The following is a 57671-nucleotide window of genomic DNA, read 5'->3' on the forward strand; positions in this document are numbered from 1 at the left end:
AAAAGGGTCAGATCCGGTGCCAGCTCAATCAGCTCACGGCTGATGCTGTTGTTTCCTTCGGACACGATAAATTCTCCGGCGTGAACCGGCTCTGTCATAACGGGCATGGTTAATTTCCTTTTTATGGACTGGGTTTGGAAAGGCTTAAGCAGGTTGCTGATTGCGTTTGTGGTAAACAGCCTGAGTATCCACCAGAGGCTTGATAGTTTGTTCCTGCTGGTTCGGGGTCAGGCTGTTATCAATGCCGTGATCTTCCTGAGTCAGCAGGTCAAACAGTTCGGTTCGAACCTGTTCTTTGGATTTTCCGGACTGGATATAGTCAGCCGCCCGGTCCTGACAATGAGCAGCCGTACAGAGTGACTTGATGGCTTCACACTCAGCCAGCCTTGCCTGAATGTCTTCAATACCCAGCTGCTGACGCATAAACTGCTCGGCCATTTCCGGATAACCCGCCTGATTGCAAAGCGTCATCACCGACAGGGCATGAGTACCAACATCTTCTTCAGGCTCGTTGGCTGTTTGCTCAGGAGGGCGCATAAAGCTGGACAGGTCAAAGCTGGCTGCCATTTTCACCGGCTTATCAATAACATCAATCAATCCCTGCGCTTCAGCTTCTTCTGCTGTAAACCAGGTCTCATCGTCCATCCATTGTTTAATAATGCCCTGTTCCTGCTGGCACTGATTGCTATACGTCATAGCGATCACGTCGGTGGTTTTATCCAGCATGTCTGCCATTTTTCGCAGTTCTTCGGCATCGCCTCCGACCCAGCTAAACGGATTATGAATCATCAACAGCGCATTCTCAGCCATATGGATGGTGTCGCCCGCCATGGCAATCACACTGGCAATACTGGCCGCTAACCCTTCAATTTGCACATGGATGTGTGCCTGGTGATGACGCAGCGAGTTGTAAATGGCGATGCCATCAAACACAGAACCACCCGGGCTGTTAATGCGCACATTGATCTCGCTGGCATCGATTTCTTTCAACGAGTTCACCAGCTGTCGGGCAGACAGACCTGCCCAATCGCCAATCACATCGTAAATCAGCAATTCAGCGGGCTGCCCTGACTGGTTTTTCAGGGTGTACCAGGCCCTGTTTTTATCGAGTGGTTTCGTATTCATCAGTGGGTTTATCCTCTTCCCTGGGTTCCTGTTGTTTTTGATCAGCTCTTGCATCACTGTCGTATTGCAACTCAAGCTCATCCGCCCGGCGATTGTCGGCAGCAATTTCATCATCAATTTGTTCGCTGTCATAACCCTGCTCGGACACCACTTCCGAGCGGGATTTAAAGCCACTACGTACTGCAAGATTCTGGGACTGCACATCCTGTACTGGGTGGATATAGGCCCAGCCGTGGGGAATCCATTTCACCCGTTTATAAGCGGCTTTGTTGGTATGAAAATCCGGAGCGGAAATAGCGCCACTCAATACCGCCCTGTCTAACCAACGGTTCCATACCGGACGACACAGCTGAAACACCACCTGGTTATGTTGGATCTGCTGAATCCGTCGTCTGAACTCATTCAGAACCACCCGCAAGGCCCTGTCACTGACGCCTTTCATATCACCGGACAGGATTTCATAGGGCAGACCAATACCCGCCGATACCGCCATCAACTGCTGACGTATAAAGTCCGGATAATTGCTGGCCGCCCCCGGTGGAGTATTGAAGGTAATCTCTTCCCCAGGTGACAACTCCTGCATGGTACCCGGCTCCATCGCCACCATGGGAACGCCCTGCAAATCGTAAACAATAGGGCGGCCAGTGAGTGGATCAACCTTCTCCGTTTCCGGCGACGGTTTGGTGATAAAGCCGGTGAACAGGTTGGCGATTTCCTGTCGCAGCAAGGTGGCATCATCAAACTTGTCCAGGTGAAACATGCGCAACAACACTTGAGTCAGAAGTGGCTGTCCGCGAAGCTGCCCGGGCCGTAAAGGCTCATAAAGATGCAGCACCTGTTCGGCAGGTACCCGATGCAGATCAGCCGTGTCCAGAGTGGTGTAGTCAGTGGGATGACTCTTGTGCATCCAGTACGCCACCCGCTGGCCAATACCATTAAACTCGATACCGGCCCGAACCTTGTGACCACTTTTTAAATCGTCGTTGTAATCCCAGGGGACAAACTCAGCTTCCAGTAGTTGCAACTGCAAAGGCACACTCAACCCGTCCTTTAACTGGCGGGGTCGCAATCGAACAAAGCACTCACCAGCTTCCAGCATGGATCGAACCGCCAGGGACTGCTGACCATAAAAGTCCAGCTGGCCGTCGGCATCAGACTCATCGGTCCAGTCCAGAAACAACGCTTGCAGCTGCTTACGAAATTCGTCGTCCGTTGCTTCCGACTTGGGCTTGATACCGGTTCCGACGATATTGGAAACCAGTTTTTCCAAACCGGAAGCTGCCCAGGGGTCATTGCGAATGGCTGCCCGTGAGCGGTTAATCAGGGTGCCGAGATTGCCCGTTAAGGTGTTATTGGGGCCTGATGACGAAGCTGCCCAGCTTTGACTCCGTCGCCCGTGACCTGCGGAGATGTAAGCCAGATTTTTCAACCCTGGCAGTAACCAGCCTGCAAGTCTTTCTTTGAGTCCCATTTAGTGGTTCCTGTCGGCTGTGCTATTGTGTATGTACAAATGTAAATATCGAGCCAAGCATGCATTTTGAATGGGATGAAGCTAAAAACCGGGCCAATATCCGTAAACATGGAATCGATTTTCAGGATGCTGTCGATATTTTCAATCATCCTCTGCTCTGCAAAGTGGATGATCGCGCAGATTACGGGGAAGAACGCTGGGTGGCTATTGGCCGTATCCAATACCTGACCGGCGTTGTGGTATACACAGAAAAAGTGGGCGACATCATACGAATTATCTCCGCCCGAAAAGCCACCAAACGGGAGATTCAACGTTATGAAGAAAACATCAGCTACTGACTGGAAACGTCTGGAAACCATGTCTGATGATGAGATCGACACCTCAGATATCCCTGAGCTGGATGACGATTTTTTTGATCAGGCCGAGTTGCACGTACCCGTTAAAAAACCTGTGACCATCCGTCTGGACTCCGATGTACTTGAGTGGTTTAAAGCACAGGGACAAGGTTACCAGACACGTATTAACAGCCTGCTTAGAAAATACATGGAAGCCCAGCAATCCCGTTAAATACCTTGACCGGTTAAACTCCGAATTGCCGGGGGCGTATATGTTGCATGAGGCGCACTCATGGCCCCCTTTAATCATCAGTGCCAGACTGACTTTATGAATGATATTGATGACAACAGCCTTTGGTTTCGACTCCGGGTCTGGAGCAGTTTGTGGTGTATCAGGCTCCCCATACTGACCTTTATTGGACTCGCTTATTGGTTGTATGCAGAAACGACTCTCTGGCAAGACCCTGCCATCGCTTTTGGAATGTGCTTATTTAGCGCAGTGCTGGTGATGAGTCTGTGTCTTTCTGCCGGAATTGCACTTGATGACCATGATTAATGCCTAAAGTACTCATTGTTATTGGACTGCTATGCCTGACTATTGGTCTATTGATGCACTTCGCTCCGGGCCTGCTGAAATGGTTTGGTCACCTGCCCGGTGATATCCGTATCGAAACTGAGAACACTCGAATTTATATCCCCATTACCTCAATGATTCTGGTTAGCCTGGCACTGACCATCATTACTAACCTGTGGCGATGACCTAAATCCCCTTAGTGGAGTACACGCCGTATTGCCGGGGCCGTTTCTGCTGTTTAATCAGCTCCCGTTCAATCGCCTGTAGTCGCCGTTCCATCTCTGAAAAACTGGCGTATTCCACTTTACGTCCTTCAAATTCCACTGTGCGAGTTTCCCTGAGCAGCACCGCTCGTTTAAGCGCCTGATACTCGGAATCGGTGATCATGAGGTTATCCTTTGAGGTAACGACTACGGGAAGTTCTTCTTGCTCTGGGTTGAACCACTTCTTCAGATTCCTGCTGTTCGATAAAAACGTCCGGCTCCGGTCGTTGCTCAGCCAGTTGTTCCAGATCCAGCCCACGGTGCTGTTGCAGAATGCGCACAGCTGTTAGCGCATAGACACGACAATCCAATGCTTCATTCCGCTTCTTGCGGGCATCCCATTCAAAATAGGCAACACCGTGTTTGTATTTGCGGATCTTCTCTTCAGCGGTGGCCTGTTTGAAGTAGTCTTCATCAAAACAGTCTTTGACTGGCCAGTGACAATAGCCAGCCCCCGGTTCAAGGATTCGATAGCGTTGGTAGACCAACTCTTTGGCAGTGTCTGTACCTACCAGTGTCAGGTAGACGCCTTTCTTATTTCGGGTTTTGGGAAAAGTGGCGATAGGTTTACCCGACTGCGATGCCCCTTTAATAGGGATCAGCCAGTCTGCACCCTGTTTACGGGAAAAGGCATAGACTTCATCGGTAAAGTGGCCACCAGAATCCATGCAGATCTGGGCAAGATTCATTAGCACGCCATCCTGTCTCCGATAGGCTTTGCGAAGCTTATCGGCCAGTATTTTCCAGATATCCGGGCGGGATAAATCACCATATAGCCGGATATAATCAACCGACCAGCTCTCTTCCCCTGCTCCCCAGCCCACCACTTCGTATTCAACCCGGTCATCCTGCACATCGACGCCACAGGTCAGTACCTCCACCGACCAGGGTACTTCGGCTGAGTAATGTTCACGACGCTGGTAAAGCAGTTCGTGGTCGACGGTCTCCCCGGCTTCCTGCCAGGTTTGTCCCAATACCGTATTGGTCCAGTCCTTTAACAACACTGGATCAGACTTTGCGGCCAGAAAATCAGCGACCGCATCCTTCCAGCTATACCAGCCATTTGGACTGTATAGAGAGTTCAAGTGATAGCCCCGGAATTTACCATCAGCCTCTTCATTCAGCGGTACCCACTTTCCGTTCTCAAGCAGCTTGGGTTTATCATGCTCCTGCATTCGGTGTTGGCACTCTATGCATTCAAAACACGCGGTTTCAGGATCATGATTGTCAAAGCGAATCTGCTGCCACTCAATGGGTTGCAGATGATTACAGCGAATACAAGGCACATGGTACTGACGCTGGTCACTGGCCTGATAGGCTGACTCGATTTTACTGGCTCCGGCAATGTTGGGCGTAGACACCATCAAAATTTTACGGTTACGGGAAAACGTCGCCGTTCGTTTGATGGCCAGATTAATCGGACTGCCTTCACCGTCCACATCATCGTCGTAAGCATCTACCTCATCCAGAAACAGAAACCGGGCAGGCATGGAACGCAGGCCAGTGGCAGAGTTTGCCCCGGTAATAATCAGTACACCGTTGGGAAACTCCTTAACCATCTGGGTATTGCCGGAATCCCTGGAGCGAGGGTCTTTCACCTTGTCACGCAAGATAGGCATTTCCTCGATCATGGGCGCAATGCGCTGCTTTGAGGTTCTCTTGGCCATATCCAGCGTTGGCAGTACATACATCATCGGGCCGGGTGTATGATGAATCACATAACCGAGCCAGTTATTACCGCATTCGGTCCCGCCCACCTGAGCCCCTTTCATAAAAGCAATGCGCTCTACCGATGAAGCAGGAGACAGGCAGTCCATGATTTCTTTCAGATACGGCGTTCGGGTGGTTCGCCACCGGCCTGCTTCTTTGGCAGATTTCATGGGCAGAATACGATGCTCATCAGCCCACTCAGACACCGTCATTCGGGTATCCGGCTTTAACCCGGTAAAAAATCCGTCGAAATAAGGTGACATCATTGATTGCTTAACTCGTTCAGAAGGGCTTCAAGCTCAACAATCAATAGCTGCCTGATTTCAGCTGGATCATTTTCCGCTGCCAGAATATCCGACAGTCGGTCCGGTAGGCCAAGTAAGGCATCTCGAACAATTCTGGCCGCCCTGAACGCATCGGCCTTGACTTTAGAAGCATCGGTCAGTTTGCCCGCCTTCTCCTCATACTCCATTCTGGCCATTTTGGCTCTGAACGCTTCCCGCATGGTGCGGGCAGTGACGAAGTCCACCGCCTGTCGTGAATCTGTGGGAGCAGAGGGAAGAACCGCTTCGCTCCGGGGTCTTGTTCGCAGTTCTGTAGAAGGCTCCGACTGAGCCTTTATGGCCGCCAGCGCCCGCTCTGAATCAATCTTGCCATTGATCAGGGTGATCTTGCCGGATCTGACCAGTTTCCCTACATATTGACGGCTCCAACCTTGACGTTTGGCGAACTCTGACTGTGACAGTAACGCCATAGACCGCTATTGCTCCCTATAGAACCGTATTGCTCCCTCTCGCTCCACATAGTCCCGCATCCTTCCGCCAACATATTGATTATTAAGCTAATTTTCTTGATAACTATGAGCTATAGAGCCTTACTGTACATAACAAAAACAAATCAACCGGAAGGACAACCCCATGAACAAGCACATCGAAAAAGCTCTGGAAGCCATCGCCCGTGAACATCTGCTGCTGGATAACCTGAAACCCCAAAACAGCAGTGAGGACTTCCAGGAACAAAGCGTCTGGGGCATTAAAAAAGCTCTGGAAGCCGCCTATCAACAGGGATTTAAAGACGGAAAACAGCAATAACTACCAAGGAGAAGCACCATGAAAAACAACAAACTCACCCCAGCTCAGGAAAGCGCTCTGCAGCAAGCCGCTAAAACCGGCACCCTTAAGGCATCGGATCTCGCCATCAAGGGCGGAGCCCGAAACAAAGTGCTGGCCAGCCTGACCAGCAAGGGATTTCTGATTGCCTTGAAAGAACCGGATACTTATGACATCAGCCCACAGGGTCGAGCGGTTATCGGTCTCGAAGATAAACCTGCCTCAGAGAGTAAAGGTAAAATCCGAACCGGCACCAAGCTGCACAAAGTCATCGAGCTGCTCAGTCGCCCCGAAGGCGCAGCCATCCATGAGATTATGAAAGAAACCGGCTGGCAGCAGCACACGGTTCGGGGAACCCTGGTCGAATCGCTCAAAAAACGACTCGGGTTAACCATTGAATCGGAAAAGCCTGAAGGCAAGGACCGGATCTATAGAATCACCGGCGGACTGGAGGCTCTCTCATGAGTACCCGATCAAGAATTGCGATGCGGCTGGCTAATGGCGATGCACAAGGATGTGCAAGTGCCGCAGGAGGCAGGATACCGGGAGCGGCCCGCTATCGCTCGGTTTACTGCCACTTCGACGGTGATCTGGTTGGTCCAGTCTTGCGCGAACATTATGCCTCGGAAGAACAAGCCCACACGATTATCAATGGTGGTGACCTTCGTTCCGTCTGGCCCGACAAGCTGGAAACCTACCGGGCTATCGGCGAGCCATGGCAACATATTCGCCCCAGAGAAAGTGCCGACCTATCCCTGCTCATAGAACTGGCCTGGGATACTGGCGCTGAATACCTCTGTTGCTGGCAAGACGACGGCTGGCAAACCATTGAGATGAGAGGGTCACAGTAATGAATCCTCCCGTTCTTCTGGCCATGGAACTGACCAGCCGGCCTTTCCTCTATTGCCGATTGCTTCATCCTGACAGGCACACCCTGTCGCATTTGAACTACTGGTATGCTGAAACCTATGAAGCCATCTTTCTGATCCAGCTGAGCGATTTACACTACCTTCAAGGCAAAAAAGCATCAGCATTAGGGCGAGACTGGGGAGAGCCATGGGTTGATGTTCAACCCCGGCTATCCCCTTCGAAATACCACCTGAAGTCTGTTGCCAGAAGCCTGAAAATCACCACCCTGTATGTCAACCAACAGCAACAATGGCTGGTTGACACCATTACCCGAAGCGGTTGACAAAATAACCCGAGATTGACAGCTGAAAGCCTTATAAATCAAGGCTTCCACTCTTTTTTGTCAACCTGTGTCAACCCCGATTTTTGCTCTGTCGCTGGCGAAATCCCGCGCCTCCGCCCCCCCGCAATAGACAATAACTCCCAGGGACCCCGGCCTCAGCCTTTCCATGTTCGAGCTACCTTCTCCAGCCCCCGACTGGCAATGTATCCACCAATCCCAAGCTGGATGATATTAAACAGTTTCAGTTCAATCTCAGGGCTTAAATCCGGAGCTGACCAGCCCAGCCAACGACACACGACCAAAGCCGTAAACACCAGCATCACAATTGGACGCCAGCAACGTTGCAACCAGCTCTCTCCCTTGGCTTCAGCCTGAATAACACCAGCCTGCTTTGCCAGTTCGTCCAGCTCGCCATTGATCATCATCTCAGCCAGAATCACTTTGACCTGGTCACGGTTTTCCGCATCAGGAAATACTTTGTCGATGACTTTACCCAGCAATGGAATCGTTGCCGCCCAGCTCATAACAGCACCTCTGTTAAGCCTTCAGACTCCAGCCACTCCTTGACCGCAAAACAGGGACAGTCTTTGGTTTTATTGAAATGGTTATGACCTTTTACAATAGCCGTTGGGTACACCGCCTGATGTCCGGCAACCAGCAGTTTAAGGATCTGCTTCTGAGCTGCTGTGAAATTATCTTCCGGCTGACTGGAATCACCCAGACCACCAACCAGGCAGATGCCGACACTCTCGTGATTGTGGCCTTTTGCATGAGCGCCCCAGTCACCGATGGGACGGCCCTGCTTGAGCGAACCATCCCGCTCTATCACCCAGTGATAACCAATATCAAAGAAAGCCCGCTCCAGCATGTGCCAGCGCTTGATGTCTTCAAAGTCGACATCCTGTGAAGGACGGGTCGCTGAGCAGTGAATTATGATGAAATTGGTTTCTGTTCGCTTGCCCATTGCTCACCCCCTGAGAAAGTAAGACAGCAGTCCGATCGTTGCGGTAAGAACAATCCAGCCGAACCGCTCGATGTAGTTCAGCATCACGCCCCGCCGACTGGATTGAAACTCCAGCTGCCGAATGCGCTTATCCTGATGATCCAGCCGCTCACCCTGACGAGTGAGACTGGTGGTTTGGTGGGTGATTCTCTCTTCGATCATGGCTAGCCTGGATACCGCGTCACTGAGCTTGTCGAGTTTGGAATCAATCTGATCCAGTCGCCGGGAGAGTGAAGTGGTCCCCAGTATTAGCCTTGACTAAATCAGACAGGCAATGCAGGACCTGTCCGGTATATGGGACGAGCTTTTAACTCCGGAAAAACGCAGGCTCACAGAATTGCTGATTCATCGAATCGACCTGACCGCGAACGAAGTCACCATCTACTACAAACCCGACGGTATTGAGGCCGTCACCAGTGAATTTCAGGCCATTCAATAGAGGACACACATTATGGCAAAAGTGCTTCACAATGGAGAGGAAACCGTAGAGTTTCTGGAAGAAGAGAACCTGATCAAGGTCACCTTGCCCATCCGTTTATATCACCGTGGAGGGAAAACCACCATAGAAACGCCGACAGGTGCGATTGACCCGCCGGAGATGAAGCAGTTGCAGATCGCCCTGATTCAGGGACATCGCTGGCTGAAAATGCTGATCAGACGAAAGTTTCCGAGTGTGAAAGCACTGGCTGAGAAGGAGAAGGTCGATAAAGCCAGGATTTCAAAGTGCATCCGCCTGACCTGCCTGGCACCGGATATCCAGGAAGATATTCTGTGTTATCAGGGTAAGTGGCACCTATCGATGAAAGAGTGCATGAAACCCTTTCCTATGCTTTGGTCGGAGCAGCGGGAACATTTCAGTCAGGATTCAGTCCAATAAACTATCCAATACGTGTTAGACAAGCAGCTCCGCCTGAGCTTTCCTTGTTTGTAAGAAAAATAATCTATTGCCACCGGAAAGCGAGGGAAAAGTGAAGGACGATCACCAATTACTTATGGAAGCCATTCTTGGCAGCAATATCCCTCTTATTCAAAAGCGGTTGAACTCTGGCTGTGACATTAATGCCAGAAATCATTGTGGTGAGACTGTTTTACAATCGGCTGTTTCTGCACTGTATGACTACAAGTACAAAATAACCATCCTTGAATACTTGCTGTGCCATGGAGCTGACTTCACCCTTATGGACGAAGATCGTACAGGCCCACTTACTGAAGCCGTTATAAACATGGATGCTGAATCTCTCAAACTTCTGCTTGATCATGGTGCCGACCCTAATGCTGAAGCAGGATTCACAAAGAGAGAAACACTCTATGACGAAGCCGTAGACTGGTACTCATATAAGCATTTCGACTGCTTTTGCCTAAGTGGTTTCATCGATGAAGATATTTATGAAGATCATAATCTATGGCTTGAAAGCCTACATCAGCTGGCCAAAGACACCGGTAACCCGGCTCCGGAGCATCTTTCTATTCTAAGAGGCTACGGTGCAAAATTCTCTTGTGAAATCGAAGCCATCGAAAGAAAGCAGTTTCTTGATGCGCTTAACCCTGATATGGACGTATATACCATTCATGCAGATGAAGGAATTGGTGAGTTTCTTTGGCACAAAGATAACGGCGATATTTCTTCATTGGTAGGTGCGGGCTCTGGCTGCGTGGGGGATCGAGGCTCATTCTTCCCAGAGATGTCTGACAGACTTGTTAATGACTGCTGCAAGTGGATGGAGAGCTATATGAAAGCATGCATGGAAGATCAGTTAAACGATTTCGACTGGACATATTTTAATGACGCGGGGTTAAGCTTGGCGCAGCGTTTGAAAAACGAGCTGGGAAGTCGTGCTAAGGTCTTTTATTCAAAAGCGTTTGAGGACCCTACAGACGATGAAAGATCCATTGAAATTGAAGCCACTTGTTCGTGATAAGTTTCTTGCTCTTGCCAGATAAACGACAAAAAACCACAAAGCAACCTCCAGCCGTTTTATTGAACTAAAACATTGATAATCAAACAAAAACCAAAGTGGAGGAAGTGGTACCTAAGTTCCTCCAGATTTTCAGAGAAGAGAGAAAAACAGAGAGAAAACCGGGATAAAAATACGTTGGTGGTATTTTGGGAAAAACCGGAAAATACACAAAAAGCCCCGAGACACAGGCCTATAAACGACAAAAACCCGAAGCCTTATGACCTCAGGTTTTTGAAAATATGGCGGACCGGACGGGACTCGAACCCGCGACCTCCGGCGTGACAGGCCGGCATTCTAACCAACTGAACTACCGGTCCGCATATTCTTTGTGAAGCAAATGCTTCAAACAGTATTTGGTGGGTGATGACGGGATCGAACCGCCGACCCTCTGCTTGTAAGGCAGATGCTCTCCCAGCTGAGCTAATCACCCTGTCAGCGGATTTGAATTTTACGGATTGAGTGAAAGGAGTCAACAATTTTTTACCGAAAATATTTGTTCAAATATAGTCAGTTAGACAAATGAAGATAGATTTTCACCCGCCCTTCTTCTTTGCCTTTATCCAGCCTGACCTGCTGGACTGTCAGGTTAAACTTGGTGCTAAGTACGACCAGCCAACTCAGAAATTTCTGGTACGCTGCATCTTCAATCCAGACCCCCAGTCCCTTCCTGTCAGGCTGTACGCGACTCAGCGTAACACCTGCCTGCTTTGCGGTGCTGGCAACGATGGATGAAATCTCTCGTTGTCCACCAGCCGTTTTCTGTTTTCGCTGTTGGTCTTTGGCTGATTCATAATTATCACTCATCCATTCCAGAACAACCTGCTGTCTTTGATAATCTTCTTTCTGACTACTATTCCAGCTACTTAACGGCTCCCAGATCAGCAGATAAACCAGTGCTGCTGCCAAAAAAGTCCCTAACCACTGTAAAGCCTGTCGATCCCTTGATGACAGAAGCTCGTATCGGGTCTGCAACTGCTGCCACAAAGGGTTTTCCTGTATTTCTGCAATTAACTTGTGCATTCCCATAAATCACCTGCTGATGGTCATTCTTGCGTTAACACCGCTTTTTTCCTGATTGGCGCTATCCAGCTTTGCCATCAGTCCCGCCGATTTGGTCGCAGCAAGCAGCTTGTCGACAGATTCCAGGCTTTCTGCTCTTAACTCCAGTACAAGATTGCCGGTCGTATCATTAAAGTCCATGCTGACGGGCTTTATTTTAGCCTCAGGTAAAGAAGCAGACACTGCGGATACTTTTTGCAACAAAGGCAGGAATGGCTTGCTGCCAGGATGGTTGCCTGCTGTTTTGAGCCTGCTTTCCATTCGGCTTTTAACATTGATAGACCGATGTTCACTATCCAGGGCGTCCCTGACCTGCTGATCCTGCGGGAAGACTTCAAGGTACAAGGCTGCGCTTTGATCCCAGAACTGACCAGCCTGGTGTTGGAAAGTCACACCTTCCCCAACCATCAGCCCAATTTCCAGCATCAGCCAGAGGCTGGCAACCAGCGCAATGGGTTTCCATTTACGTAAACGTCGACTGGCCCGTCTGGGACACTGGTAAGCACCTGAACGCAAATCAACCAGTGCCGAACGAATATTTTTACGCCGTGAAAAGTAGAGGCTGGCAAAATGCTCAAAAACAGAAACATTCACACCTTTCTCTTCAACCAGCCACCCTTGCTCTGCCAGCCAGGAGCGTACCTGTTCAAACTTGTCATCATCAAGCGAGAAAGCACCTTCAGGAAACTGTAGTTTTATACTGGTTACGGCAGGCAAGCCTGGCTCAAGGTCAGGACTCTGAACAATATCATTGTCACTCCCTGAACGGTTTAACCCCTCCAGGACGAAACGTAACGCATCATAATCCAGATGATTGGAACTCTGACCGGGAATCACGACATTAACGGACTGGCTCTCCATCAGGATCAACACCTGACCCGCTTCCGTTTCAAGCAACTGGGTTTCAGCCAGGGCATTATCAATACTCAACCCCTGCCCATCCATAACAGCCAGTAAAGTCTGAAACTGCTTATGGGAAAACCCGGATACTGAAACATTCTCTTTGCCTGAAGACAACTGGCTGGCCAGATGCAGAGTATCAACATCTTCTGCAAGATCCTCTTCCAGCATATAAGGCAGAGCCGTGTTCAGGTGTTTGCGCTGCCCGCTGTTGATAGGCAGCAGTCGATGAAAGGCAAATGTTCCCGGCAGTAGCACAGTCACCAGGTCAGGAAGGTGGTCTTCCTCTATCTGAGCACTCTGGTCGGTTTCTATACCCCTGACTGCAAGATAGTCTCTTTTGATATTTCCCAGTTCCGAAACATGAACATCTCCCTGCAGTTCGCCATGTCCGGAAAATATCCCCCACTGAGTCAGCGTACTGCCACTGATTACAGCTGAGGGAGGGTGAATACGTAGTAACAGGATGCTTTTCATTGTTAGACCTCAGGATTCCTTATTGGCTGTCACCCAATAGTCGTTCGGTCCAATTTCACGCCCTGCGACTTGAACCTGTCCATCAGCATTACGAACCAGTAACGTTCTCATATAGAAAACGGTGTCCCGGTACGTTGCTTTTATATAAACGTTAAAATAACTACTGCTAAACTCAAATCCCGCCGCTTTTAGTTCTGCGGTTTTATCTTTAAGGGCCGGTAACTTTGTCATATCTTCCAGTTTGGCAAAGCCTTCACCGGTACGGGAATCAATAATAGTCTGTGCATCCCCTTCTGTAATTTTATCAGACAGGGAACGCAACACTTCTGGTAATGCACTGTTGACATTGACTTTGGAATCTTTTGGCAAGGCAGTCACCAGAGGAGTCAGTAATTCAAACTCTTCTTTGCCAACTCCCTGAATTAAGCGTAACTCTGACAGCGACACCAGCGGGAAGTCAGCGGTTCTGCGAGGTGGGTCAAGAACAAGATAGTGGTTATCTTCAGCTCCGGTCTCTGACGGTTCCTGTTCACTGTCAATCCAGTCTTTGATGGTATATGTCAACTGTATATCAATTCCAAGGTTCTGCAGGATAGTTTCAAATTGAGTCGTATACCGCTTTCCATCCAGCGCTTCTGCATTCAGCCAGTTAAGATTGAAGCGGCCATTCTCATCAACAATCTGCACTTCGATGTCCCCTTGCTCAACCGGATATCCAACGGTCTTAACATTCCAGCGCTCCCCCTCGTGATCCACCTGCCGCTTCTTTTTTTTATCCTCTTCAAAATCCTGCTCCAGTAGCAAGGCGACATACTGCTCTGCGGAAAGGGCGTGATGTTTGGCCTGAATTCGCTCAAGAAACCGGCTGTTTTTTTCAGTATGTAACCAGAGGCTGGTCACCATTTGTGATGCCATAAGCGTAATCATGGAAAAAATAAGCAGTACATAGATCAGGGCTATGCCTCTTTGCTGATTCATTGAGGCTTCAATCATCATCGTCGTCAAACTCCCCTTCGACCTGTGAAGCCTGATCCTTTCTCTTCTTGTTTTCAGCCTTGTCTTTTTCCTCTTCAGGCTTAGGCTTCTGGCTTTCAGAAGGCTTATAAGTCAGCAGTGGTAACATCGTCGTTAAAACCCCGTATTCTTTGTGCTGAAGCGTCAACTCAATAGCATGGGGCATTTGTGGACGTTCTTCCCCCCCTCCTCCTTCTTTACCGGCAGCGGTTGCAGCGGTTTGAGCTGCCTGCTGTTGTCCCTGATTTTTTGGTGGCCATGAGAGTTGCCAGCGTTTTTTCTCATCCATAAACTTTAGCCGGACGCCCGTCACACCACTCATCAACACCTGTCGAACCACCACCGGATCTGGCGCCCTGTCCAACATTAGCCAGTAGTACCTGACTAACTCATCCTCCTCCAGGCTGTAGGCAACCCTCTGCATATTGCTCCGGATTTCCTGAATCGGGTTACGCCATCCAAATCGGGTAAACTCCAGCAGTTCTCCATTTTTCCCGGGAGCCAGCATGGCCTTTCGCCGGTCTCCAAACTCATCCCGAATAGGTCTGGGGGCAACCTGAAACAGGTCTTTTTCAATCACAACCATGGCTCTCTGCAGTCCATCAAGACGATCCAGAATCCCGTCAGTTACCTGCTGAGCCCGGCTGACTGAATCGAACAGTTTATAAGCTGCGGTACTGATCATGGCGAAAATCAGTATCGCAATCATTAACTCAATCAGTGTAAAGCCCCGGCTCTGCTTCATTTTTTGGGCTTCCTGAAATACGAAGTCAATGAATACAGCCCTGTCTCATCGTCCTCTGGCTTGGCTCGACCGATAAATACTTCGACCACCACCTTTCTGAAATCAGGAAAACTGGTGGTTCGGGTCACTTGACGTATATACCAGTCATAACCGGCATAGGTGTCGTTTTTTCCCTTGACACCTTTGTCCGGCCATTCCTTTTCAGCCTGTAAACGGCTCATGTAATGATCAGCCACCTGGGCCGCCAGAACTTTTTCCTGCATATACCTTGTCTGACGAATACTGTTCCCATCCGACAACATCAGCATGGCAGCCGCTACCGCAAAAACAGCAAGCGCTACCATCACTTCAATCAGCGTAAACCCTCTGCTGTGGTCAGCGGGTAACCTCAATATCCGACAATCCATCGGTTTGCAAAACCACCGTTTGTTTTTTGTTTTCCACGGGACTGACGGACAATGCAAAAGGCGTAACCTGTCTGTCAGAGTAAAATACGATCGAAGGTCCTTCGTCAGTGATATCCAGGGCAGGCAGTGCCACGTCTGCGGTATTCAATATCATCTGTATGGATGCAGGGGGTCGGTAGGGCTGGAAAGGCGTTTCGTTGATGGGTAACCATTCCTTGCCTTCCAGAGGCAGAACCCACCAGCGATAAAAACCGTCCTCGCCAATCGAAAAACCATATTCAGCATTTTCCAGCAGAGCTTTGTCCCGTACCTGTTCAAACAGCACCTGTAGACGTCCTGCCTGCTGCTGAGTGGTTTTCTGGACACTTCCTGTAATTGGGCTCAACAGGGTAATACCCAGCAGTATGCCGATGATCAGAAGGACGACCAGCAGCTCTACCAGAGTAAAACCCTGTTGCAACTTTAATTTCACGAATCGGTATCGTCCCAGTTGGTAATATCAGCATCCAGGCCATCTCCTCCCTCTCGCCCGTCAGCACCCTGCGAATAGAGATCGTACTTCCCATGGTTGCCCGGTTGCAGATACAGGTAAGGATTTCCCCAGGGGTCAACCGGCATCCGCTTCAGATAGCCTTCCGGGTTCCAGCTTCTGGGCTCTGGTGCAACAGTGGGCTTTTTAACCAGAGCATCCAGTCCCTGGTCAGTATTTGGGTAAAAACCATTATCGAGTCTGAACAGTTCCAACGCCTGAGAAATCGTTTCTATATCTGAACGAGCTACCGTTACCTTGGCCTGATCAGGACGACTGAGAATTTTTGGTGCCACCATAGCCGCCAGAATTCCAAGAATTACCACAACCACCATTATCTCGATCAGCGTGAAACCAGCCTGACGGAATGCTCCCCCTGATCGTTTGTTATATCGCTCTTTTCGTATATGTAGCTTCATTATTCACTGACCTCGTTAATGAATTCCCTGACACAGCCATCCGTTAATCGCTCCACTTTTAATTGCCTCTCACATAATCGCCTCACTCTTAACCGTCTCAAGGCTCACGATTAGTTCAGCAACTGGTTCATATTGAGAATAGGTAGAAGGATTGCCAGTACAATCACCATCACCACCCCACCCATTACCACCAGCATCAGAGGTTCAAACAGTCCCAGCAGCATAGCAATACGACCATCCAGTTCCATTTGCTGGTTTTGCGCAGTCCGATCCAGCATCTCATCCAGTTCACCGGTAGACTCGCCACTGCTGATCATATGCAGCATCAGGGGTGGAAAGTAGCCCGTACCCGATAGTGCTTTATTCAGGCTGGACCCTTCACTGACTTTTTTGGCGGCGTCAACGACTGCGCCCCGGATAGCCCGGTTTTCCACCACCTGCGCAGCAATCATCAAGGCTTCAACCAGAGACACCCCCGAGCGGGTCAGAATACTTAAAGTACTGGCAAACCGTGCTGCACTCAGGCTGCGACTGAAACGGCCCAGTACGGGCAGCCGCAGAAAAACCTGATCCCAGGACAACCGGACAGAGGGCCTTTTAAGCGCCTGACGACAAATAAAAACTGTCATGACAATCAGGATAAACAGCACCACCCAGTAAGACTGAAAACCTTCACTGGCGGCAATGAGTGCGACGGTGATACCCGGAAGCTCCTGTCCCGTATCAACAAACACTTTGACCACATCAGGTACTACATACCCCAGCAAAAAGCTGACTATACCGACTGCAGCGACCATCAATATAACGGGGTATAGCAACGCCTGCTGAACCTTCTGCATGGATTGCATACGGGCTTCCGTGTAGTCTGCAAGACGATTTAACACTTTATCCAGATAGCCTGCATGCTCTCCCGCTGCGACGGTCGCCCGGTACATCTGCGGGAAAATCTGCGGAAAGCCTTCAAGGCTCTGAGCCAGCGTATAACCTTCCAGAACCCTGGAACGAATGGCCAGCAGAATATTCTTCAGTCGCCTTTTCTCCTGTTGAGAAGCAACTCCCTGCAGTGCCTCTTCCACCGGCATGGCAGCCTGTATCAGGGTGGCCAGTTGTCGGGTGATCGTAGCCAGTTCGACAGCGGAGACCCCGCGCTGAAATAACGAGGGCAGACCTCCGCTTTTATTCTTTTTCTGTTCGTCGACAGCATCCACAGACAGTGGCGTCCACTGACGATCACGCAAAATCTGGCGAACCTGACGATTACTGTCGGCCTCGAGTGTACCCCGGTGTTGCTTTCCCTCCGGATCGAGGGCTATGTATTCAAATGCAGCCATGATCGTAGTTTATCCGCCTCCGGTACGGATCAATCTTTCTGGGTTACCCGCAACACTTCTTCCAGGGTTGTGACACCTGCCAGCACCTTGCGACTGCCATCGTCACGAATACTGGGGCATGTACGACGAACGTAATCATTAATAGACTGCTCACTCTCACCGGAATGAATCATTCTGCGCACGCTCTCATCGAGCATAACGACTTCATAAATGCCGGTACGACCACGATAACCACTCTGATTACAGTCTTTGCAACCAGCGGCATGGTACAAAGTCACATTATCATCCACAGTAACACCCAGCTCCTGGCACTCAACAGCGTCCGGGTTATAAGGCTGTTTGCAGCTGTCACACAGCACCCGCACCAGTCGCTGAGCAACGACTCCCAGTAAACTGGACGACAACAAGAATGGTTCAATTCCCATATCCTGCAAGCGTGTCAGGGCTCCGACGGCGGTATTGGTATGCAATGTTGACAATACAAGGTGACCGGTAAGGCTGGCCTGAACCGCTATTTCAGCCGTTTCTGTATCCCGGATCTCACCCACCATCACAACGTCAGGGTCCTGCCGCAGTATGGCACGCAGCCCCCGGGCAAAGGTCATATCCACCTTGGTATTCACCTGAGTCTGACCGATGCCTTCAAGGTTGTATTCAATGGGGTCTTCGACAGTGAGGATGTTGCGACACTTGTCATTCAATGTGGTCAGGCTGGCATAGAGAGAAGTTGTCTTACCTGAACCGGTCGGTCCGGTCACAAGAATGATGCCGTAAGGGCGGCCGAGGAGCTTTGATAATTCACTCATATCCCTTTCCGCCATACCGAGATGTTTCAGCTCCAGCCGGCCTGCCGCCTTATCAAGAAGACGCAGCACCACACGCTCACCATTACTCGATGGCAGAGTAGACACCCGCACATCCACTTCCTTGCCCGCCACTTTCAGGGAAATACGTCCATCCTGCGGAATACGTTTCTCTGCAATATCCAGCCTCGCCATCACCTTGATGCGGGATACCAGCAGTGAAGCCAGAGTTCGCTGCAAACGCAGGATTTCCCTGAGCACGCCATCAACCCTGACCCTGACCACCAGATTGGATTCAAAGGTTTCTATGTGAACGTCCGATGCACCTTCCTTGATCGCCTCCGTCAACAAAGCGTTAATCAGGCGAATAACCGGAGCATCATCGCTTTGTTCCAGCAGGTCTTCTGTCACTGGCACAGCTTCAGCAAGACTGCTCAAATCCATGTCATCACCAATTCCCGCTGCGTCCTGCAATGCTTCGGAACTGTCATTGTGATAACACTGTGAAAGCACCTCAGCCAGCTGATCTTTACTCACATTACGATAAACAGGTGACTGACCGGCAAGACGGACAATTTCAGCAAAAATATGGGCCGAAGGAGATACAGTAAAATAAACAACAGGCCTTTCCAGGTCCCAGACCAGCACAACACCGTGACGCTTGGCAAATGAAAATGGCAGACGCAGGAGGGCAGGATCACGCTCTTCGCTTTCTTCAACAACGTCAGCTGCTACAGTGTCAGTCGGGATGGACAAGAGCTACTCCTTCTTTAAATCAATAATTATTTATAGAAAAGGTCTCTATATAGAATGAGCATTTTTTTGAATCTTCGCTCACAAATTTATCACCAACATCTGAATTTGAATTATTCTTGGTCAGATAATAGTGGAATTGTGATGCAATATTGGCATTTTACAACTTCAAAACAGAAAATGATTTTCCATAATCAGAAAACCAGCTTTAAAAAATGGAACCCTTATGCTTTATTTAGACTATTAGACAGTCCATGACCCAACTACTTTTCCAGCCATCAGAGAACATTATGAATCAAGAGGTCATGGCCACCTATTTTAAATGGGGCCAGCGCAAAAACAGAATCCTGATAACAATATTGCTTTGCATTGCCATGTTTATCAGTCTCGGAATTCAGGGTTTACAACTTTTCAAAACCTTTCAGGATACAGCCAGTACAAATCTGGAACCAAAGTCAGAATTAACTCAGGAGCCTCAGGCTTTATCGGCTAAAGACTTTGACTTGCTGTTTGGGTTTAACAACCAGACTGAAGCCAGGAATAAGTCAGCCGACATTCCCAAAACAAAACTTAATTTAATTCTCAGGGGGGCTCTGGCAGATATTGGCGCAAATGCTGAAGACTCCAGCGCCATCATCCAGGGCAGCAACCAGGACAAGCTCTACTCACCAGGCGACTCGCTGCCCGGCGGAGTCACTTTGAAGGAGATCCATCCAGACCATGTCATTCTCAGCCGTAATGGGCAGCTGGAAAAACTCTTTTTCCCCGACTCCGGTAAAGACTCACGAGCCCTTCAGGAATACCGAAAACCGGCACCGGACGCTGCGGAACAGGCAATTGAACGCCCCGGTTTTACTCAGGAACCGGATGACAAATCACTTGAACAGCGAATGCAGGAACTTAGAGACAAGTTACAGCAGGCTAATCAAGGGATTCAATAAAAGAATTACAACTTATTCAATGGTTAAGTGATGAAAATGAAAGAGTGCTACACAGCTAATTTTGCACCAAAATCGCTTCTTGCGTGTTTGCTGTTATTTTCATTGCAGGGAAGCCTGAATGCCGCCCCGGTATCATCTGAAACAAAAGTACAAACTTCAGATCTTTTATTGGCTCAAGCGCCATCAAACCGACAGGCGTCCAGACAAGGAACCAACTCACCGTCTGGCTCTTCATCAGAAAACTCTTCAGAAAAAAAATGGAGCCTGAATCAACAAAATGCTGACATTCGCGAATTCATTGCTCAAATTGCCAAAATAACCGGTGAAACTTTTGTCATTGACCCCCGAATAAAAGGTGGCAATACCGTTTCGGTGATTTCATCCAAACCTCTCAGCAGTGATGAAGTGTACGATGTTTTTCTGGAAGTACTTTCAGCCAATGGTTATGCCGTCATTCCCAAAGGCAACATCATCAATATTGTTCCCAGCACAACCGCAAAAACCAGCAGCCCGGACGAAGCGACGCAGAAACCGCGCGATGCCGTCATGACAACAAGGGTCATTGAACTGCACAGTGTTTCCTCCATCGAGCTGATTCCTATTATCAGGCCACTTATCGCACAATACGGTCATGCTGCCGCTTCTGCGTCCAGCAATGCCGTTATTGTCAGTGACCTTGCCGATAACGTCGAGCGCATCGCCAAGCTGGTTAAGGAACTTGATGAAGCGGGCAACAATGATTATGAAGTCATACAACTAAAACACGCCTGGGTTGGTGATATTGCCAAAATTATTCAGGACACCCTGACGACCGCTAAAGGCCAGTTGCCCAGTGGACTACAGGTCATTGCTGACGAGCGCAGCAACCGACTGGTGATCAAAGGCAACTCCAGCAAGCGGATCAGGGTCCGGAAGCTTGTTGAAACTCTGGATAAGCAAGGCATCCGAAAATCCACCACCAAGGTCATATTCCTGAGTTACGCTGACTCGAAAAACCTGGCTGAAATCCTCTCCGAGGCATCGGGTACCATTCAGGACAGTCAGGAGAAAAAAGGCAAATCATCCGGGTCAGCTCCTGTACCACAGCCTGCTTCTGCTGCACCAAAGGTTCAGGCGAAAGGACAGCCTTCCGGTAAAAGTAGCAAGAACAAAACCCAGAATGTCTTCGTAAAAGCAGATGAAACCCAGAATGCATTAATACTTATTGCGGACCCGGAGACGCTGACAGAGATGGAACACATTGTCCGTCAGCTGGATGTTCCAAGGGCGCAGGTTTTGCTGGAGGGCGCCATTGTTGAAGTTTCCGGTGACATCGGCGATGCACTGGGGGTTCAGTGGGGTATTGATGGGACTAAAACGATCTCTTCAAGGGGAGAAAAAGGCGATGGCAACATTAGTTCTGTCATTGGAAATCCTCTGGAGAATAACGCAAAGAATATTCCAATCGGAACACTCGCGCTCAGAGGTGGAAACTTTGGCATACTGGTCACTGCACTGAGTAAAAAAGCCAACAGCAACATACTCTCTACCCCAAGTATGTTGACGCTTGATAATGAAGAAGCTGAATTTCAGGTTGGTAAAAATGTACCAATTAAAACCGGATCCTATCAAACAGGAAGTGCGGGTACTTCAAGTAACCCGTTCACAACCACTGAGCGTAAGGATATTGGTGTTAAACTGAAAATCACGCCACATATCAACGAAGGAAACAGCATCAGACTTGAGCTAGAACAGGAAATTTCAACCCTTGATCAAACGGTTATCGTAGAAGATGATCTGGTGTTTAACACTCGTACCCTTAAAACAACTGTTCTGGTCGATGACAGCCAGACTATTGTTATCGGTGGACTGATTGAAGACGAATCAGGAGCCAGTAAATCTAAAGTTCCCTTACTTGGAGACATTCCTCTATTAGGGCAGCTCTTCCGAAGCACAAACAAAACGAACAAAAAGCGAAACCTGATGCTCTTTATTCGTCCAACCATTATGAGAAATTCTGAAACTCTGGCGAAAGCAACTCAGGATCGTTTCTCTAAACTGAAGATTCTGCAAAGCGCACCGGGCAAAATCAACACCTTACCAGAAAATCCGGATTCACTTTTTGACGCTGAAGCCTTTGATCTTCGAAAACAGGATCGGGCTCCCTGGCAATCAAAGGACTGAAAAGCATCATTTAAAAAGGGCTGGTTTCAGCCCTTTTTTACATCACACTGAAAATATAACCCAGCCCAAAAGCTATAAAATAGCGACCCGTCAACGGTGGCAAGTGTACCAACTGAACATCACCAACTTCGCACATCAGCAGTCGAAGCGGCTGCCAGACAAAGACTAAAGAAAGAAGTAATAATAAAGGGTTTTCTATCGCACCAATAATAAACAGATAAAAACTCAATGGGTAAGTTAATAAAAGGCACAGAGCATACAGTGCTTTTGAATTATTAAAGCCAATCTTTACTGTCAGAGTGCGGATGTTATTCGCTTTATCATCAAGATAATCTCTCAATTCATTCGCCAGCAGCAAGGCTGACGCTAACAGGCTAACCGGCAGAGAAATTAATACCACCTGATTACTCCACTCCGCAGACACTGCATAATAGGAACCACTGACCATGAGAACTCCGGTAAGGAGGAAAACGGCAGGAACTCCCAGGCCACGGCTTTTGTAATGAACAGGTCCACCCGTATAAAAATAACCGGCAATAATACCTGAAGCTCCAAAAACCAGCAGCTGCCAGCCAACATCAATCACCAGATAAATACCCATCAAAGAGGCAATGAGGGTAAGCATACCTGCTATCAGAAAGTTAAACCGGATACGTTTGACCGCCAGCTCTGCCATGCTGCCAGTGCGATTTTTCCACAAAGCCAGGTCAGCATGATCATTAGCCAGATTACTGGCAGCCTGCAATAGCACTCCGGCCAGGATGACCAGTACACCTCTCAGGGGGTCTCCTGAATCACGGACAAACGACAAGGTTACGCCAAGGCCACAGGTAATTAACGCAACAGAATAAGAGAATGGTCGAAGCGCTCGAATAAAGCGGTATTTATCTGGATTCAGGTAAGGCGTACCCACAGGCTAATCCCTGACAACTATGAAATTAATAAAGACTGGTATTTCGCGAGCCATTGCAAATGGTGAACATCAGTCGTGCGCTACTAGAACACAACACCAGACAGGTTGCAACGACAAACCCAGAGCTTTCAATGGCTGACAGAAGAAAACCCCTACTTGAAACAAGTCGGGGTTTTCTTTGTTCACAAGAGTTGTTGGCAGGATAATTTACAAGGATAACTGATCGAAAAATTACCAGCCCGTTACATCTTTAAGTGCTTCACCAATATCGGCAAGACTTCTGACAGTTCGAACACCCGCCGCTTCAAGCGCTGCAAACTTTTCGTCGGCAGTACCCTTACCGCCCGAGATAATAGCGCCAGCATGCCCCATTCGCTTACCCGGAGGTGCAGTCACACCCGCAATATAAGAAACCACCGGTTTAGTCACATGATCCTTGATAAAGGCAGCAGCCTCTTCTTCTGCGGTACCACCAATCTCACCAATCATGACAATGGCTTCTGTCTGAGTGTCTTTCTCGAACTTTTCCAGAATATCGATAAAGTTTGAACCGGGAATCGGATCTCCACCGATGCCTACACAGGTAGATTGCCCAAAACCATAGTCCGTTGTCTGTTTAACCGCTTCATAGGTCAGCGTACCTGAACGGGAAACGATGCCGACTTTACCCGGCTTGTGAATATGACCCGGCATAATTCCAATCTTGCACTCTCCCGGCGTAATAACTCCCGGACAGTTAGGTCCAATGAGCTGAACCCCGAGTTCATCACAACGAACCTTGCACTCCAGCATATCCAGTGTTGGAATGCCCTCAGTGATGCAGACAATCAACCGGATGCCTGAATTCGCCGCTTCAAGGATAGAATCCTTACAGAAGGGAGCAGGCACATAAATCACGGATGCCTCGGCTCCGGTGCTATCAACGGCTTCAGCCACCGTATTGAATACGGGCAGTCCAAGGTGAGTCTGCCCTCCCTTGCCCGGGGTGACACCACCCACCATTTTTGTGCCGTAAGCAATGGCCTGTTCAGAATGGAAGGTACCCTGAGAGCCCGTAAATCCCTGACAGATAACCTTAGTGTCTTTATTAATCAGGATACTCATTACTTGCCCTCCGCTGCTGTAACAACCTGTTGCGCAGCCTCTGTCAAACTGGTTGCCGCAATAATGTCCAAACCACTGTCAGCCAGCTTCTGCGCACCCAGCTCGGCATTGTTGCCTTCCAGCCGAACCACGACGGGTACTTCAACACCCACTTCCTTAACGGCACCTATAATGCCATCCGCAATCAGGTCGCAGCGAACAATACCGCCAAAGATGTTAACCAGAACCGCTTTTACACTGTCGTCTGAAAGAATAATCTTGAACGCTTCACTAACTCGTTCCTTGGTCGCACCACCACCGACATCGAGGAAGTTTGCCGGAGCGCCGCCATGTAACTTAACAATATCCATGGTACCCATGGCCAGGCCAGCACCGTTGACCATGCAGCCAATATTGCCTTCCAGGGCAACATAGTTTAATTCCCACTGGGCAGCATGGGCTTCTCTGGAATCTTCCTGTGAAGGGTCATGAAAGGCTTTCAACTTGGGCTGCCGGTACATGGCATTACCGTCGATCACCACTTTTGCATCAAGACAGTGAAGATTACCTTCGGATGTGATCACCAGCGGGTTAATTTCCAGCAGTGCCAGGTCATTTTCCTGGAATAACCGGGCCAGCCCGAGAAAAATTTTGGTGAACTGCTTGACCTGGTCACCCTGAAGACCAAGTTTGAAAGCCAGCTCCCGTCCCTGATAAGGCTGCGCACCTGCCAGAGGATCAATGATCGCCTTGAGAATTTTTTCCGGTGTCTCAGCGGCTACCTTCTCAATTTCAACACCACCTTCAGTTGATGCCATAAAAACAATACGACGGCTGGAACGATCAACCACGGCGCCCAGATACAGTTCCTGATCAATATCGGCACAGCTTTCTACCAGAATTCTACTGACCGGCTGACCGTTTTCATCGGTCTGGTAGGTAACCAGATTCTTACCCAGCCACTGTTCTGCGAATGCCCGGATTTCATCCCTGCTGTTTACCAGCTTTACACCGCCCGCTTTACCACGACCGCCGGCATGAACCTGAGCTTTGACAACCCATTTGTCGCCGCCAATGATGTCTGCTGCGGCTACTGCCTCTTTCGGCGTGTCGGCGGCAATACCCTTAGACACAGGCAGGCCATATTCAGCAAATAGTTGCTTACCCTGATATTCGTGGAGATTCATACTGACACTACCATTGTTGTTGTTAAAATTATTGTTATTAAAACAGTCATGAATAGAAATACAGTTCACACTTCCGGACATGACAATAGCCTGTAAGTCTGAAAGCTGTATTTCCTTAAAAAATAGTCCCACGATCCACATTTGCAGATCAAACTCTTTAACGCAGCACCTGCCTGAAAACAAGCAGGCACCAGCATTATTCCGTTGATCACTGCTATCAGTCTGGAATTGCCTCAGTCCTTTAAAAAAGCAACTCCAGTATTTATATCAAATGATCAACGCCGCTTGCGATTAGCGATATGAATGGCATGCCCATCCACAGCCAGAACCGCTTCATGCAAAGCTTCGCTTAACGTCGGGTGAGAGAAGATAGTCAAAGCCAAGTCTTCGCTGCTGGCAGCGAATTCCATCGCAATAACGCCCTGCTGAACCAGCTCTGCCGCACTGGGTCCAACCACATGGACACCCAGAATACGGTCTGTCGCTTTATCAGCGATCACTTTCACCATTCCGTCTTTTTCATTAGCCGCCAGAGCCCTGCCACTGGCAGCAAATGGGAAGGTTCCCACTTTGTATTCATTACCTTCCGCTTTGACTTCTTCTTCAGTCTTTCCAACCCAGGCAATTTCAGGATGGGTATAAATAACTGACGGAATCAGATCATAGTTCATCTGGGCTTTCTGGCCAGCAATGATTTCGGCAACCATGATGCCTTCTTCACTGCCTTTATGCGCAAGCATTGGCCCTCGCACGACATCACCAATAGCATAGACACCAGGTACATCGGTTGCACAGTGGTCATCGACAAAAATAAAACCACGTTCATCCAGATTGACACCACTGTCAGGAGCAAGCAGGCCCTCAGTATAAGGACGTCGACCTACGGCGACAATGAGCTTGTCAAAAATTAATGAATTTTCTTTGCCTTCACCGTCTACATAAGTGACATCAATCTCTTTATCCCTGATTTCCGACCCTGTCACCCGAGCCCCAAGGCGAATGTCTAATCCTTGCTTTTTCATTATTTTCATGGACTCTTTAGCAATCTGCTGGTCCGCAGCAGCCAGAAACTGATCCAGAGCCTCAAGCACCACAACCTCAGAACCCAGACGCCCCCAGACACTACCGAGTTCCAGACCGATCACACCCGCACCAATCACACCAAGACGCTTTGGCACGTCCCTGAATTCCAGCGCACCGGTTGAGTCAACAATCAGGTCGTTATCAACCGGAGCCGGTGGTATGTCGATCGGACGGGATCCGGTTGCAATCACCACATTAGCGGTTTCGATAATTTCTACACTGCCGTCACCCTTGGTCAACTCCACCTGTTTCGCAGCCAGAACCTTGCCCGCGCCTTCCAGTAGTGTCACCCCGTTAGCCTTGAACAAACCACCAACGCCGCTAGTCAGGGTCTGAACAATTTTATCTTTACGGGCAATCATCTTTGGCACATCCATCTTGACCCCTTCATGTTCGATACCATGAAGGCCAAAGTCTTTCTGTGCCTCAACGAATTTATGAGAGCTGTCCAGCAGCGCCTTGGAAGGAATACACCCAACGTTCAGACAGGTGCCGCCCAATAATGTTTTCCCCTTGTCGTCTGACCACTTTTCAACACAAGCGGTTTTTAGTCCCAGTTGAGCGGCGCGAATAGCACAAACATAACCCGCTGGTCCTGCTCCAATAACGACGACGTCGAACTGATTTGCCATAATTTCTATTCCTAGCAAATGAATCTGATGACTGCCGGAACAGCCATCCACTCACTGTCTACAACTTATAATTCCAGCAGTATGCGTGCAGGATCTTCGAGTAATTCCTTGATAGTCACAAGGAAGGTGACCGCCTCTTTGCCATCCAGCAAACGGTGGTCGTAGGAAAGCGCCAGATACATCATGGGCAGAATTTCCACCTGCCCGTTAACGGCCATCGGGCGCTCCTGAATTTTATGCATGCCGAGAATGGCTGACTGGGGCGGGTTCAGAATCGGGGTAGAGAGCAGCGAACCAAACACACCACCATTAGACAGGGTAAAGGTACCTCCCGTCATATCTTCAATGCCCAGTTTGCCTGCCTGAGCTTTCTGCCCGTACTCACGGATTTTTGCCTCAATGTCAGCCAGGCTCATGGCTTCCGCGTCACGCAGAACCGGCACCACCAGCCCCCGGTCACTGGATACTGCCACGCCGACATCCTGATAACCGTGATAAACAATATCATTGCCATCAATCGAAGCATTCACAGCGGGGAAACGCTTAAGGGCTTCAGTACAGGCTTTTACAAAGAAAGACATAAAGCCGAGCTTGACCCCGTGGCGTTTTTCAAACTGATCCTTGTAACGGCTACGCAACTCCATTACCGGCTTCATGTTGACCTCGTTGAACGTGGTCAGCATGGCAGCAGTCTGCTGAGCGTCTACCAGTCGTTGAGCCACCTTGGCACGCAGCCTTGTCATGGGAACCCGCTTTTCCACACGTTCACCGGCAAACACCGGAGAAGTGGCCTCTACCCGGGGAGCAGTAGTCTGGGGAGAAACAGTAACAGGTGCAGGGCTGGCAACCGGATTCTGGTCTGCATGACGCATCACATCTTCTTTGGTCACTCTTCCACCCTTACCGGTTCCGGCAATGTCGGTGGGATTGAAGCCTTTTTCATCCGCCATTTTGCGCGCAGCAGGACTAAGGATTGGTTCCTGCGCAGCGACTGCAGCCGGGACGAATTCAGGTTCTGCTATCGTTTCCCCGGGCGTTTCAGCGACAACACCCGCTTCAAACCGGGCAATCAGTTCTTCTCCAAGAACAACATCGCCTTCATTCTTAATAAGCTCTGTTAAGGTTCCATCCACCGGAGCAACAACCTCCAGAACCACCTTGTCTGTCTCAATATCAACCAACAGCTCATCCCGACTACAGGCTTCCCCCGGCTTTTTGTGCCAGGTCGCTACAACACCGTCTGCGACAGACTCGGGAAAGGTGGGTGCTTTTATTTCAATGGCCATAATGATCCCTTGGAGTATTTGACCTGCCTGCGTCTTTCACTTTGAACGACACAAGACGAATATTTATACCGTAAATGCGTCATCTACCAGTTTCTGTTGCTCTTCTACATGCTTGGACATGTAGCCACACGCCGGTGCCGCAGAAGCATCACGTCCTGCATACTGAAGCGCCAGACTATCATTGAGCCGGGCAACAGAGCGCCGCATGTGGTGCTGGCTGCAATACCAGGCTCCCTGGTTCATAGGTTCTTCCTGGCACCAGACAACATGCTCAAGATTTGGATATTGAATGATTAATTCATCCAGATCGTCCTGTGGGAATGGATAAAGCTGCTCGATCCTAACGACGATGGTGTCGTTAATCTCATCATTACGTCGCTTGTCAATTAAATCGTAATAGACCTTGCCACTGCAGAGAATCAACCGGCGCACATCAGCGTGCTTATGCTCTTCCACTTCAGGAATAACGGTCTGGAACCCACCTTCAGCCAGATCTTCAAGTGTTGAGATGGCCTGTTTGTGTCTCAGCAGGCTCTTAGGGGTGAAAGCAATCAAAGGTTTGCGCAGCGGCCTTAATACCTGACGGCGCAACATGTGGAACACTTGTGCAGGGGTCGTTGGTACACACACCTGAATATTGTGTTCCGCACACAGTTGCAGGTAACGTTCCAGCCGGGCAGACGAGTGTTCTGGTCCCTGCCCCTCGTAACCATGGGGCAACAGCATGGTCAGACCGCACAGGCGTCCCCATTTGTGCTCACCACTGGTAATAAACTGGTCGATCACCACCTGACAACCGTTGGCAAAGTCACCAAACTGGGCCTCCCAAACCACCAGCGCCCCCGGCGTCGTGGTCGCATAACCATACTCAAAAGCCAGCACGGCTTCTTCAGACAGCAGCGAATCCCATATCTGGAACGGGGGCTGGTCATCACTCAGCCTGGCCAGAGGTACCAGTGCGTTGCCGTCTTTCTGGTTGTGATGCACGGCATGGCGGTGAGAAAAGGTTCCGCGACCAACATCCTGACCAGTGATTCGAACAGGATGCCCCTCTTTCAACAAAGAGGCATAAGCCAAAACCTCTGCACAACCCCAGTTAATGGGCAATGCACCGGCTGCCATCTTACGACGATCGTCGATAATTTTGCTGACCTGACGCTGTAGCACAAAGCCTTCAGGAATGTCGCACAGTTTCTGTCCCAGTTCCTGCAAATTACCCAGGGCTACCCGGGTATCATGCCGTGCTGTCCACTCGTGCCCCAGATAAGGTGTCCAGTTAACAAACAGCTCCGTATTGGGTTCCTTAACCAGTGCCTTGACAACATGCTCGCCGTTGTCCAGTGCAGTCCGATAGCTGTTCACCAGCTCCTTGTTGGCTTCAGCAGAGATGACTCCCTGCCCGGCCAGAGTTTCGGCATACAAGTCTCTGGTCGTGGCATGACTCTTGATCGTCTGGTACATCATTGGTTGAGTTGAAGAAGGTTCATCGGCCTCGTTATGCCCACGACGACGATAGCAGACCATGTCGATCACCACGTCCCGTTTAAACTCCATACGGTAATCCAGCGCCAGCTTGGTCACAAACTGAACCGCTTCCGGATCATCACCATTTACGTGAAGAATTGGCGCACCCACCATTTTGGCAACATCGGTACAGTACTCCGTAGAACGGGCATCTTCCCGGCGACTGGTGGTAAAGCCTACCTGATTGTTAATGATGATATGGACGGTACCACCCGTACTGTAAGCACGGGTCTGGGACATCTGCAGGGTTTCCATCACAACGCCCTGTCCGGCAAAAGCCGCGTCACCGTGAATGGAAACAGGAATTACCTGTCCCCGGACCTCATCATGACGCCGGTCCTGCCGGGCCCGCACTGAACCTTCGACTACTGGTGCCACAATTTCAAGATGCGAAGGGTTAAAAGCCAGCGCCAGGTGTACCTCTCCACCCGGCGTCATAACATTAGACGAAAAACCCTGGTGATACTTCACATCACCAGAGCCACTGTCTGCCATTTTCTTGCCTTCAAACTCATCAAAAAGCTCAGAAGGATTTTTACCCAGAATGTTCACCAGGACATTAAGACGACCACGGTGTGCCATTCCAATAACGATTTCCTTGGCTCCGTAAGTACCTGCTCTCTGAATCATCTCGTCCAGCATGGGAATCAACGCTTCGCCACCTTCAAGGCCAAAACGCTTAGTACCGGGGTAACGGGTACCAAGGTATTTTTCCAGCCCTTCCGCAGCGGTCAGACGTTCCAGCAGATGCAGCTGGGCTTCCCTGCCCACTTCAGGACGCCCCCTGACACTTTCCATGCGGCTCTGAAACCATCGGCGTTGCTCAGTACTGACAATATGCATGTACTCAACACCCACCGCCCCACAGTAGGTGGCATCCAGCGCAGCGATGATTTCCTGTAACGTTGCCCGTTCTTTGCCAATAAAAATGGTGCTGGTCTGAAATTCGATTTCCAGATCAGCCTGAGAAAGGCCGTGGTATTCAAGGGTCAGATCCGGGAACTTTTCCCTTTTCAATATGCCCAGCGGATCAATGCGTGCCTGCTGGTGACCACGAATTCGGTACGCACTGATCAGGCGCAGAACCTGAATCTGTTTTCGTTCATGATCACTGGATACTGTACTGGCAGCTATTGGGCGGGTAGTCTGATGTTGCCTGGCCATCAGGATGAAGTTTTCCTGAATGGTTGAGTGTGGCACATCCGGATTTCCACCATTCACCTGTGGAAGCTTTTCAAAATAGTCACGCCACTCTTCTGAGACACCGTTAGGGTCCCGCAGATAAAGCTCGTACAACTCCTCGACGTATGCAGCATTTCCCCCGGCAATATGAGACGTCGCCCACATTTGCTGCATGACACCTTCTTGCATGGTCCGCACCCCGTATATCTGGGGCAAAATCTCATACAGAGGTTCGCACGTGCAGGATTCATACCGTTCCATTCCGTTACGATGCGTTGAAAGTGTGCTGTCCTTTTAAACATCCACTTTCAACCCCCCCTTCAGATAACCAGCACTATGCTGGCCGCCCCTGCTGGTAAAACTTACCGGCCGTTCACAAAAAACTGGTCACAAAACCGGCAGGCATCCAAGAGTAAACTACAGACAGAGCTATGTATATAACCAGCTCCACCTTCGAACAATCCCGCTCCATTGTAGATACAATTAACTGTAAAAAAATACTATTTGTAACTGCACCCACTAAACGCAACAACGCCATTAAGTGGCGCTGTTAAAAAGCATCTGCCGGATATGCCCAATGGCTTTGGTTGGGTTCAACCCCTTTGGGCAAACACTGACGCAGTTCATAATGCCCCGGCACCGGAACACGCTGAATGGATCATCCAGATCAGCCAGACGTTCCTGAGTGGCGGTATCACGACTGTCTGCCAGGAAGCGGTATGCCTGCAGCAGGCCGGAAGGCCCCACAAACTTGTCAGGATTCCACCAGAAGGACGGGCAGGCTGTTGAACAGCAGGCACAGAGTATGCATTCATAAAGCCCGTCAAGCTTTTCCCGGTCTTCAGGTGACTGCAAACGTTCAATGGCGGGGGCAGGCTGATCATTAATCAGGTAGGGCCTGATCTTTTCATACTGCTTGTAGAACTGCCCCATATCGACAACCAGATCACGTATAACTGGCAGTCCCGGCAGCGGACGCAGAACCAGACGTTTGCCCCGGGTGGCTTCAGACAGAGGCGTGATGCACGCCAGTCCGTTAGTCCCGCTGATGCTTAAGCCATCGGAGCCACAAACCCCTTCCCGACAGGAACGTCGGTAAGCCAGGGTCGGGTCCTGCTCTTTCAGAAGGTTGAGAACATCAAGCACCATCAGGTCTTTGCCTTCCGGAATCTCCACCTGATAATCCTGCATAAAAGGCCTGGCATCCGTTTCCGGATTATAGCGATAGACACTTACTAACATAACTATCATTAGCCTCCCTTAATACGTTCTTGCCTTGGGCGGGAACGCTTCCATCGATGTGGGAGCAAAATTCACCTGACGTTTACCTACTGCCCTGTCTGTCGGGTAGTAAACCGAATGAACCAGCCAGTTTTCGTCATCACGTTCGGTAAAGTCATTCCGGGCATGCGCGCCCCGGGACTCTTTACGCTCTTCAGCTGACACCGCTGTGGCGTAAGCCACCTCATAAAGATTTTCAAGCTCCAGAGCTTCAATTCTGGCGGTATTAAAAGCCTGACTCTTATCCTGCAGATGGAGGTTCTGCATCCGCTCTCCCAGTTCATCCAGCTTTTTAAGACCTTCCTGCATGCTGTCACCTTCGCGGAACACTCCGAAATACAGCTGCATGGTGTTTTGCAGTTCGGTTCTCAGCTCTGCGACTTTTTCACCGGACTGGCTGCTGTTCAGACGGTCAAGTCTGGACAGCGCTGCTTCAATGTCACTGTCGGATGCATCGACTGAGTCAAAACCTTCATTCAGGCTCTTTTCAATCTGCAGCCCTGCTGCCCGGCCGAAGACCACCAGGTCAAGCAGAGAGTTACCGCCAAGACGGTTAGCACCGTGAACCGATACACAGGCTGCTTCTCCACAGGCGTAAAGACCATCCACCACCTGATCATTACCCTGACCGTCAGGGAACAGCGCCTGACCACCAATATTAGTTGGGATGCCCCCCATCATGTAATGGCAGGTAGGTACCACAGGAACCGGCGCTTTTACCGGGTCAACATGGGCAAAGGTTTTGGACAGTTCGCAGATGCCCGGCAGGCGCAGGTTCAGGGTTTCATCACCCAGATGATCAAGTTTCAGCAGTACATGGTCTTTATCCGGACCACAGCCCCGGCCTTCCAGAATTTCAATAATCATGGAACGGGCGACCACATCACGACCCGCCAGGTCCTTGGCATTAGGTGCATAGCGCTCCATAAAACGCTCACCTTCGCTGTTGATCAGGTAGCCCCCTTCACCACGGCAGCCTTCGGTGACCAGAACGCCGGCACCATGAATGCCGGTTGGATGGAACTGCCACATCTCCATATCCTGCATCGGGAAGCCTGCGCGTAACGCCATGCCGATGCCGTCGCCGGTGTTAATCAGGGCATTAGTGGTCGAAGCGTAAATTCGACCTGAACCACCCGTTGCCAGTACTGTCGCCTTGGCTTTAACGTAAACGGTTTCACCGGTCTCAATGCAGATGGCAATAACGCCTGCTACCTGCCCCCGCTGGTTTTTGACCAGGTCAACGGCGTACCACTCATTAAAAAAAGTGGTACCACCTTTCAGGTTGGCCTGGTAAAGGGTGTGTAACAGGGCGTGTCCGGTTCGATCAGCTGCGGCACAGGTTCTCGCTGCCTGACCACCTTTTCCGTACTCTTTAGACTGACCGCCAAACGGACGCTGATAAATGCGCCCTTCATCGGTTCTGGAAAATGGCAGCCCCATATGTTCCAGCTCAAACACAGCCTGGGGACCAACGGAACACATGTACTCAATGGCCTCCTGATCACCGATATAATCGGAGCCCTTAACCGTATCAAACATGTGCCAGCGCCAGTCATCCTTGGGGTCATCACTGGCTATTGCACAGGTAATCCCTCCCTGGGCCGAAACGGTGTGCGAACGGGTCGGAAAAACTTTCGTGATACAGGCCGTCCTGATACCTGCCTCAGTTAACTGCAGTGCAGCGCGCATACCCGCGCCGCCTCCACCAATAACAATCGCATCATAGGTAAGGGTACGAAGTGCCGCCATTAATCAGAGCCCCCAGATTACTTGAATGCCCCAGACCAGATAACTGAACAGTGCAATAAAGCAGATCAGTTGCACGGGGAACCGAATCAAAACCGACTTTTCTCCGAAAGCACGGCTATTTAAATAGTCTGTGGCAATGGTCCACATGCCTACCCAGGCATGGGCAACAAGAGACAGAAGCGCCAGAAAGCTGAAAATACGTACCCAGACCTGGCTGAACAGTTCACTCCACTGTCCATAATCCAGCCCGGGCGTTGTCAGAATATATCCGACGATAAACAGGGTATAGGCTGCCAGAACAATCGCGGAGAGACGCTGCAGCATCCAGTCATACAACCCGCTTCGGGACAAATTGGTGATATTGGTTACCATACCCAGACCCCCGCAAGAACGATCAGAACGGCTGATACAACAATGGTGACTATTGAACCGATACGGCCAGACTCAAGCTCTTCGCCTATGCCGATATCCATCAACAAGTGTTTGACTCCGGCAACGAAGTGGTAGATCAATCCTGAAAGCAGAACCCAGAGGACAAATTTTGCCAGCCCCGATGACAGGATCACCTGCAGGTCAGCAAAGGATTCTTCAGAAGCCAGCGAAAGGTCCAGTGCATAAATCAGCAACCCTACCCCGATAAAAAGGAGTATGCCTGACAGTCGATGCAAGATGGAGGTATAAGCTGGCAGAGGCAGTTTTATTGTCGTTATATCCAGATTGACTGGTCTTTTGCTATTCACGTTTTTTGTCCTGACGCCTTACGGCGTGCGCAGCAGAAAGAGCACTGAAACCCCGGGACAGAATACTCAGGGTCCCCAAAAAACGCAGGTCCCAAACCTGCTCAACCGCTGACGTTTACAGGTTTCCGTCAGCCGTTGGAGGCTATTCCGTCCCCTGCTAAAAGCCTTCCGCGACTTCGGGTTCGAAGTATATACACTTCGGTTTTCAATTACAATTTACTTCCATATTAAGGAATTCTGCTTACTGATCATTATTTTACCGGTCATAATTTTTCAGGTTTGACAAAAGATTTAATCCCTCTATAGTGGTCGAACCGTACAAGCGGGCCCGGTCATTTTCTGTCTAACAATTACTCATATCAGGGCCTGGATTGACTATAAAGACACCAATAAAACGGCAAAACAGGAGGCCAACCTGATCATGGCTGAAAAAAAAGCTCTCTTAACGATAGAAGGCAAGGAGCTGGAGTTACCTGTTTACTCCGGCTCTACTGGTCCTGATGTTATTGACGTCCGCAGCCTTACTGCCAATGGTTACTTTACATACGACCCTGGTTTTGTATCTACCGCATCCTGTGAGTCTAAAATCACTTACATTGATGGCAACAAAGGCATACTGTTGCACCGGGGTTACCCGATTGAACAACTGGCAGAACATTCTGACTACCTCGAAACCTGTTTTCTGCTGATCTACGGGGAACTGCCAAACGCTGAAGAAAAAAACCGGTTCCAGAAAACCATCATGAACCATACGATGGTTCATGAACAACTGATCGATCTGTTCTCAGGTTTCCGCCGCGACGCACACCCTATGGCAGTGATCTGTGGTGTTGTAGGTGCATTGTCCGCGTTCTATCACGACTCTCTGGACATCACCAATGAAAATCACCGGGAAATCTGTGCCTACCGCCTGATTTCCAAGATGCCAACCCTGGCAGCCATGGCGTATAAATACTCCATTGGTCAGCCTTTCATGTATCCGCGCAACGACCTTTCGTACGGTGGCAACTTCCTGCACATGATGTTTGGTACCCCCTGTGAAGATTACGAGGTCAGCCCGGTACTGGCACGCGCTATGGATCGCATCTTCCTGCTTCATGCAGACCATGAGCAGAATGCATCCACTTCAACGGTTCGCCTGGCCGGCTCCAGTGGTGCCAACCCATTCGCCTGTATTGCTGCCGGTATCGCAGCCCTGTGGGGACCAGCCCATGGCGGTGCCAATGAAGCGGTACTGGTGATGCTGAATGAGATTGGCAGTGTTGACAATATTGACGAATTCATCGCCCGCGCCAAAGACAAGGACGACCCTTTCCGACTGATGGGCTTTGGTCATCGTGTCTATAAAAACTTTGACCCGCGTGCCAAAGTGATGAAGCAGACCTGCGACGAAGTCTTGTACGAACTGGGCCTGGAAAACGACCCTCTGTTCAAAATTGCCAAACGTCTTGAACAGATTGCGCTGGAAGATGAATATTTCATTGAGAAGAAGCTCTATCCGAATGTCGATTTCTACTCAGGCATCATCCTGAAAGCATTAGGCATTCCAACTGAGATGTTTACGGTTATCTTTGCAACAGGTCGTACGCCGGGCTGGATTGCTCACTGGCATGAAATGATCAGCGGTGAATATCGCATTGGTCGCCCCCGTCAGTTGTACACAGGTACCACATCCAGAAACTTTGTGCCTCTGGACCAGCGCTGATTTGCGCATCTTTTTAACCTGACTGACCATTAACTTCAAGAAGCCGGCAATACTCACACTGAGAATTGCCGGCTTATTATTGTCTTTCGTCTAACCCGTTAAGGTCTAAAATAAAGCAGGCCGATATAAATAAACACAACTGTCAATGAAGCGAAGGGCGCATCATGGACCCTGTTTTTTCCCTGCCTACCCTGGAAGTCCTGCTGACGCCTGAGCCCTGGATAGCCCTGGCGACACTGGCTCTGCTTGAAATCATTCTTGGCATCGACAATATCATTTTCATTACTATTGTGGTCGACCGGTTGCCAGAACAGCAACGGGCGAGCGCCCGTTACCTCGGCCTGCTGCTGGCAATGGGTACCCGAATCGCTTTACTGCTGTCTATCGCCTGGATTATGGGGTTAACTGCGACCTGGTTTACCGTGTTCGGACATGAAGTCTCTGGCAGGGATATCATTCTGTTTGGCGGTGGACTGTTTCTGCTGGCGAAATCAACACACGAAATTCACAACTGTTTCGAACCGGAAGACGAGGGTGCCCCGGCACTTATACGACGAGGTTTTTTCTTCACCCTGATTCAGATCGCGCTTCTGGATATTGTTTTCTCCCTGGACTCTGTCATCACCGCTGTCGGCCTGGCTGACGATGTATGGGTGATGGTGGCCGCCATCATGATCGCCGTGGGTGTAATGATGTTTGCCGCTGGCCCCATCGGCCAGTTTGTCAGCAATAACCCAACCTTTAAAATGCTGGCACTCAGCTTCCTGATTCTCATCGGTGTTTCACTGATGGCTGAAGGTCTGGACTTCCACATACCCAAGGGGTATATCTACTTCGCCATGGCCTTCTCACTCATGGTGGAAATGCTGAACCGCCGCATGAGCCAGAAACGGAGTCACTGATGTCACAAAAAGTTGTTCTGTTTGATATGGACGGTGTTATTGCTGATTCCTGGCAGGCATTTTATCCGGTCTTCAGTGAGTACCTGAACAAAACAGGTTTCAATGATCTGGTCAGTGAGGCTGTTCTACTGGAAATGTTTGAAGGCAATTTTTACCAGAATCTGCAAACGGCACTTCACCCCTGCCCGGTTAACCAGACAAACTTTCTTCAATTGAGCCTGGCGTTAACCACTGCGATCAAAAGCTGTTCCCCTTTTCCCGGAATAAAACAGGCACTGCAGCAGCTCAACCATCATTATCCTCTGTATCTGATAACCAATAACTTCAATGCTACCGCCAGTGTTTTTCTGGAAGAACACCGGCTGAATGTTTTTCAGGAAGTACTCGGTCTTGAAACACATCGGGACAAAACAGTAAAAATTGCCCGGATTCAGGCGCAATATCCCGACCACTCAGTTTTCTTTATCAGCGACACCCTTGGTGACATTCTGGAAGCCCGACAAACCGAAGCGGTGACCATTGCCATCAGCTGGGGCTGGCATTCACGCCAAACCCTTCTGCGAGGTTCACCCGACACAATCCTTGATACTCCAGACGAGCTGCTAGACTACATTATCCATTTCTAGTGTCGGACAATGAGATTTTCAGGATAATGAAATTATCGGGTCCAGCAAACACGCCACTGAATTTCAGGCATGAACTGTTCAACCTGAAAACACACCTCTTAACCGGCACCAGCCACATGATCCCGTTTATCGTTGCCGGTGGTGTACTGTTATCTCTTGCCGTTATGCTCAATGGTGAAGGAGCCCAGCCTGAATCGGGATTTCTGAAAGACCTCTGGGATATGGGCGTGGCAGGCTTTACACTGTTTATCCCCATACTGGGAGGCTACATTGCCTGGTCGATGGCAAGCCGCCCCGGACTAGCACCGGGAATGATTGGTGCCTGGCTGGCGGAAAGCTATGGTGGTGGTTTTCTGGGAGCCATCATTGTTGGCTTCATCGCCGGTTACATTGTCAACCTGCTGAAACGCATCCCCCTGCCTGGCGCCATGAAACCCATGGGGGCGATTTTCATTTACCCGCTGCTGGGTACTTTTCTGACCTCTGGCATTGTTATCTGGTTTATTGGCTACCCCATTGCACATCTGATGACCACCCTTAATGAATGTCTGTACAGCCTTGAGGGAACATCAAAAGTCCTTATGGGCGGTCTACTGGGTGCTATGACGGCCTTTGACATGGGGGGGCCTGTCAACAAAGTCGCCACCCTGTTTGCACAAACCCAGGTCAAGGATCACCCCTATCTTATGGGCGGAGTGGGTGTTGCTATCTGTACACCACCACTGGGTATGTGGCTTGCCACCGTTCTGGCACCGCTAAAATATTCAGGCGAAGAGCGTCAGGCAGGAAAAGCAGCGCTGATGATGGGCATGATCGGGATTTCCGAAGGCGCGATCCCCTTTGCCGTTGCCGACCCATTAAGAGTCTTACCTGCCATCGTACTCGGAGGCATCACCGGTAACATCATTGGTTTCAGTGCCGGAGTGTTAAACAATGCCCCCTGGGGAGGCTGGATTGTCTTGCCGGTCGTTGACGGACGCTGCTGGTATGTCTTTGCCACACTCACTGGCATGCTGGTCACCGCGATCACCGTCAATCTGTTTAAACCTGTAAAAACACTGACAAAATCAGATTTTATCGTGGATGCCGATAAAGGGTGATAACCTGATTGGAAGCCTGACCGGGAACGCATTGCAAACTTCTATTTATAAAGACACACCAGTTATGAAGACGCACTTATTATGAAGACACAGCAGCTTGTAGCCATCACTCCAGAAACTCATGACGTTACGTTATCAATAGCCTATGCCTCCAGGGATAATTTTACCGGCAAAGCCATTTATAAAAAGCCCCTGTGCTACCTGCATCAGGATGCCGTAGCAGGTCTGGAAAAAGCGATTGATATTCTGTCACCACTGGGCTTAAAGCTGAAAATATGGGATGCCTTTCGTCCGCAGGAGGCTCAGCAGTTATTGTTCGACCATACGCCTGATCCCATGTATGTTTCACACCCTCAAACCGGTACCTGCCCCCATTGCCGGGGGATCGCTATTGACCTGACCCTCACGGACAGTTTTGGTCAGGAGTTGGAGATGGGAACCGATTTTGATGATTTCCGCCCACTGGCTCACCACGGCAATGACCAGGTGTCAGAGAAAGCTCAGCACAACCGTCTGCTGCTGGCAGGCGTTATGAGTATTGCCGGTTTCAATCCGATCCAGAGTGAGTGGTGGCATTACCAGTTACCTGATGCCAACAACTACCCGCTCTATACCGAGGCAGAACTGCAGACCGGGATGATGTAGTCACTGCCCCCTGCAACCTGCTAGCTTTCGACAACTACATCTTCGTACTGGTGCAGCACCAGAAGCTCCACGCGTCGGTTGACGGCAGCCCGGGGCTCATCTTCATTCAGTAACTGACTGTCTGCCATGCCAGATACCGCTACAAACCGGCTGTTGTCCATGCCCAGATAGTTGAGGACCTCCCGAACATTGTTCGCCCTGGCATACGACAGAGTCCAGTTATTGCGATAGCTGTCTCCCGAGAATTGCGTAGAGTCTGTATGGCCAATAATCCTGATATCATGCCCGGACTTTTCCAGCAAAGGTCCCAGCTCAAACAGGATATCCTCAAAGAAATAAGTCAGCTCGTACTCTCCCAGCCTGAACATAGGCTGGTCATCGGTTTCCACCAGTTGAATCAGCAACCCCTCTTCCACTTCCTCCATGCGGAGGTTGTCCTGATATTGCTTGATTTTCAGCAGCTCAGCGACATAAGGGTTACTGAACTGGCTCTCTTCCAGCAGCAGATTGCCCTCTGCACTATCACTCTCTTCGTCCATCTCCATACGGGGTGGCTGCCAGTCTCCCAGGGTTTCATTAACAGACATTTCCAGATTGACAACGGAATGCCCTGTCGTAAAACTGGCGATTGCCCCCGGACCGGAGAAATAGCCTGACAAGCCTTCCCTCTGTTCGGCATCGGTAATAGAGACGATCCACAACACCATAAACAGCGTCATCATGGACATACAGAAGTCAGCCATCGCTCCCTTCCATGTACCCATCGTTTCTTCGTGGTTTCTTCTGAGACGACTCATGCCACCGCTCTCTGCAGCCTGCGCTCCAGCTCAACAAAGCTTGGCTGTACACCGGAATACAACACCCGGCGACCAGCATCCACGGCCACCAGAGAGTGACGACCACCACAGTTCGCCACCAGCGAGGCTTTAACGCATTCGAACAGCATGATTTCGTCTCTGATCGAGTGAGTCACCAGGTTCATCATAGGGGTCAGAATGCCATAACTGGACAACATCCCCAGCATGGTACCCACCATCGAACCAGCAACCGCCATACCCAGCACATCAATAGGACCCGACACCGAACTCATGGCGATAATAACACCCAGTACCGATGCTACGATGCCAAACCCCGGCGCGCAGTCAACCGCCCTTCGCAATGCCTGGACACTTTGCATCTGCTCTGCCTCAAAGGCCGCCAGCTCAGCTTCCAGCAACGCTTCCAGTTCCGGCGCGCTATTCTGACCAAGAATAGTAATACGCAGGTTGTCGCAGATATACGTTACCAGGCGTGTACTGGAGAGAAGACCGGACTCCTGAAACAGGTTGCTGTTCTCCGGTTCTTCAATATGTTCTTCCAGTGCCTGTCGCCCTTTCCGGCGGTCTGTCTGAAACAGGTCATACAACAGTTGCAGTAACTGCTCATAATCGTCCTTGTTGCGACGTTTACCAAGAACCGCATGGGACAGGTATTTCCAGGTAAGACCCAGCACATCGCCTGGCGTGGAAGAAAAAAATGCACCAGCGGTTCCACCTACCACAATCAAGATAAAAGCAGGTTGCCAGAGCGCACTCATCGACCCGTCACCCAGATAATAACCGCCAATCACACTGGTGATGGTCAGCAAAAAGCCTATCAGCTTCAGCATTTTTTACTCCCGGCAAAATACTGTTCTTCTAACTCATAGGAAAACGGAAGAATTTCATAAAATTTAAGCGATACGACAAAAATACCTTGAACAACCTGCCAATGCCTTACGAGGAGGGTTAATTAACGCTTCTTATCAAACGTCCAATTTCTGGTATACAGGAACCACAGTGAGTACCCGCTTTCAATTTAATGCCGACCTGAGCAGGTTCAGTCAATCCATCCGAGACGATTGCCCGACAGATAGAACGCTCTCCAACCCCAAAACAGGTACACACGGTTTTACCTTCACCCTCTCCCTGAGACGCAACAGCTGCCAGCAACTGCCAGCGTTGAGCGACTGTCCATTCTCTTTTCAGGAAAGCCTTCTGTAGCCAGCTTCGGTCACATAACACAGACTGCCTGCCGGCTATCAAAACACCCTGCAATACATTCTCATCAAACCATGCACAATGCACCACCCCCGAAACCGGATCACGATAATCAATACGGTCTTCACCCGGGTTCAGGTACTCAATCATACTTCTGTTGTCTGACAGCTCATAACGGAAACCTTGTTCCATACGAATCTCTGTCGCATAAGTGAACGCTTGCATATCCAGCTTTTTACGGGTCAGAAAAACACAGTGCCAGTTGAAATGACAGGGTTCCAGCTTTACCGGCGTATGTTTGAAGTCGGGCTGCCTGGAAAAAGGGTCAGTCAGCGGGTTAACCAGTGAACCAATCGCACCTGAACGGCTGTTGCTGCGATTCCAGTGCATTGGGGCAAACACCGTTCCCTGTCTGTTGCCCGTCGTTAATCTTACCTTCAGCACAGCCGTTCCGAACGCCGAAGATACACGACAAAATGACTGTTCTTTCAGACTGAACCGCTCTGCGTCTTCGGGGTGTACTTCAATAAACGGCTCATCAATATGCTGGCTCAGTCGGGCTGATAAGCCTGTTCTGGTCATGGTGTGCCAGTGGTCCCTGATGCGCCCGGTATTCAGCAACAGCGGATAATGGCTGTCAGTCTGGTTGCTTTGCCATTCAAACCGGGTAGGAATAAACCGGGCTCGACGATCCTCAGTAAAAAAAATTCCGTCAGTAAACAATCGCTTACGACCTGAAGGAGAACTCAACTGACTGTCTGACACTGGCCACTGTACCGGTTCCAGCTGGTCATAATCACTCTCTGTTAAACAGGCCAGAGCGCTGATATCAAAACCCCGTCGTTTACATGAATCATTATTTTCAAAGCCTGACAATGCCGCATGTTCACAAAAAATCTGGCTTGCACCGGAATAGTCAAACGCTTCTGAAAAGCCCAGCCTTGCAGCCACCTGACTGATAATCCACCAGTCTGGTCTGGCATCACCCGACATGGGAAACAGTGCTTTCTGCCTGGATATCCGGCGTTCGGAGTTAGTTACCGTACCGTCTTTTTCGCTCCACCCGGCAGCGGGCAAAAGAATATCGGCATACGCTGACGTATCGGTTTTTTCAATACAGTCTGAAACGACCACTGTCGGGCATTGAGCCAGCGCGGCAATACACTGGCTGGCATCCGGCATACTCACCAGGGGGTTGGTTCCCATAATCCAGATAAATTTAATATCCCCTTTCTCAATTGACCGGAATAAATCAACCGCAGTCCTGCCCGGTTTCTCAGCCATATTGGCTGCCTTCCAGAAGCGTCGAACCCGGTCTATATCATCCATATCAGAGAAATCCATGTGCGCCGCCAGCTGATTTGCCAGCCCACCCACTTCACGCCCGCCCATGGCATTGGGCTGCCCGGTTAAAGACAGCGGCCCGCTACCGGGCTGACCGATGCGCCCTGTTAGCAGATGGCAATTGAGAATGGCATTAACTTTATCCGTTCCTGAAACGGACTGGTTAACCCCCTGCGACCAGGCCGTCACCGTTTTATCCGTTCGGGCAAACCACTGATAAAAGGTTTCCACATCCGTGCTTTTCAGGCCACACAGCTCAGCCACAAGACGAACCGAACCCACACTGTCTTCTGCTGCTTTCAGGGCAGACTGCAACCCTGTCGTATGTTGACCAACATAGTCAGCATCCATTACTCCCCTGACCGATAAATCCAGCAACAGTCCGGCAAACAACGCGACATCCGTACCAGACTTAATCGACAGGTGCAGATCAGCAATATCACAGGTATCTGTCTTTCGAGGATCAATCACAACAACTTTCATTGCTGGTTGCTGCTGCTTCGCAGCACGAATTCGCTGAAACAGAACCGGATGACACCAGGCTGTGTTAGAACCCACTAACACCAGCAAATCACACAGTTCCAGGTCTTCATAACAGTTGGGTACGGTATCTGAACCAAAAGCACGCTTATGACCGGCAACGGTTGAAGCCATACACAGGCGGGAATTAGTGTCGATATTGGCGCTGCCAATAAACCCCTTCATCAGTTTATTGGCCACGTAGTAATCTTCGGTAAGCAGTTGCCCAGAGCCGTATAAAGCCACCGAGTCAGGGCCATACTGTTTAATGGTTCTGTGTAACCGGCTGACCACCTCGTCCAGGGCTTTATTCCAGTTGACTTTTTCACCGTCAACTACTGGCGTCAGCAATCGGTTCTCCAGCGAAACCGTTTCTCCCAGGGCGCTCCCTTTTGAGCACAGCCGACCAAAGTTGGCAGGATGATTTTCATTCCCCTGAATATCGACCAGATGAAGTTCCGGGTTACGAACCTCTGCTGTAATGCCACAACCTACCCCGCAGTAGGCACAAGTCGTGTGTACTGTCTTAGCCATTCGCATTCTTATTTATTGTTATTCCGATTAAGCTGCCGGTAAAAATCGTTGACCAAATATCAGGCATTGCCTGAATAAAGAAACATCGTCAGCACGGGTCATCAAAGTCTGATACCACAACCCGTCACTGACATCTCCATACAGCAGCACACCTTTTATGCGGTTGTCCCGAATGACTATTTTCCGGTAGACACCGTACTGCCGAGCGTCCACCAGCAGTTCCTCATCACCTTCCGCAGCAACAAATTCGCCACAGGAAAACAGGTCGATGCCATCTACCTTCAAACTCGTCGGAATAGGGACAGGTACAAACTCCCTGGACTGTCTGCCAAGCAGTTGCTCACTGACCACATACGCCTGCTCATATACTGGAGCCACCAGCCCGAATAACGAGTTCCGTAACTGTACGCACTCACCAAAAGCCAGAATCTCCGGGTCGGAAGTCTGCATCCATTCATTGACCAGTACCCCCCTGTCACACGCCAGCCCTGCTGCTTGCATAAGAGTAATATTCGGTCTGACACCGGCTGCCACTACTACCAGAGAAGCGTCCAGACATTCCGGCTGATCATACTCATTGATGATTTCAACCTGCCGGACAACTCCTTTGCTATCTGCGTCCCTGCCACCCGTAAACTGTTGCAGTCGTGCGCTACAGCGAAAGGCGATACCCCGGCTCTCCAGTTCCCGTCTAAGCATGTTGCCAGCAGTACCGTCCAGCTGTCGCCCAAGAAGTGTCGCGCTGTTATCCACCACCGTCACACTCATACCACGTTTTACCAGACCACTGGCACACTCCAGCCCTAACAGGCCACCGCCAATCACCACAGCACTGGCGTCTGGCTGCCTGCTGGCTTCCAGCATAGTGTCAACATCTTCGAGCTGCCGGAAAAACAGGATACCTTTCAGGTCTGAGCCGTTAACGGGAATAGAGACTGACAGGGAGCCGGTTGCCAGAATCAACTTATCGTAGGAGTGTCGTGTGCCGTCAGCGGTTTCAACCTGCTTCAGCTCCCTGTCAATGTCTGTCACCCTGTAACCACTGCCGGACAGAAGACTGATGCCGTGTTCCTGATACCAGCCTTCGGAGTGCAGCTCTATCGCCTCCCGCCCGATACTGCCTGCCAACAGTCTGGACAACTGGATACGGTTATATCCCGGATTGGATTCTTCTGACAGCACGACTATTTCATGGTCATGCCCCCCCTCTGCCAGATGCTCCAGCAGACGAACGGAGCCCATACCATTGCCAACCACCACCAGCTTCATATCATGCCACCCAATCAATGGCTGGCATCATAACCATCACCCGACCATCAACCACTTCAACGGGATAAGATTCCAGACAAACGCTTTCATCCTCAAGGCAAATGCCGGTCTCAAGATCAAAATGCTGTTTATAAACAGGCGACGCGACCACAATACGCCCCTCCAAATCGCCGGTAATTCCCCGGGATATCACATTGCAGCCACTAAATGGATCAAGGTTGCTGACAGCAAACATCTGACCATTCACCAGAAACAGCGCAACCTGACGATTATCGACCAGAGCACACGCCCCCAGTCCGTCTCTGATCTCATGAACTGAACAGACTTTTTTCCATACATTACTCATCACACTCTCCTTATCGCTATTCCCTTATCACTGGTTTCCTATAAGTCTGACCTTTTCAACCTGAGTAGCAGGCCGAATCTGCTCACGCTCCCTGACAAAAACGACATGACTGTCAGGCTGATCACTGTTCATAAAATGACTGAAACGTTTGAGTTTTTCGGAATCATCCAGTGTCGTTTTCCATTCACACTGGTAAGTGCCGATCAGGTGCGCCATCTCATTTTCAAGCTCTTCTGCAATTCCAAGGCTGTCGTCGATAATGACTTCCCTGAGGTAATCAAGGCCACCTTCCAGATTGCCGAGCCAGACCGAAGTTCTCTGCAGACGATCTGCGGTTCGGATATAAAACATCAGGAAGCGATCGATGTACTGTATCAGGGTGCTGTCGTCCAGGCCGGTGGCAAACAGATCGGCATGCCTTGGTTTCATGCCCCCATTACCTGCAACATAGAGGTTCCAGCCCTGTTCCGTTGCAATGACACCAACATCCTTGCTCTGAGCCTCGGCACATTCGCGGGTACAACCGGAAACCGCCATTTTTATTTTATGTGGAGACCGGACTCCGCGATAACGGTTCTCCACCCGGATTGCCATCCCAACACTGTCCAGCACACCATAACGACACCAGGTACTGCCGACACAGGACTTAACCGTTCGCAGAGATTTGCCATAGGCATGACCGGTCTCAAAACCAGCATCGACCAGCCGTTTCCAGATAGCGGGTAGTTGATGCAGCTGAGCACCAAACAGATCAATACGCTGCCCGCCAGTGATTTTGGTGTAGAGGTTAAAGTCCCGCCCTACTTCACCAATCACCAGCAGTTTTTCCGGTGTAATCTCCCCACCGGGAATCCTTGGCACCACGGAATAAGTGCCATCTTTCTGCATATTGCCGAGGAAATAATCGTTCGTATCCTGCAGAGGCGCATGTTCGTCCCGAAGAATATAATCGTTCCAGCAGGAGGCAATAATTGACCCAACTGTTGGCTTGCAGATATCACAACCGAGCCCGGTTCCATGTTTTTCAATCACCTCTGCAAAGGTTTTTAACTGCCCCACCCGCACCAGGTGATAAAGCTCCTGCCGGGAATAAGGAATGTGCTCACACAAATCCTTCTTAACTTCGACCCCCAGCTGCAACAACTCATGATCCAGCACCTGTTTCACCAGCTGTGCGCAACCACCACAGCCGGTACCCGCCGACGTTTCTGCCTTGAGAGTAGCCAGATCCTGACACCCTGCTGTAATGGCCTCCACCAGTTCGCCTTTACTGACATTGAAACAGGAACAGATCTGGGCAGACTCCGGCAGTACCGCCACCCCGACACCTGCTGAAGACTGACCCTCAACCGGGGGCAGGATCAGCTCTGCCGGATTATCTGGAGGACGTATGTCATTCAATACCATCTGCAGAAGTGTGCCGTACTCCTGAGCGTCTCCCACCAGTACCGCGCCCAGAACCTTTTTCTTGTTACCCGATACCACCAGCTTTTTATAAACTTCTTTCTCTTCATCAATAAACCGGTAACTCAGTGCGCCAGGCGTCCGGGCATGAGCATCGCCAATACTTGCGACCTCCACCCCCATCAACTTCAGTCGGGTGCTCATATCGGCTCCCTGAAACAGAGCCATCCCGTCGTGCAACAGTTGGTCAACAACCACCTGTCCCATTTGATACCCCGGTGCGACCAGACCATAAATCCGGTTATTCCAGAGCGCACACTCACCAATGGCAAAGATGCGCGAATCGGATGTACGGCACTCGTTGTTAATTACAATGCCGCCTCTTTCACCGATGTTCAGACCGCACTGCCTTGCCAGTTCATCCCTGGGGCGAATGCCCGCTGAAAAAAGAATCAGGTCAGTGTTCAGGTGTTCGCCATCGGCAAACTGCATCTGGTGTACGGCCTTATCACCCTCAACAATCTGCCGGGTGTTTTTGCCGGTATGAACCGTTACTCCCAGCGCTTCAATCTTGTGCTGCAGCATGGCACCACCGCCCTCATCCACCTGCGCAGCCATAAGCCCTGATGCAAATTCGACGACATGTGTTTCCAGACTCAGGTCTTTTAATGCTTTAGCGGCTTCAAGACCCAGCAAACCACCACCGACCACCGTACCGGACCGGCAGGATTCAGCGGCAGACTTTATGGCATCAAGATCATCAATGGTTCGATAAACAAAGCAGTTAGGTCTGTCATGCCCACTGACAGGAGGAACAAACGGATAAGAACCGGTAGCCAGCACCAAATGATCATAAGGCTGCTCAACTCCGCCGCTGGTCATCACTTTTCCAGATGCGCGATCAATGACTTCTACCCGGTCATTCAGAATCAGCCTGAGCCCCGGTTGCTGATAAAAGCCATCAGACACCATGGACAGCTCTTCAGCAGAACGTCCGGAAAAGTACTCTGATAAATGAACTCTGTCGTATGCAGGCCGACTCTCTTCACCAAAGACAATGACTTCAAACTGATTCAGACCACCGGCTTCAACCAGCTGTTCCAGAAAGCGATGGCCGACCATGCCATTGCCGACAACCACCAGCGTTTCCTTGTTACTCATTACCCATGTTTCCCACATCTTTTTGTTTACAGGGAACTGTGCAAGGTGTGTGCCAGACAGGTTTAGTCCGGAAGATTATTGGGGAAAAGAAGAAAAAATACGCCGCTTAGGCTGGCGAGCGCACAAAAAAAGTGCAATTAAACCGGGCAAGGCACTGAATTAACTCCCTGCGCCGCTGAATTGCAATTCTTACTGTCAGGAAACCGAAGGTTCCTCATCATCATAATGTGAAAGCTGTTCGACCCGGCCATTAACTTTATCAAACAGGGTTTCCATGGTTTTCGATGGCCTTCTGCCCAGGTAGCTGAACACCATCACAGCCAGAGTTGCAGCAATAATTCCCGGGATAATTTCATAGAGGTCATACCAGCCACCCTGCTGCTGCTTCCACCACACGACGGTCAGGCCACCAGCCACAATACCCGCTAATGCCCCTATGCCGTTCATCCGTCGCCAATACAGCGACAGTATCAGCACCGGACCAAAGGCTGCACCAAAGCCTGCCCAGGCGTAGGACACCATACCCAGCACCGAATGGTCAGGATTAAGCGCCAGCCAGGTGGCAATCACAGCAATCCCCACCACGGCGATACGTCCAACCAGAAGCACTTCTTCCTGAGGGGCGTTGCGGCGGAAAATATCCCGGTAAAAGTCTTCTGCAAAAGCCGTTGAACAAACCAGTAACTGCGAGTCCGCAGTACTCATGATGGCAGCCAGAATAGCGGCCAGAAGAATACCGGCAATCACCGGATGGAACAGTGTATTCACCATCAACATAAAAATTGCTTCGGGGTCATCAAGGCTAATCCCAGTTCTCTGTGTGTAAACCGCACCCGCGAGGCCTACCAGCAAAGCACCCAACATGCAGATGCCCGTCCAGCTCACGGCTATTCTGCGAGCCAGCACCAGCTGTCCTTCAGACTGAATCGCTTTAAAGCGAGCCATGATGTGGGGCTGGCCAAAATACCCAAGTCCCCAGCCTAACAGGGATAACACCGTTATCACGGACAACGTTTCGCCTTCGACAGTGGTTAACACACTTAACAGTTCGGGGTTGATCCGCTGCAACTCCTGAAAAACCGTATCAGCCCCGCCACTGGCTTCAAGGGCAGCAACCGGTACCACCAGCAGGGCGGCAGCCATTAATAGTCCCTGAATTAAATCCGTCCAGCAGACAGCCAGAAAACCACCATACAGCGTGTAGGAAATCACGCTGACCATGCCAATAATGACTGCCCAGTGATAATCAATGCCAAACACCGATTCAAACAGTTTGCCGCCGGCCACCAGGCCAGAGCTGGTATAAAAAAGGAAGAAGATCAAAATAAAAATCGCCGAGACAGGTTGCAACAATCCTTTTCTGTCTTCAAAACGATTGGCAAGAAACTCAGGTAACGTTAAAGCGTCATCAGCCAGAGCGCTGTAGGTTCTCAGACGGCGCGACACAATCAACCAGTTCAGCCAGGTGCCTCCCAGTAAACCGGCCGCCAGCCAGAACGCCTCAAGGCCAGCTGCAAAGGCGTAACCAGGCAGTCCCAGCAGTAACCAGCCACTCATATCAGACGCCCCGGCACTTAACGCCGCTGACCATGGCCCAAGGGAACGCCCGCCAAGAAAATAATCGGAAGAACTCAGAGTCCGACGCCAGGCAAACAGGCCGACAAGCAGCATCAATCCAAAGTAAACCAGGAAGGTTAACAGAATCAGGTTATTATCAGTCATCGTCGTTACCGGATTAAGTGATTAGAACGACTGCTTTTCTAAAACGGCTTATCTAAATAAAGTTAGTCCACTTCTCTGTATTTCGTCATATTTGTTCAGTTTTTAATAACTGTATGAATTAAAAGGCTCTCTTAAAAAACAGTGTCAGCTCATTAATTTCGACCATGCTCCCGACAATACAGTTGACTACTTTCCCTTAGCAGGTCAGAAAGGACAGGCAGAGTGGCTTTTATTGCAATGCTTCACCATGAAGCAGCTATCCTTATTGTCCGACGATAAATTGCCCGACGATAAATTGCCCGACGCAAAATTGCCCAGCGCCAGACAAGTACTTGTCAGTTGGCCTGAAACTCTTTATATCTTTAAAGACAAGGTTAACCAATGCTACCGCAGTCACCGTGTACAACCGGCGCTGCTTACGGATTCAATTTATGCCCGAGCATCAGCATCTTATGCCCAAACCCCAGATGATCAGCCTCAAAGACTGTAGCCGGGTATGGATTAACGTAAACCTGGCAACGTTTGACCCGGCCCTGTCAGATGCCTACGGCGTTCAGACAAAATGCGCTCTCGGTGTTCAGGATGGTCGCATCGCCTGCATTGAGCCAATGTCGTCTGTCACCGCAACTTCACTGCCCTATGATGTCATCGACGGCCATAATGGCTGGTTGACTCCGGGGTTAATTGACTGCCACACCCACCTGGTCTTCGGCGGTAACCGGGCCAACGAATTTGAACAGAGGCAGCAGGGCAAGTCCTATCAGGAAATCGCCAGAAAAGGCGGAGGAATTCTGTCCACCGTCAGGGCAACCCGGGTTCGCTCCAGAGAACAGCTGATTAAATCTGCTCTGCCCAGACTTGAGGCACTGATCAAGGAAGGGGTAACAACGGTTGAAATCAAATCGGGTTATGGGCTGAACCTTCCCGATGAAATCAAAATGCTGGAAGTCGCCCGGGAACTGGGTAGAAGGGTTCCCATCCGGGTTAAAACCACTCTGCTGGCTGCCCACGCCCTGCCCCCAGAGTACGCCGGAAGAGCCGATGACTACATCGATCTGGTGTGCAATGAAATCATTCCCACGGTGGCTGAACAAGGTCTGGCAGACGCTGTCGACGTATTCTGTGAAACCATTGGCTTCAACCTGAAACAGTGCGAACGGGTGTTTCACACCGCACTTGACCACAACCTTGCTATCAAGGGTCATACCGAGCAGCTCTCATTGACCCATGCCAGCTCTCTGGCCGCTTCAATGGGCGCCCTGTCCTGTGATCATCTGGAATATCTGGATGAAACCGGTGCTGTGGATCTGGCTCAGTCAGGGACTGTCGCTGTTCTGCTGCCCGGTGCTTTTTACTACCTGAAACAGAGCAGAAAGCCTCCCATCGAACTGCTTCGCCGCTTCAAAGTGCCTATGGCGGTTGCCACCGATATTAACCCCGGCAGCTCGCCCCTGGCTTCAATCCGGCTGATGATGAACATGAGCTGTATTCTGTTTCAACTGAGCGCAGCCGAAGCCATTGCCGGAACAACCCGGGAAGCTGCCCGGGCGCTGGGTATCATTGATAACTTCGGCACTATTGAAGTGGGCAAAATCGCAGACCTTTGCTTATGGGATACTAACCACCCCAACGAATTGCCATACGAGCTGGGTCACTCACCGTTACAACAGCGCATCCTTGGTGGAGACATTGCTCATGGGGATAGCTTATGGACATAGTTATGGACATAGTTTATGAGTGCTGAGTCGGCTAAACCTGGACTGGCCCGCCCTGATCCCAAAGCGTATCAGGAAAAACTGCCCGACATGTCCCTGTGGCATGGCAGAATTGATGAAGAAACTGTTCCGGAATGGGCTCTGCGCTGGCATCAGAAGGTTAACAATTATTCAGGCCAGTCAGCATTACCCGGTGTTACCCTTGCAGGTTTTGCTTCCGACGAAGGCGTACGCAGAAACAAGGGACGCCCCGGAGCGGCTTCAGGCCCGGATACTCTGCGCAGAGCTTTGGCAGGACAACCATGGAACCGTGACCAGCCAGTATACGACAGCAGCACGATCATTTGCCGGGGTGGCAACCTGGAAGCCGCACAGCAGGCCTTTGCCCTTCACATCTCAAAACTGCTGGATAACCAGCAGTTACCAATTGGATTGGGAGGTGGTCATGAAATCGCCTGGGCCAGCTACCAGGGGCTTATTCATCACTTGCATCCTGAACAGAAGCCCAACGTTGGCATTATCAATTTTGACGCACACTTTGATTTGCGAAAACCCGATCAGGCAGGTGCCAGCTCCGGCACCCCGTTCTGGCAGATAGCGGATTATGCCAGACAACAACAACTGCCCTTTCACTACCTTTGCCTTGGTGTAAGCCGCAACAGCAACACCCGGGTGCTGTTTCAAAGAGCCAGAGCTCTGGGCGTCGATTTTCACTACGACGATGATATGACCATTCTCCAGCTGAATACACTGACTGACGCACTGTCCCGGTTTATTGATAAAGTCGACCATGTTTACCTGACCATCGACCTTGATGGGTTTCCTGCCGCACTGGCTCCCGGTGTCAGCGCACCAGCCAGCCGGGGTATTCCGCTGGAAGTGGCGGAACCTCTGCTGAAAGACATCCGGGATTCAGACAAGCTTCGACTGATTGACATCGCCGAGTTCAACCCAAACTATGATATTGATCATCGAACCTCAAGGCTGGCTGCCCGGTTGATTCATTTGCTGACTCTTCAAGAACCGATTCTTTAGGAAACTATGAGTTATGACAAATAATAACTGCTTAAAAACGGACAGCTCAAGGACGGACACTTCCCGAATAATCTCAGCCCCAACCGGCTCAACGCTGATCACTAAAAGCTGGTTAACCGAAGCCCCGTTACGAATGCTGATGAACAACCTTGACCCGGCGGTGGCAGAAAAGCCTGAAGAGCTGGTCGTCTATGGTGGCATTGGTCGTGCAGCAAGAAACTGGCAGTGCTTTGACAAAATTGTCGAGGTACTCAAACGATTAAACGAAGATGAAACCCTGCTGATTCAATCCGGCAAACCCGTTGGTGTATTTCCAACCCACGCTGACGCCCCCAGAGTACTGATTGCCAACTCTAACCTGGTACCACACTGGGCAAACTGGCAGCACTTCAATAAGCTCGACCAGCAGGGCTTAATGATGTACGGACAGATGACAGCAGGTTCCTGGATCTATATTGGCTCCCAGGGCATCGTCCAGGGAACTTATGAAACCTTTGTCGCTATCGCCGACCAGCACTTTTCAGGCAGTGCTGCCGGTAAATGGATTCTGACAGCCGGTCTGGGCGGCATGGGAGGCGCTCAACCCCTGGCTGCGACCATGGCTGGTTTCTCTATGCTGGCGGTTGAGTGCGATGAGAGCCGAATTGATAAACGCCTTGAGACGGGCTATCTGGATCGAAAAACAACAAACCTTGATGAAGCCCTGGAGTGGGTGCAAACCGCCTGCAAACAGAAACAACCACTGTCTGTAGGGCTGCTGGGTAATGCTGCGGACATTCTGCCGCAACTCTTGTCCAACAAAAAGGTTTTACCCGATGTCGTAACCGACCAGACCAGCGCCCACGACCCACTGAATGGTTACCTGCCTTCAGGCTGGAGCCTTGAAAAAGCCAGACAAGCCAGACAGCAAAACCCGGAAGACTTAAACGCCGCCGCCCGTTCATCCATTGCCACCCATGTTCAGGCCATGCTTGAATTTCAGAAAAACGGCTCGGTGGTCGTTGATTACGGCAACAATATCCGCCAGGTCGCTCTCGAAGAAGGGGTCCAGCACGCATTCAATTTTCCCGGTTTTGTTCCAGCCTATATACGCCCTTTGTTCTGTGTGGGTAAAGGCCCTTTCCGCTGGGCTGCCCTTAGCGGTGACCCTGAAGATATTTACAAAACCGATGCCAGAGTCAAAGCGCTTATCCCTGACGATAAACACCTCCACAACTGGCTGGATATGGCTAAAGAAAGAATTCATTTTCAGGGGCTGCCAGCCCGAATCTGCTGGGCAGGGCTTTCTGACCGGACGCGTCTGGGGCTTGCCTTTAATGCCATGGTCAGAAGCGGAGAGCTGTCGGCTCCTGTTGTGATTGGCAGAGATCATCTGGATTCCGGCTCTGTCGCCTCCCCCAATCGTGAAACAGAATCAATGCTCGATGGTTCTGATGCCGTATCCGACTGGCCACTGCTGAACGCACTACTGAATACCGCCAGTGGGGCGACCTGGGTCAGCCTTCACCACGGTGGCGGTGTCGGCATGGGCTTCAGTCAGCATGCCGGTGTAGTGATTGTCTGCGATGGAACTGAAGCGGCAGACCGCCGTATCGCCAGAGTCCTGAACAATGACCCTGCTACGGGTGTCATGCGCCATGCTGACGCCGGTTATCAGGAAGCCATAGACTGCGCCCGGCAGGGCCAGCTGGATTTGCCCATGCTGGAGGAACAATAATTTGTCGCAGCTGATAACTCTGACACCCGGCACATTAAGCTTTGAAACCTTACGGACCGTCTATGAGCAACCCATCCGGTTAACGCTCTCACCAGATTGCCACCAGGCTATAAACAACAGTGTTCAGGTGGTTGCGGATATCATTGCCAGTGATAAAACCGTTTACGGCATCAATACAGGCTTTGGTCTGCTGGCAAATACCCGCATTCCCTCAGATCAGCTGGAAACGCTTCAGAACAGTATTGTTCTCTCTCACGCTGCCGGTACGGGTGAACGCCTGAGTGACCCTCTGGTACGCCTGATTATGGTGCTGAAGCTGAACAGCCTGTCCCGGGGCTTTTCCGGCATTCGTTTGAAAGTCCTTGAAATGCTGGTTGAACTGGTCAACCACGGTATCTACCCCTGTATTCCCTCTCAGGGCTCGGTGGGTGCATCGGGAGACCTTGCACCACTGGCACATATGGCTATGACTCTTTTAGGCGAAGGGGATGTGCGCCATAAGGGGCAACAGATAAGTGCCAGAGATGGCCTGGCTATCGCCAATCTCTCCCCCGTTAAACTGGCACCAAAAGAAGGTCTGGCACTTCTGAATGGTACCCAGGTATCCACGGCATTAGCGCTACAGGGACTCTTTGAAGCAGAAGACCTCTTCAATGCCGCCCTGTTAGCAGGCAGCCTGAGTGTTGAAGCAGCTCTGGGCAGTCGTAAACCTTTTGATGCCCGTATTCATGAAGCCAGGGGACAGCAGGGTCAGATCGACACAGCAGAACTCTATCGACATATTCTTGAACCTGAGACAGAAATATCCCGGTCGCACACAAACTGTAAAAAAGTTCAGGACCCTTATTCACTTCGTTGCCAGCCTCAGGTGATGGGGGCATGTCTGACTCAGCTTCGACACTGCTGCGACATTCTCCTCACCGAAGCAAATGCCGTCTCTGACAACCCTCTGGTTTTCTACGACGAGGGGGAAATTCTTTCTGGTGGTAACTTTCATGCTGAACCGGTCGCCATGGCTGCAGATATTCTGGCTCTGGTCATTGCAGAAACTGGCGCTCTGTCAGAACGACGGACAGCTTTGCTGATCGACAGTCAATTATCTGGCCTTCCTGCTTTTCTGGTTGAAAACGGCGGTGTGAACTCCGGCTTTATGATTGCCCAGGTGACAGCGGCAGCTTTGGCCAGTGAAAACAAGATGCTGGCACACCCGGCCAGTGTGGACAGCCTGCCCACCTCTGCCAACCAGGAAGACCATGTTTCCATGGCAACCCATGCAGCCCGCCGCCTGCAGGCTATGAATAGCAATGTCAGGGGAATTGTTGCGATTGAACTGCTGGCAGCCTGTCAGGGGGTTGATTTTCGCAGACCTCTGAAAACATCCGGTACGCTGGAGCAGGTTTATAATGAAGTTCGCCGGTTTGTTCCTTTCTACGATAAAGATCGGTTTTTCGCACCAGACATTGAAAGCATCAAACAGCTACTCATCACTAAGAAAATTGTTTCACAGCTCCCTCAAAAAACATTACTGACTTTATAAATACGTCTTCGTAATTAAGCTATGTTTTATTAGAAAGAACGCTTATCTGGGTAATGGGGAACTCTCGATGCAACCAAGTAATACAACCGGTACCACAGGTACAGCCGGGCTGGAGCATTTTTATCCTGGAATGGATGATCAACATACCCTCAACAGCAAAGGCGAATTTGTCAACCTATCCGTCCGCAAAGTAGAAAATACCGTCAATAAGCTTATCAGCAATCGAAATAATCAGTTACAACAAGTTCAGAACGCCACACAAACGTCAGTTTATGAACGACGTATAAAAATTCTTAAAAAACACGGTGATTTCCATACCTCAACTGAACGCCTGAACAATAATAGCCACAAAGGGAGAAAGGGTAAATTAGGTATTATTGATGATAAAGTGCTTAAAGAGAATATTGATGCCATTAAAGACATAGCGACAGACAAGCTTGCTGATAAACCAATAGGTAACGACAAAGATAATAAAATTGTGGTCAGTAAAAAAGGGTTAAAGAAGCGTGCTCAAGAGGATCTTTCAATATTTTTTTCCCAGTCTATTGATGAAGCCAAAACACCCCAGACACTCCAGACACTCCACCATTTTATTAGCAAGGAAGCAAAAGAGAACGGAATTACTTCTAAACAGTTATCAGCACTAAACAAAGCACTCATAAATAAAGCCGATGATATGACCAGAGCATTACCACAGACTCTTCTATCAGCTTCTAAAAAAGATAATCAGCCCTCTCACAAAACAGAAACTAAAAAACTTCAATATGTTCACGATTTGCACTCAATGCTAAATACTGTCGCTCCAGGAGTATTGAAAGTTCACAAAAGCACTATCCACAAAGAAGCCGTCAAAGCCTTTATCAACGCAACCAATCACCTTGAACCACACAGCTCCAGCTTTGGTGAAACGCGAAAAATATTAGAAGGTATAGAATCAGATAAAAAAGAACTTCTTCAGCCAGTACTCAATGCGACGAGTAAAGATACGCAGCAGGTTAATAGGACCTTAGTCAGGATAAATGAGGCGATAGAAAATACTGTCAAAGTGATGAAAAACCAGCTTGCTCAGATTAAAAATAGAACTCAGGACCTGCAAACAGCAGCCAAACAGCTTTCAGGGTATCAGCAAGATCTGAGTAAATTGACAACAAAATTAAAAGCAAAGGTTCGGGATCTGGAGTCTAAAGAGTCAGAATATACCCAGCTCAGAGACAACGCTGGCTCTAAGCTAAAGCGACGATTTAACGTATCTTATCAATGGGCACGTCGGGCCAACAGGATTGAAAAAAATAAGCTTGGCGCTCAAAAGGAGCAATTACAACAACAGTTTAAGGAGTTGAAAGGGGAAATTCTGGATCAAAAAAGACAATATGCTTACCTGAGAGCAGAGCTTAGAAACATTCACAAGAAATTTTCTGACAGCCAGGA

58 protein-coding genes and 2 tRNA genes (2 of these 60 running past the window's edge) are annotated in these 57671 nt (G+C 50.1%); 23 read left to right on the forward strand and 37 right to left on the reverse strand.

Annotated features, from left to right (window positions below):
- The 3 genes in view from V5J35_RS03060 to V5J35_RS03070 are tightly spaced (at most 37 nt apart) and all read right to left on the reverse strand, a layout consistent with a single transcriptional unit that may run on beyond the window.
- A protein-coding gene (locus tag V5J35_RS03060; RefSeq protein ID WP_354009850.1) for a head decoration protein crosses the window boundary here: on the reverse strand, positions 1–107 show its beginning. The gene continues 274 nt to the left of window position 1, outside the view; the window shows 107 of its 381 coding nt (coding positions 1–107); the start codon lies at positions 105–107; its stop codon lies off the left edge, out of view.
- Positions 108–144: 37 nt separating this feature from the next.
- On the reverse strand, positions 145–1125 hold the full coding sequence (locus V5J35_RS03065) for a head maturation protease, ClpP-related (RefSeq protein WP_354009851.1): 981 nt from the start codon (positions 1123–1125) through the stop codon (positions 145–147).
- Positions 1103–2596 (reverse strand): phage portal protein, encoded by a 1494-nt coding sequence (locus tag V5J35_RS03070; RefSeq protein WP_354009852.1) that lies wholly within the window; start codon positions 2594–2596, stop codon positions 1103–1105. The genes V5J35_RS03065 and V5J35_RS03070 overlap by 23 nt, the downstream gene beginning before the upstream one ends.
- 59 nt (positions 2597–2655) lie before the next feature.
- On the opposite strand from V5J35_RS03070, the gene V5J35_RS03075 reads away from it, so the two are divergent.
- The 4 genes from V5J35_RS03075 to V5J35_RS03090 are packed head-to-tail and all read left to right on the forward strand — an operon-like array spanning position 2656 to position 3690.
- Positions 2656–2934, forward strand: a complete 279-nt coding sequence (locus V5J35_RS03075) for a BrnT family toxin (protein WP_354009853.1) — start codon at positions 2656–2658, stop codon at positions 2932–2934.
- Entirely contained in the window at positions 2912–3163 is a 252-nt protein-coding gene (locus V5J35_RS03080; protein ID WP_354009854.1) for a BrnA antitoxin family protein, read from the forward strand. The genes V5J35_RS03075 and V5J35_RS03080 overlap by 23 nt, the downstream gene beginning before the upstream one ends.
- A gap of 60 nt (positions 3164–3223) precedes the next feature.
- A complete protein-coding gene (locus V5J35_RS03085; protein WP_354009855.1) occupies positions 3224–3487 on the forward strand; it encodes a hypothetical protein in 264 nt (87 codons plus the stop codon).
- Entirely contained in the window at positions 3487–3690 is a 204-nt protein-coding gene (locus V5J35_RS03090) for a DUF2905 domain-containing protein (protein WP_354009856.1), read from the forward strand. Before V5J35_RS03085 ends, V5J35_RS03090 begins: the two co-directional genes overlap by 1 nt.
- Before the next feature lies 1 nt (position 3691).
- On the opposite strand, the gene V5J35_RS03095 is transcribed toward V5J35_RS03090, so the two are convergent.
- The 3 genes from V5J35_RS03095 to V5J35_RS03105 are packed head-to-tail and all read right to left on the reverse strand — an operon-like array spanning position 3692 to position 6232.
- Entirely contained in the window at positions 3692–3892 is a 201-nt protein-coding gene (locus tag V5J35_RS03095) for a phage head-tail joining protein (RefSeq protein WP_354009857.1), read from the reverse strand.
- Positions 3893–3896: 4 nt separating this feature from the next.
- Entirely contained in the window at positions 3897–5744 is a 1848-nt protein-coding gene (locus V5J35_RS03100) for a phage terminase large subunit family protein (protein WP_354009858.1), read from the reverse strand.
- Entirely contained in the window at positions 5741–6232 is a 492-nt protein-coding gene (locus V5J35_RS03105; RefSeq protein ID WP_354009859.1) for a hypothetical protein, read from the reverse strand. The genes V5J35_RS03100 and V5J35_RS03105 overlap by 4 nt, the downstream gene beginning before the upstream one ends.
- 163 nt (positions 6233–6395) lie before the next feature.
- Here V5J35_RS03105 and V5J35_RS03110 point away from each other — a divergent pair, with 163 nt between their 5' ends.
- Genes V5J35_RS03110 through V5J35_RS03125 form a run of 4 tightly spaced genes read left to right on the forward strand, consistent with a single transcriptional unit; the run spans position 6396 to position 7779 of the window.
- Positions 6396–6569, forward strand: coding sequence for a DUF6900 domain-containing protein (locus tag V5J35_RS03110; RefSeq protein ID WP_354009860.1), 174 nt, complete (start codon positions 6396–6398; stop codon positions 6567–6569).
- Between the two features lie 18 nt (positions 6570–6587).
- Positions 6588–7052, forward strand: a complete 465-nt coding sequence (locus V5J35_RS03115; RefSeq protein WP_354009861.1) for a DUF3489 domain-containing protein — start codon at positions 6588–6590, stop codon at positions 7050–7052.
- Positions 7049–7438 (forward strand): hypothetical protein, encoded by a 390-nt coding sequence (locus tag V5J35_RS03120; protein WP_354009862.1) that lies wholly within the window; start codon positions 7049–7051, stop codon positions 7436–7438. The genes V5J35_RS03115 and V5J35_RS03120 overlap by 4 nt, the downstream gene beginning before the upstream one ends.
- Positions 7438–7779: a hypothetical protein gene (locus V5J35_RS03125; RefSeq protein WP_354009863.1), complete on the forward strand. Its 342-nt coding sequence runs from the start codon at positions 7438–7440 to the stop codon at positions 7777–7779. Before V5J35_RS03120 ends, V5J35_RS03125 begins: the two co-directional genes overlap by 1 nt.
- A gap of 155 nt (positions 7780–7934) precedes the next feature.
- On the opposite strand, the gene V5J35_RS03130 is transcribed toward V5J35_RS03125, so the two are convergent.
- The 3 genes from V5J35_RS03130 to V5J35_RS03140 are packed head-to-tail and all read right to left on the reverse strand — an operon-like array spanning position 7935 to position 8944.
- A complete protein-coding gene (locus tag V5J35_RS03130) occupies positions 7935–8303 on the reverse strand; it encodes a 3TM-type holin (protein WP_354009864.1) in 369 nt (122 codons plus the stop codon).
- Entirely contained in the window at positions 8300–8743 is a 444-nt protein-coding gene (locus V5J35_RS03135) for an N-acetylmuramoyl-L-alanine amidase (RefSeq protein ID WP_354009865.1), read from the reverse strand. Before V5J35_RS03135 ends, V5J35_RS03130 begins: the two co-directional genes overlap by 4 nt.
- A 3-nt stretch (positions 8744–8746) precedes the next feature.
- The gene (locus V5J35_RS03140; RefSeq protein ID WP_354009866.1) at positions 8747–8944 is read right to left on the reverse strand and encodes a hypothetical protein; all 198 of its coding nucleotides are present in this window, start codon (positions 8942–8944) and stop codon (positions 8747–8749) included.
- 112 nt (positions 8945–9056) lie between these two features.
- Between V5J35_RS03140 and V5J35_RS03145 the strand changes: the two genes are divergently transcribed.
- From V5J35_RS03145 to V5J35_RS03155, 3 genes are all read left to right on the forward strand, one after another.
- A complete protein-coding gene (locus V5J35_RS03145) occupies positions 9057–9221 on the forward strand; it encodes a hypothetical protein (protein ID WP_354009867.1) in 165 nt (54 codons plus the stop codon).
- Between the two features lie 12 nt (positions 9222–9233).
- Positions 9234–9659: a hypothetical protein gene (locus tag V5J35_RS03150; RefSeq protein WP_354009868.1), complete on the forward strand. Its 426-nt coding sequence runs from the start codon at positions 9234–9236 to the stop codon at positions 9657–9659.
- A 91-nt stretch (positions 9660–9750) separates the two neighbouring features.
- Positions 9751–10698 carry an ankyrin repeat domain-containing protein gene (locus V5J35_RS03155; protein WP_354009869.1) on the forward strand — a complete coding sequence of 316 codons (948 nt, stop codon included), beginning with the start codon at positions 9751–9753 and terminating at the stop codon, positions 10696–10698.
- Between the two features lie 282 nt (positions 10699–10980).
- Here the strand turns inward: V5J35_RS03155 and V5J35_RS03160 are convergent.
- The 11 genes from V5J35_RS03160 to gspE form a co-directional block, all read right to left on the reverse strand.
- Positions 10981–11057, reverse strand: a tRNA-Asp gene (locus tag V5J35_RS03160).
- Between the two features lie 37 nt (positions 11058–11094).
- A tRNA-Val gene (locus tag V5J35_RS03165) sits at positions 11095–11170 on the reverse strand.
- A 77-nt stretch (positions 11171–11247) separates the two neighbouring features.
- A complete protein-coding gene (locus V5J35_RS03170; protein ID WP_354009870.1) occupies positions 11248–11760 on the reverse strand; it encodes a type II secretion system protein M in 513 nt (170 codons plus the stop codon).
- Between the two features lie 9 nt (positions 11761–11769).
- On the reverse strand, positions 11770–13176 hold the full coding sequence (gene gspL / locus V5J35_RS03175) for a type II secretion system protein GspL (protein WP_354009871.1): 1407 nt from the start codon (positions 13174–13176) through the stop codon (positions 11770–11772).
- Between the two features lie 9 nt (positions 13177–13185).
- A complete protein-coding gene (gspK, locus tag V5J35_RS03180; RefSeq protein ID WP_354009872.1) occupies positions 13186–14172 on the reverse strand; it encodes a type II secretion system minor pseudopilin GspK in 987 nt (328 codons plus the stop codon).
- Complete coding sequence (gspJ, locus tag V5J35_RS03185; RefSeq protein ID WP_354009873.1) at positions 14162–14935, reverse strand: type II secretion system minor pseudopilin GspJ; 774 nt, start codon at positions 14933–14935, stop codon at positions 14162–14164. The genes gspK and gspJ overlap by 11 nt, the downstream gene beginning before the upstream one ends.
- Positions 14932–15327, reverse strand: a complete 396-nt coding sequence (gspI, locus tag V5J35_RS03190; RefSeq protein WP_354009874.1) for a type II secretion system minor pseudopilin GspI — start codon at positions 15325–15327, stop codon at positions 14932–14934. The genes gspJ and gspI overlap by 4 nt, the downstream gene beginning before the upstream one ends.
- Positions 15311–15814: a GspH/FimT family pseudopilin gene (locus V5J35_RS03195; RefSeq protein ID WP_354009875.1), complete on the reverse strand. Its 504-nt coding sequence runs from the start codon at positions 15812–15814 to the stop codon at positions 15311–15313. Before V5J35_RS03195 ends, gspI begins: the two co-directional genes overlap by 17 nt.
- Positions 15811–16290 (reverse strand): type II secretion system major pseudopilin GspG, encoded by a 480-nt coding sequence (gene gspG, locus V5J35_RS03200; RefSeq protein WP_354009876.1) that lies wholly within the window; start codon positions 16288–16290, stop codon positions 15811–15813. The genes V5J35_RS03195 and gspG overlap by 4 nt, the downstream gene beginning before the upstream one ends.
- 110 nt (positions 16291–16400) lie before the next feature.
- A complete protein-coding gene (gene gspF, locus V5J35_RS03205) occupies positions 16401–17621 on the reverse strand; it encodes a type II secretion system inner membrane protein GspF (RefSeq protein WP_354009877.1) in 1221 nt (406 codons plus the stop codon).
- 29 nt (positions 17622–17650) lie between these two features.
- Positions 17651–19174 carry a type II secretion system ATPase GspE gene (gspE, locus tag V5J35_RS03210; protein ID WP_354011362.1) on the reverse strand — a complete coding sequence of 508 codons (1524 nt, stop codon included), beginning with the start codon at positions 19172–19174 and terminating at the stop codon, positions 17651–17653.
- Between the two features lie 293 nt (positions 19175–19467).
- On the opposite strand from gspE, the gene V5J35_RS03215 reads away from it, so the two are divergent.
- Entirely contained in the window at positions 19468–20118 is a 651-nt protein-coding gene (locus tag V5J35_RS03215) for a type II secretion system protein N (protein ID WP_354009878.1), read from the forward strand.
- 168 nt (positions 20119–20286) lie between these two features.
- Positions 20287–22281 (forward strand): type II secretion system secretin GspD, encoded by a 1995-nt coding sequence (gene gspD, locus V5J35_RS03220; RefSeq protein WP_354009879.1) that lies wholly within the window; start codon positions 20287–20289, stop codon positions 22279–22281.
- Positions 22282–22318: 37 nt separating this feature from the next.
- Here the strand turns inward: gspD and V5J35_RS03225 are convergent, their stop codons facing one another.
- The 10 genes from V5J35_RS03225 to sdhC form a co-directional block, all read right to left on the reverse strand.
- Entirely contained in the window at positions 22319–23194 is an 876-nt protein-coding gene (locus V5J35_RS03225; protein ID WP_354009880.1) for a prenyltransferase, read from the reverse strand.
- Between the two features lie 231 nt (positions 23195–23425).
- Positions 23426–24298: a succinate--CoA ligase subunit alpha gene (gene sucD / locus V5J35_RS03230; protein ID WP_354009881.1), complete on the reverse strand. Its 873-nt coding sequence runs from the start codon at positions 24296–24298 to the stop codon at positions 23426–23428.
- Complete coding sequence (sucC, locus tag V5J35_RS03235) at positions 24298–25464, reverse strand: ADP-forming succinate--CoA ligase subunit beta (protein WP_354011363.1); 1167 nt, start codon at positions 25462–25464, stop codon at positions 24298–24300. Before sucC ends, sucD begins: the two co-directional genes overlap by 1 nt.
- A gap of 275 nt (positions 25465–25739) precedes the next feature.
- Positions 25740–27179: a dihydrolipoyl dehydrogenase gene (lpdA, locus tag V5J35_RS03240; RefSeq protein ID WP_354009882.1), complete on the reverse strand. Its 1440-nt coding sequence runs from the start codon at positions 27177–27179 to the stop codon at positions 25740–25742.
- Positions 27180–27244: 65 nt separating this feature from the next.
- On the reverse strand, positions 27245–28465 hold the full coding sequence (gene odhB / locus V5J35_RS03245; RefSeq protein ID WP_354009883.1) for a 2-oxoglutarate dehydrogenase complex dihydrolipoyllysine-residue succinyltransferase: 1221 nt from the start codon (positions 28463–28465) through the stop codon (positions 27245–27247).
- Between the two features lie 63 nt (positions 28466–28528).
- Positions 28529–31360, reverse strand: a complete 2832-nt coding sequence (locus tag V5J35_RS03250; RefSeq protein WP_354016262.1) for a 2-oxoglutarate dehydrogenase E1 component — start codon at positions 31358–31360, stop codon at positions 28529–28531.
- Between the two features lie 348 nt (positions 31361–31708).
- Positions 31709–32413 carry a succinate dehydrogenase iron-sulfur subunit gene (locus V5J35_RS03255; protein ID WP_354011364.1) on the reverse strand — a complete coding sequence of 235 codons (705 nt, stop codon included), beginning with the start codon at positions 32411–32413 and terminating at the stop codon, positions 31709–31711.
- Between the two features lie 18 nt (positions 32414–32431).
- Positions 32432–34204, reverse strand: coding sequence for a succinate dehydrogenase flavoprotein subunit (sdhA, locus tag V5J35_RS03260; RefSeq protein ID WP_354009884.1), 1773 nt, complete (start codon positions 34202–34204; stop codon positions 32432–32434).
- A gap of 3 nt (positions 34205–34207) precedes the next feature.
- The gene (gene sdhD / locus V5J35_RS03265) at positions 34208–34576 is read right to left on the reverse strand and encodes a succinate dehydrogenase, hydrophobic membrane anchor protein (RefSeq protein ID WP_354009885.1); all 369 of its coding nucleotides are present in this window, start codon (positions 34574–34576) and stop codon (positions 34208–34210) included.
- Complete coding sequence (gene sdhC / locus V5J35_RS03270; protein WP_354009886.1) at positions 34570–34944, reverse strand: succinate dehydrogenase, cytochrome b556 subunit; 375 nt, start codon at positions 34942–34944, stop codon at positions 34570–34572. Before sdhC ends, sdhD begins: the two co-directional genes overlap by 7 nt.
- A gap of 421 nt (positions 34945–35365) precedes the next feature.
- Between sdhC and gltA the strand changes: the two genes are divergently transcribed.
- From gltA to ddpX, 5 genes are all read left to right on the forward strand, one after another.
- Positions 35366–36649 (forward strand): citrate synthase, encoded by a 1284-nt coding sequence (gene gltA / locus V5J35_RS03275; protein ID WP_354016263.1) that lies wholly within the window; start codon positions 35366–35368, stop codon positions 36647–36649.
- Positions 36650–36813: 164 nt separating this feature from the next.
- Positions 36814–37551, forward strand: a complete 738-nt coding sequence (locus tag V5J35_RS03280; RefSeq protein ID WP_354009887.1) for a TerC family protein — start codon at positions 36814–36816, stop codon at positions 37549–37551.
- A complete protein-coding gene (locus V5J35_RS03285; protein WP_354009888.1) occupies positions 37551–38177 on the forward strand; it encodes an HAD family hydrolase in 627 nt (208 codons plus the stop codon). Before V5J35_RS03280 ends, V5J35_RS03285 begins: the two co-directional genes overlap by 1 nt.
- Before the next feature lie 26 nt (positions 38178–38203).
- Entirely contained in the window at positions 38204–39277 is a 1074-nt protein-coding gene (locus V5J35_RS03290; protein ID WP_354009889.1) for a PTS fructose transporter subunit IIC, read from the forward strand.
- Between the two features lie 81 nt (positions 39278–39358).
- Positions 39359–39922, forward strand: coding sequence for a D-alanyl-D-alanine dipeptidase (gene ddpX, locus V5J35_RS03295; RefSeq protein WP_354009890.1), 564 nt, complete (start codon positions 39359–39361; stop codon positions 39920–39922).
- 20 nt (positions 39923–39942) lie between these two features.
- Here ddpX and V5J35_RS03300 read toward each other — a convergent pair whose 3' ends face one another.
- The 7 genes from V5J35_RS03300 to putP all read right to left on the reverse strand — a co-directional run bounded on the left by V5J35_RS03300 (position 39943) and on the right by putP (position 50239).
- Entirely contained in the window at positions 39943–40719 is a 777-nt protein-coding gene (locus V5J35_RS03300; protein WP_354009891.1) for a flagellar motor protein MotB, read from the reverse strand.
- The gene (locus V5J35_RS03305; RefSeq protein ID WP_354009892.1) at positions 40716–41570 is read right to left on the reverse strand and encodes a motility-associated protein; all 855 of its coding nucleotides are present in this window, start codon (positions 41568–41570) and stop codon (positions 40716–40718) included. The genes V5J35_RS03300 and V5J35_RS03305 overlap by 4 nt, the downstream gene beginning before the upstream one ends.
- Positions 41571–41688: 118 nt before the next feature.
- A complete protein-coding gene (locus V5J35_RS03310; RefSeq protein ID WP_354016264.1) occupies positions 41689–44337 on the reverse strand; it encodes a molybdopterin-dependent oxidoreductase in 2649 nt (882 codons plus the stop codon).
- A 27-nt stretch (positions 44338–44364) separates the two neighbouring features.
- Entirely contained in the window at positions 44365–45606 is a 1242-nt protein-coding gene (locus V5J35_RS03315) for an NAD(P)/FAD-dependent oxidoreductase (RefSeq protein WP_354009895.1), read from the reverse strand.
- Position 45607: 1 nt separating this feature from the next.
- Positions 45608–45952: a nitrite reductase small subunit NirD gene (nirD, locus tag V5J35_RS03320; protein WP_354009896.1), complete on the reverse strand. Its 345-nt coding sequence runs from the start codon at positions 45950–45952 to the stop codon at positions 45608–45610.
- Positions 45953–45979: 27 nt separating this feature from the next.
- A complete protein-coding gene (nirB, locus tag V5J35_RS03325) occupies positions 45980–48517 on the reverse strand; it encodes a nitrite reductase large subunit NirB (protein WP_354009897.1) in 2538 nt (845 codons plus the stop codon).
- 195 nt (positions 48518–48712) lie between these two features.
- Positions 48713–50239 carry a sodium/proline symporter PutP gene (gene putP, locus V5J35_RS03330; protein WP_354009898.1) on the reverse strand — a complete coding sequence of 509 codons (1527 nt, stop codon included), beginning with the start codon at positions 50237–50239 and terminating at the stop codon, positions 48713–48715.
- A 431-nt stretch (positions 50240–50670) separates the two neighbouring features.
- Between putP and hutI the strand changes: the two genes are divergently transcribed.
- The 5 genes from hutI to V5J35_RS03355 form a co-directional block, all read left to right on the forward strand.
- A complete protein-coding gene (gene hutI, locus V5J35_RS03335) occupies positions 50671–51957 on the forward strand; it encodes an imidazolonepropionase (RefSeq protein ID WP_354009899.1) in 1287 nt (428 codons plus the stop codon).
- Between the two features lie 15 nt (positions 51958–51972).
- Positions 51973–52989, forward strand: a complete 1017-nt coding sequence (hutG, locus tag V5J35_RS03340; RefSeq protein ID WP_354009900.1) for a formimidoylglutamase — start codon at positions 51973–51975, stop codon at positions 52987–52989.
- 13 nt (positions 52990–53002) lie between these two features.
- Positions 53003–54706, forward strand: coding sequence for a urocanate hydratase (gene hutU / locus V5J35_RS03345; protein WP_354009901.1), 1704 nt, complete (start codon positions 53003–53005; stop codon positions 54704–54706).
- A 1-nt stretch (position 54707) separates the two neighbouring features.
- Positions 54708–56243 carry a histidine ammonia-lyase gene (gene hutH / locus V5J35_RS03350; protein ID WP_354009902.1) on the forward strand — a complete coding sequence of 512 codons (1536 nt, stop codon included), beginning with the start codon at positions 54708–54710 and terminating at the stop codon, positions 56241–56243.
- 67 nt (positions 56244–56310) lie between these two features.
- On the forward strand, positions 56311–57671 hold the 5' portion of the coding sequence (locus tag V5J35_RS03355; RefSeq protein WP_354009903.1) for a hypothetical protein. 733 nt of this gene lie beyond the right edge of the window; only the first 1361 of its 2094 coding nucleotides appear in the window; it begins with the start codon at positions 56311–56313; its stop codon lies beyond the right edge, outside the window.

Origin of the sequence: Endozoicomonas sp. NE40 (genome assembly GCF_040549045.1) — a bacterium.
Lineage (GTDB): Bacteria > Pseudomonadota > Gammaproteobacteria > Pseudomonadales > Endozoicomonadaceae > Endozoicomonas_A > Endozoicomonas_A lisbonensis.

What these genes read in the sequence shown, in the direction of transcription:
- V5J35_RS03065 (WP_354009851.1), bottom strand. Translation starts at nt 1,125, where the DNA reads ATGAATACGAAACCACTCGATAAAAACAGGGCCTGGTACACCCTGAAA.
- V5J35_RS03070 (WP_354009852.1), bottom strand. Translation starts at nt 2,596, where the DNA reads ATGGGACTCAAAGAAAGACTTGCAGGCTGGTTACTGCCAGGGTTGAAA.
- V5J35_RS03075 (WP_354009853.1), top strand. Translation starts at nt 2,656, where the DNA reads ATGCATTTTGAATGGGATGAAGCTAAAAACCGGGCCAATATCCGTAAA.
- V5J35_RS03080 (WP_354009854.1), top strand. Translation starts at nt 2,912, where the DNA reads ATGAAGAAAACATCAGCTACTGACTGGAAACGTCTGGAAACCATGTCT.
- V5J35_RS03085 (WP_354009855.1), top strand. Translation starts at nt 3,224, where the DNA reads ATGGCCCCCTTTAATCATCAGTGCCAGACTGACTTTATGAATGATATT.
- V5J35_RS03090 (WP_354009856.1), top strand. Translation starts at nt 3,487, where the DNA reads ATGCCTAAAGTACTCATTGTTATTGGACTGCTATGCCTGACTATTGGT.
- V5J35_RS03095 (WP_354009857.1), bottom strand. Translation starts at nt 3,892, where the DNA reads ATGATCACCGATTCCGAGTATCAGGCGCTTAAACGAGCGGTGCTGCTC.
- V5J35_RS03100 (WP_354009858.1), bottom strand. Translation starts at nt 5,744, where the DNA reads ATGATGTCACCTTATTTCGACGGATTTTTTACCGGGTTAAAGCCGGAT.
- V5J35_RS03105 (WP_354009859.1), bottom strand. Translation starts at nt 6,232, where the DNA reads ATGGCGTTACTGTCACAGTCAGAGTTCGCCAAACGTCAAGGTTGGAGC.
- V5J35_RS03110 (WP_354009860.1), top strand. Translation starts at nt 6,396, where the DNA reads ATGAACAAGCACATCGAAAAAGCTCTGGAAGCCATCGCCCGTGAACAT.
- V5J35_RS03115 (WP_354009861.1), top strand. Translation starts at nt 6,588, where the DNA reads ATGAAAAACAACAAACTCACCCCAGCTCAGGAAAGCGCTCTGCAGCAA.
- V5J35_RS03120 (WP_354009862.1), top strand. Translation starts at nt 7,049, where the DNA reads ATGAGTACCCGATCAAGAATTGCGATGCGGCTGGCTAATGGCGATGCA.
- V5J35_RS03125 (WP_354009863.1), top strand. Translation starts at nt 7,438, where the DNA reads ATGAATCCTCCCGTTCTTCTGGCCATGGAACTGACCAGCCGGCCTTTC.
- V5J35_RS03130 (WP_354009864.1), bottom strand. Translation starts at nt 8,303, where the DNA reads ATGAGCTGGGCGGCAACGATTCCATTGCTGGGTAAAGTCATCGACAAA.
- V5J35_RS03135 (WP_354009865.1), bottom strand. Translation starts at nt 8,743, where the DNA reads ATGGGCAAGCGAACAGAAACCAATTTCATCATAATTCACTGCTCAGCG.
- V5J35_RS03140 (WP_354009866.1), bottom strand. Translation starts at nt 8,944, where the DNA reads ATGATCGAAGAGAGAATCACCCACCAAACCACCAGTCTCACTCGTCAG.
- V5J35_RS03145 (WP_354009867.1), top strand. Translation starts at nt 9,057, where the DNA reads ATGCAGGACCTGTCCGGTATATGGGACGAGCTTTTAACTCCGGAAAAA.
- V5J35_RS03150 (WP_354009868.1), top strand. Translation starts at nt 9,234, where the DNA reads ATGGCAAAAGTGCTTCACAATGGAGAGGAAACCGTAGAGTTTCTGGAA.
- V5J35_RS03170 (WP_354009870.1), bottom strand. Translation starts at nt 11,760, where the DNA reads ATGCACAAGTTAATTGCAGAAATACAGGAAAACCCTTTGTGGCAGCAG.
- gspL (WP_354009871.1), bottom strand. Translation starts at nt 13,176, where the DNA reads ATGAAAAGCATCCTGTTACTACGTATTCACCCTCCCTCAGCTGTAATC.
- gspK (WP_354009872.1), bottom strand. Translation starts at nt 14,172, where the DNA reads ATGATGATTGAAGCCTCAATGAATCAGCAAAGAGGCATAGCCCTGATC.
- gspJ (WP_354009873.1), bottom strand. Translation starts at nt 14,935, where the DNA reads ATGAAGCAGAGCCGGGGCTTTACACTGATTGAGTTAATGATTGCGATA.
- gspG (WP_354009876.1), bottom strand. Translation starts at nt 16,290, where the DNA reads ATGAAGCTACATATACGAAAAGAGCGATATAACAAACGATCAGGGGGA.
- gspF (WP_354009877.1), bottom strand. Translation starts at nt 17,621, where the DNA reads ATGGCTGCATTTGAATACATAGCCCTCGATCCGGAGGGAAAGCAACAC.
- V5J35_RS03215 (WP_354009878.1), top strand. Translation starts at nt 19,468, where the DNA reads ATGAATCAAGAGGTCATGGCCACCTATTTTAAATGGGGCCAGCGCAAA.
- sucD (WP_354009881.1), bottom strand. Translation starts at nt 24,298, where the DNA reads ATGAGTATCCTGATTAATAAAGACACTAAGGTTATCTGTCAGGGATTT.
- sucC (WP_354011363.1), bottom strand. Translation starts at nt 25,464, where the DNA reads ATGAATCTCCACGAATATCAGGGTAAGCAACTATTTGCTGAATATGGC.
- lpdA (WP_354009882.1), bottom strand. Translation starts at nt 27,179, where the DNA reads ATGGCAAATCAGTTCGACGTCGTCGTTATTGGAGCAGGACCAGCGGGT.
- odhB (WP_354009883.1), bottom strand. Translation starts at nt 28,465, where the DNA reads ATGGCCATTGAAATAAAAGCACCCACCTTTCCCGAGTCTGTCGCAGAC.
- V5J35_RS03250 (WP_354016262.1), bottom strand. Translation starts at nt 31,360, where the DNA reads ATGCAAGAAGGTGTCATGCAGCAAATGTGGGCGACGTCTCATATTGCC.
- V5J35_RS03255 (WP_354011364.1), bottom strand. Translation starts at nt 32,413, where the DNA reads ATGTTAGTAAGTGTCTATCGCTATAATCCGGAAACGGATGCCAGGCCT.
- sdhA (WP_354009884.1), bottom strand. Translation starts at nt 34,204, where the DNA reads ATGGCGGCACTTCGTACCCTTACCTATGATGCGATTGTTATTGGTGGA.
- sdhD (WP_354009885.1), bottom strand. Translation starts at nt 34,576, where the DNA reads ATGGTAACCAATATCACCAATTTGTCCCGAAGCGGGTTGTATGACTGG.
- gltA (WP_354016263.1), top strand. Translation starts at nt 35,366, where the DNA reads ATGGCTGAAAAAAAAGCTCTCTTAACGATAGAAGGCAAGGAGCTGGAG.
- V5J35_RS03280 (WP_354009887.1), top strand. Translation starts at nt 36,814, where the DNA reads ATGGACCCTGTTTTTTCCCTGCCTACCCTGGAAGTCCTGCTGACGCCT.
- V5J35_RS03285 (WP_354009888.1), top strand. Translation starts at nt 37,551, where the DNA reads ATGTCACAAAAAGTTGTTCTGTTTGATATGGACGGTGTTATTGCTGAT.
- V5J35_RS03290 (WP_354009889.1), top strand. Translation starts at nt 38,204, where the DNA reads ATGAAATTATCGGGTCCAGCAAACACGCCACTGAATTTCAGGCATGAA.
- ddpX (WP_354009890.1), top strand. Translation starts at nt 39,359, where the DNA reads ATGAAGACACAGCAGCTTGTAGCCATCACTCCAGAAACTCATGACGTT.
- V5J35_RS03300 (WP_354009891.1), bottom strand. Translation starts at nt 40,719, where the DNA reads ATGAGTCGTCTCAGAAGAAACCACGAAGAAACGATGGGTACATGGAAG.
- V5J35_RS03305 (WP_354009892.1), bottom strand. Translation starts at nt 41,570, where the DNA reads ATGCTGAAGCTGATAGGCTTTTTGCTGACCATCACCAGTGTGATTGGC.
- V5J35_RS03310 (WP_354016264.1), bottom strand. Translation starts at nt 44,337, where the DNA reads ATGGCTAAGACAGTACACACGACTTGTGCCTACTGCGGGGTAGGTTGT.
- V5J35_RS03315 (WP_354009895.1), bottom strand. Translation starts at nt 45,606, where the DNA reads ATGAAGCTGGTGGTGGTTGGCAATGGTATGGGCTCCGTTCGTCTGCTG.
- nirD (WP_354009896.1), bottom strand. Translation starts at nt 45,952, where the DNA reads ATGAGTAATGTATGGAAAAAAGTCTGTTCAGTTCATGAGATCAGAGAC.
- nirB (WP_354009897.1), bottom strand. Translation starts at nt 48,517, where the DNA reads ATGAGTAACAAGGAAACGCTGGTGGTTGTCGGCAATGGCATGGTCGGC.
- putP (WP_354009898.1), bottom strand. Translation starts at nt 50,239, where the DNA reads ATGACTGATAATAACCTGATTCTGTTAACCTTCCTGGTTTACTTTGGA.
- hutI (WP_354009899.1), top strand. Translation starts at nt 50,671, where the DNA reads ATGCCCGAGCATCAGCATCTTATGCCCAAACCCCAGATGATCAGCCTC.
- hutG (WP_354009900.1), top strand. Translation starts at nt 51,973, where the DNA reads ATGAGTGCTGAGTCGGCTAAACCTGGACTGGCCCGCCCTGATCCCAAA.
- hutU (WP_354009901.1), top strand. Translation starts at nt 53,003, where the DNA reads ATGACAAATAATAACTGCTTAAAAACGGACAGCTCAAGGACGGACACT.